Origin of the sequence: Gluconobacter sp. P1C6_b, assembly GCF_018811945.1 — a bacterium.
In the GTDB taxonomy this organism is placed as follows: Bacteria; Pseudomonadota; Alphaproteobacteria; order Acetobacterales; family Acetobacteraceae; genus Gluconobacter.
On the sequence record NZ_JACRVU010000003.1, the window covers coordinates 56,957 to 113,956 of the forward strand.

53 protein-coding genes and 1 pseudogene (2 of these 54 only partly in view) are annotated in these 57,000 nt (G+C 62.5%); 32 read left to right on the forward strand and 22 right to left on the reverse strand.

The window, feature by feature from the left end:
* Window positions 1–845, reverse strand: the 5' portion of a protein-coding gene (locus KP701_RS03440; protein WP_215745732.1) for a leucyl aminopeptidase. 628 nt of this gene lie to the left of the window's left edge; only the first 845 of its 1,473 coding nucleotides appear in the window; it begins with the start codon at window positions 843–845; the stop codon falls past the left edge of the window.
* 102 nt (window positions 846–947) lie between these two features.
* Here KP701_RS03440 and KP701_RS03445 point away from each other — a divergent pair, with 102 nt between their 5' ends.
* The 9 genes from KP701_RS03445 to rsmA are packed head-to-tail and all read left to right on the forward strand — an operon-like array spanning window position 948 to window position 10,878.
* A complete protein-coding gene (locus tag KP701_RS03445) occupies window positions 948–1,598 on the forward strand; it encodes a hypothetical protein (RefSeq protein WP_215745734.1) in 651 nt (216 codons plus the stop codon).
* 50 nt (window positions 1,599–1,648) lie between these two features.
* On the forward strand, window positions 1,649–2,446 hold the full coding sequence (locus tag KP701_RS03450; RefSeq protein ID WP_215745736.1) for a 3'(2'),5'-bisphosphate nucleotidase CysQ: 798 nt from the start codon (window positions 1,649–1,651) through the stop codon (window positions 2,444–2,446).
* Window positions 2,443–3,456 (forward strand): L-threonylcarbamoyladenylate synthase, encoded by a 1,014-nt coding sequence (locus KP701_RS03455; RefSeq protein ID WP_215745737.1) that lies wholly within the window; start codon window positions 2,443–2,445, stop codon window positions 3,454–3,456. Before KP701_RS03450 ends, KP701_RS03455 begins: the two co-directional genes overlap by 4 nt.
* A gap of 2 nt (window positions 3,457–3,458) precedes the next feature.
* Window positions 3,459–3,941, forward strand: coding sequence for a hypothetical protein (locus tag KP701_RS03460; RefSeq protein WP_215745739.1), 483 nt, complete (start codon window positions 3,459–3,461; stop codon window positions 3,939–3,941).
* A 57-nt stretch (window positions 3,942–3,998) separates the two neighbouring features.
* The gene (gene lptF / locus KP701_RS03465; RefSeq protein WP_215745741.1) at window positions 3,999–5,171 is read left to right on the forward strand and encodes an LPS export ABC transporter permease LptF; all 1,173 of its coding nucleotides are present in this window, start codon (window positions 3,999–4,001) and stop codon (window positions 5,169–5,171) included.
* The gene (gene lptG / locus KP701_RS03470; protein ID WP_215745743.1) at window positions 5,168–6,358 is read left to right on the forward strand and encodes an LPS export ABC transporter permease LptG; all 1,191 of its coding nucleotides are present in this window, start codon (window positions 5,168–5,170) and stop codon (window positions 6,356–6,358) included. Before lptF ends, lptG begins: the two co-directional genes overlap by 4 nt.
* A complete protein-coding gene (locus tag KP701_RS03475) occupies window positions 6,358–8,682 on the forward strand; it encodes an LPS-assembly protein LptD (protein ID WP_371818881.1) in 2,325 nt (774 codons plus the stop codon). The genes lptG and KP701_RS03475 overlap by 1 nt, the downstream gene beginning before the upstream one ends.
* Window positions 8,683–8,684: 2 nt before the next feature.
* A complete protein-coding gene (locus tag KP701_RS03480) occupies window positions 8,685–10,058 on the forward strand; it encodes a peptidylprolyl isomerase (RefSeq protein WP_215745744.1) in 1,374 nt (457 codons plus the stop codon).
* Window position 10,059: 1 nt separating this feature from the next.
* Window positions 10,060–10,878 (forward strand): 16S rRNA (adenine(1518)-N(6)/adenine(1519)-N(6))-dimethyltransferase RsmA, encoded by an 819-nt coding sequence (rsmA, locus tag KP701_RS03485; protein ID WP_215745746.1) that lies wholly within the window; start codon window positions 10,060–10,062, stop codon window positions 10,876–10,878.
* A 6-nt stretch (window positions 10,879–10,884) separates the two neighbouring features.
* On the opposite strand, the gene KP701_RS03490 is transcribed toward rsmA, so the two are convergent.
* The 7 genes from KP701_RS03490 to dnaG form a co-directional block, all read right to left on the reverse strand.
* On the reverse strand, window positions 10,885–12,105 hold the full coding sequence (locus tag KP701_RS03490; protein ID WP_215745747.1) for a cyclopropane-fatty-acyl-phospholipid synthase family protein: 1,221 nt from the start codon (window positions 12,103–12,105) through the stop codon (window positions 10,885–10,887).
* 138 nt (window positions 12,106–12,243) lie between these two features.
* Complete coding sequence (gene rplI / locus KP701_RS03495) at window positions 12,244–12,834, reverse strand: 50S ribosomal protein L9 (protein ID WP_062494889.1); 591 nt, start codon at window positions 12,832–12,834, stop codon at window positions 12,244–12,246.
* A gap of 10 nt (window positions 12,835–12,844) precedes the next feature.
* A complete protein-coding gene (gene rpsR, locus KP701_RS03500) occupies window positions 12,845–13,135 on the reverse strand; it encodes a 30S ribosomal protein S18 (protein WP_041110768.1) in 291 nt (96 codons plus the stop codon).
* A gap of 5 nt (window positions 13,136–13,140) precedes the next feature.
* Window positions 13,141–13,623, reverse strand: coding sequence for a 30S ribosomal protein S6 (gene rpsF, locus KP701_RS03505; RefSeq protein WP_041110770.1), 483 nt, complete (start codon window positions 13,621–13,623; stop codon window positions 13,141–13,143).
* Window positions 13,624–13,782: 159 nt separating this feature from the next.
* The gene (locus KP701_RS03510) at window positions 13,783–14,358 is read right to left on the reverse strand and encodes a GNAT family N-acetyltransferase (RefSeq protein WP_215745748.1); all 576 of its coding nucleotides are present in this window, start codon (window positions 14,356–14,358) and stop codon (window positions 13,783–13,785) included.
* A 23-nt stretch (window positions 14,359–14,381) separates the two neighbouring features.
* On the reverse strand, window positions 14,382–16,340 hold the full coding sequence (rpoD, locus tag KP701_RS03515; protein ID WP_215745750.1) for an RNA polymerase sigma factor RpoD: 1,959 nt from the start codon (window positions 16,338–16,340) through the stop codon (window positions 14,382–14,384).
* 165 nt (window positions 16,341–16,505) lie between these two features.
* Window positions 16,506–18,353 carry a DNA primase gene (dnaG, locus tag KP701_RS03520; protein WP_215745751.1) on the reverse strand — a complete coding sequence of 616 codons (1,848 nt, stop codon included), beginning with the start codon at window positions 18,351–18,353 and terminating at the stop codon, window positions 16,506–16,508.
* Between the two features lie 342 nt (window positions 18,354–18,695).
* On the opposite strand from dnaG, the gene KP701_RS03525 reads away from it, so the two are divergent.
* The 7 genes from KP701_RS03525 to KP701_RS03555 all read left to right on the forward strand — a co-directional run bounded on the left by KP701_RS03525 (window position 18,696) and on the right by KP701_RS03555 (window position 25,680).
* Window positions 18,696–19,910, forward strand: a complete 1,215-nt coding sequence (locus KP701_RS03525) for an NAD(P) transhydrogenase subunit alpha (RefSeq protein WP_215745753.1) — start codon at window positions 18,696–18,698, stop codon at window positions 19,908–19,910.
* On the forward strand, window positions 19,907–20,236 hold the full coding sequence (locus KP701_RS03530; RefSeq protein ID WP_215745754.1) for an NAD(P) transhydrogenase subunit alpha: 330 nt from the start codon (window positions 19,907–19,909) through the stop codon (window positions 20,234–20,236). Before KP701_RS03525 ends, KP701_RS03530 begins: the two co-directional genes overlap by 4 nt.
* The gene (locus KP701_RS03535; RefSeq protein WP_215745756.1) at window positions 20,233–21,654 is read left to right on the forward strand and encodes an NAD(P)(+) transhydrogenase (Re/Si-specific) subunit beta; all 1,422 of its coding nucleotides are present in this window, start codon (window positions 20,233–20,235) and stop codon (window positions 21,652–21,654) included. The genes KP701_RS03530 and KP701_RS03535 overlap by 4 nt, the downstream gene beginning before the upstream one ends.
* Before the next feature lie 24 nt (window positions 21,655–21,678).
* Window positions 21,679–22,710, forward strand: a complete 1,032-nt coding sequence (gene adhP / locus KP701_RS03540; protein ID WP_215745757.1) for an alcohol dehydrogenase AdhP — start codon at window positions 21,679–21,681, stop codon at window positions 22,708–22,710.
* A gap of 24 nt (window positions 22,711–22,734) precedes the next feature.
* Window positions 22,735–23,718, forward strand: a complete 984-nt coding sequence (locus KP701_RS03545) for a zinc-dependent alcohol dehydrogenase family protein (protein WP_215745759.1) — start codon at window positions 22,735–22,737, stop codon at window positions 23,716–23,718.
* 124 nt (window positions 23,719–23,842) lie between these two features.
* Window positions 23,843–25,222, forward strand: a complete 1,380-nt coding sequence (locus KP701_RS03550; protein WP_215745760.1) for a sensor histidine kinase — start codon at window positions 23,843–23,845, stop codon at window positions 25,220–25,222.
* Between the two features lie 77 nt (window positions 25,223–25,299).
* Complete coding sequence (locus tag KP701_RS03555; protein ID WP_215745761.1) at window positions 25,300–25,680, forward strand: hypothetical protein; 381 nt, start codon at window positions 25,300–25,302, stop codon at window positions 25,678–25,680.
* 59 nt (window positions 25,681–25,739) lie between these two features.
* Here the strand turns inward: KP701_RS03555 and KP701_RS03560 are convergent, their stop codons facing one another.
* The 4 genes and pseudogenes from KP701_RS03560 to KP701_RS16550 all read right to left on the reverse strand — a co-directional run.
* On the reverse strand, window positions 25,740–26,702 hold the full coding sequence (locus KP701_RS03560) for a cation diffusion facilitator family transporter (RefSeq protein WP_215745762.1): 963 nt from the start codon (window positions 26,700–26,702) through the stop codon (window positions 25,740–25,742).
* 72 nt (window positions 26,703–26,774) lie between these two features.
* Entirely contained in the window at window positions 26,775–27,134 is a 360-nt protein-coding gene (locus KP701_RS03565) for a nuclear transport factor 2 family protein (RefSeq protein WP_252345370.1), read from the reverse strand.
* 54 nt (window positions 27,135–27,188) lie between these two features.
* A complete protein-coding gene (locus KP701_RS16545) occupies window positions 27,189–27,593 on the reverse strand; it encodes an NAD-binding protein (RefSeq protein ID WP_371818885.1) in 405 nt (134 codons plus the stop codon).
* 6 nt (window positions 27,594–27,599) lie between these two features.
* Window positions 27,600–28,085 (reverse strand): annotated as a pseudogene (locus KP701_RS16550) (NAD(P)-dependent oxidoreductase); the annotation flags it as partial.
* A gap of 97 nt (window positions 28,086–28,182) precedes the next feature.
* Here KP701_RS16550 and KP701_RS03575 point away from each other — a divergent pair.
* The gene (locus KP701_RS03575) at window positions 28,183–28,980 is read left to right on the forward strand and encodes a helix-turn-helix transcriptional regulator (RefSeq protein WP_252345371.1); all 798 of its coding nucleotides are present in this window, start codon (window positions 28,183–28,185) and stop codon (window positions 28,978–28,980) included.
* A 58-nt stretch (window positions 28,981–29,038) separates the two neighbouring features.
* Here the strand turns inward: KP701_RS03575 and KP701_RS03580 are convergent, their stop codons facing one another.
* Window positions 29,039–29,494 carry a GatB/YqeY domain-containing protein gene (locus tag KP701_RS03580; RefSeq protein ID WP_215745767.1) on the reverse strand — a complete coding sequence of 152 codons (456 nt, stop codon included), beginning with the start codon at window positions 29,492–29,494 and terminating at the stop codon, window positions 29,039–29,041.
* A 262-nt stretch (window positions 29,495–29,756) separates the two neighbouring features.
* Here KP701_RS03580 and carA point away from each other — a divergent pair, with 262 nt between their 5' ends.
* Together carA and carB are read left to right on the forward strand one after the other, a co-directional pair.
* Window positions 29,757–31,133: a glutamine-hydrolyzing carbamoyl-phosphate synthase small subunit gene (gene carA / locus KP701_RS03585; protein WP_215745768.1), complete on the forward strand. Its 1,377-nt coding sequence runs from the start codon at window positions 29,757–29,759 to the stop codon at window positions 31,131–31,133.
* A gap of 3 nt (window positions 31,134–31,136) precedes the next feature.
* Window positions 31,137–34,391, forward strand: a complete 3,255-nt coding sequence (carB, locus tag KP701_RS03590) for a carbamoyl-phosphate synthase large subunit (protein WP_215745769.1) — start codon at window positions 31,137–31,139, stop codon at window positions 34,389–34,391.
* 55 nt (window positions 34,392–34,446) lie between these two features.
* Here the strand turns inward: carB and KP701_RS03595 are convergent, their stop codons facing one another.
* A complete protein-coding gene (locus KP701_RS03595) occupies window positions 34,447–34,653 on the reverse strand; it encodes a helix-turn-helix transcriptional regulator (protein WP_215745771.1) in 207 nt (68 codons plus the stop codon).
* Complete coding sequence (locus KP701_RS03600) at window positions 34,628–35,173, reverse strand: hypothetical protein (RefSeq protein ID WP_215745772.1); 546 nt, start codon at window positions 35,171–35,173, stop codon at window positions 34,628–34,630. The genes KP701_RS03595 and KP701_RS03600 overlap by 26 nt, the downstream gene beginning before the upstream one ends.
* A 165-nt stretch (window positions 35,174–35,338) precedes the next feature.
* Here KP701_RS03600 and greA point away from each other — a divergent pair, with 165 nt between their 5' ends.
* Together greA and KP701_RS03610 are read left to right on the forward strand one after the other, a co-directional pair.
* Window positions 35,339–35,812 carry a transcription elongation factor GreA gene (gene greA / locus KP701_RS03605; protein WP_011251910.1) on the forward strand — a complete coding sequence of 158 codons (474 nt, stop codon included), beginning with the start codon at window positions 35,339–35,341 and terminating at the stop codon, window positions 35,810–35,812.
* Window positions 35,812–37,038 (forward strand): threonine ammonia-lyase, encoded by a 1,227-nt coding sequence (locus tag KP701_RS03610; protein ID WP_215745773.1) that lies wholly within the window; start codon window positions 35,812–35,814, stop codon window positions 37,036–37,038. Before greA ends, KP701_RS03610 begins: the two co-directional genes overlap by 1 nt.
* A gap of 3 nt (window positions 37,039–37,041) precedes the next feature.
* Here KP701_RS03610 and KP701_RS03615 read toward each other — a convergent pair whose 3' ends face one another.
* From KP701_RS03615 to msrB, 3 genes are all read right to left on the reverse strand, one after another.
* Complete coding sequence (locus KP701_RS03615) at window positions 37,042–37,329, reverse strand: DUF1330 domain-containing protein (protein ID WP_215745774.1); 288 nt, start codon at window positions 37,327–37,329, stop codon at window positions 37,042–37,044.
* A gap of 81 nt (window positions 37,330–37,410) precedes the next feature.
* Window positions 37,411–38,049, reverse strand: a complete 639-nt coding sequence (gene upp / locus KP701_RS03620; protein WP_041110801.1) for a uracil phosphoribosyltransferase — start codon at window positions 38,047–38,049, stop codon at window positions 37,411–37,413.
* Window positions 38,046–38,462 (reverse strand): peptide-methionine (R)-S-oxide reductase MsrB, encoded by a 417-nt coding sequence (gene msrB, locus KP701_RS03625; protein WP_215745775.1) that lies wholly within the window; start codon window positions 38,460–38,462, stop codon window positions 38,046–38,048. The genes upp and msrB overlap by 4 nt, the downstream gene beginning before the upstream one ends.
* A 148-nt stretch (window positions 38,463–38,610) precedes the next feature.
* Between msrB and KP701_RS03630 the strand changes: the two genes are divergently transcribed.
* From KP701_RS03630 to KP701_RS03655, 6 genes are all read left to right on the forward strand, one after another.
* The gene (locus KP701_RS03630) at window positions 38,611–38,802 is read left to right on the forward strand and encodes a CsbD family protein (RefSeq protein WP_041110804.1); all 192 of its coding nucleotides are present in this window, start codon (window positions 38,611–38,613) and stop codon (window positions 38,800–38,802) included.
* A gap of 116 nt (window positions 38,803–38,918) precedes the next feature.
* Window positions 38,919–40,451: a 2,3-bisphosphoglycerate-independent phosphoglycerate mutase gene (gene gpmI / locus KP701_RS03635; protein ID WP_215745777.1), complete on the forward strand. Its 1,533-nt coding sequence runs from the start codon at window positions 38,919–38,921 to the stop codon at window positions 40,449–40,451.
* Window positions 40,438–41,727: a murein hydrolase activator EnvC gene (locus tag KP701_RS03640; RefSeq protein WP_215745778.1), complete on the forward strand. Its 1,290-nt coding sequence runs from the start codon at window positions 40,438–40,440 to the stop codon at window positions 41,725–41,727. Before gpmI ends, KP701_RS03640 begins: the two co-directional genes overlap by 14 nt.
* A gap of 128 nt (window positions 41,728–41,855) precedes the next feature.
* Window positions 41,856–43,313 carry a S41 family peptidase gene (locus tag KP701_RS03645; protein WP_062457632.1) on the forward strand — a complete coding sequence of 486 codons (1,458 nt, stop codon included), beginning with the start codon at window positions 41,856–41,858 and terminating at the stop codon, window positions 43,311–43,313.
* Window positions 43,314–43,330: 17 nt separating this feature from the next.
* Window positions 43,331–44,518 (forward strand): divergent polysaccharide deacetylase family protein, encoded by a 1,188-nt coding sequence (locus KP701_RS03650; RefSeq protein ID WP_215745779.1) that lies wholly within the window; start codon window positions 43,331–43,333, stop codon window positions 44,516–44,518.
* Window positions 44,515–45,027, forward strand: a complete 513-nt coding sequence (locus tag KP701_RS03655) for an RNA pyrophosphohydrolase (protein WP_215745780.1) — start codon at window positions 44,515–44,517, stop codon at window positions 45,025–45,027. Before KP701_RS03650 ends, KP701_RS03655 begins: the two co-directional genes overlap by 4 nt.
* On the opposite strand, the gene KP701_RS03660 is transcribed toward KP701_RS03655, so the two are convergent.
* The 3 genes from KP701_RS03660 to KP701_RS03670 are packed head-to-tail and all read right to left on the reverse strand — an operon-like array spanning window position 44,985 to window position 48,508.
* Window positions 44,985–46,739, reverse strand: a complete 1,755-nt coding sequence (locus tag KP701_RS03660; RefSeq protein ID WP_215745781.1) for an ABC transporter ATP-binding protein — start codon at window positions 46,737–46,739, stop codon at window positions 44,985–44,987. The genes KP701_RS03655 and KP701_RS03660 overlap by 43 nt on opposite strands.
* A gap of 45 nt (window positions 46,740–46,784) precedes the next feature.
* Window positions 46,785–47,975 (reverse strand): CCA tRNA nucleotidyltransferase, encoded by a 1,191-nt coding sequence (locus KP701_RS03665; protein WP_215745782.1) that lies wholly within the window; start codon window positions 47,973–47,975, stop codon window positions 46,785–46,787.
* Entirely contained in the window at window positions 47,972–48,508 is a 537-nt protein-coding gene (locus KP701_RS03670; RefSeq protein WP_215745964.1) for a DUF1285 domain-containing protein, read from the reverse strand. The genes KP701_RS03665 and KP701_RS03670 overlap by 4 nt, the downstream gene beginning before the upstream one ends.
* A gap of 155 nt (window positions 48,509–48,663) precedes the next feature.
* Between KP701_RS03670 and KP701_RS03675 the strand changes: the two genes are divergently transcribed.
* The 5 genes from KP701_RS03675 (at window position 48,664) to KP701_RS03695 (ending at window position 56,084) form a co-directional block, all read left to right on the forward strand.
* The gene (locus KP701_RS03675) at window positions 48,664–49,692 is read left to right on the forward strand and encodes a MoxR family ATPase (protein ID WP_215745783.1); all 1,029 of its coding nucleotides are present in this window, start codon (window positions 48,664–48,666) and stop codon (window positions 49,690–49,692) included.
* Between the two features lie 5 nt (window positions 49,693–49,697).
* Window positions 49,698–50,624: a DUF58 domain-containing protein gene (locus KP701_RS03680; RefSeq protein ID WP_215745784.1), complete on the forward strand. Its 927-nt coding sequence runs from the start codon at window positions 49,698–49,700 to the stop codon at window positions 50,622–50,624.
* On the forward strand, window positions 50,621–53,353 hold the full coding sequence (locus KP701_RS03685; RefSeq protein WP_215745785.1) for a DUF4159 domain-containing protein: 2,733 nt from the start codon (window positions 50,621–50,623) through the stop codon (window positions 53,351–53,353). The genes KP701_RS03680 and KP701_RS03685 overlap by 4 nt, the downstream gene beginning before the upstream one ends.
* Window positions 53,350–55,389: a VWA domain-containing protein gene (locus KP701_RS03690; protein ID WP_215745786.1), complete on the forward strand. Its 2,040-nt coding sequence runs from the start codon at window positions 53,350–53,352 to the stop codon at window positions 55,387–55,389. Before KP701_RS03685 ends, KP701_RS03690 begins: the two co-directional genes overlap by 4 nt.
* Window positions 55,390–55,466: 77 nt before the next feature.
* A complete protein-coding gene (locus KP701_RS03695) occupies window positions 55,467–56,084 on the forward strand; it encodes an ankyrin repeat domain-containing protein (RefSeq protein WP_041110822.1) in 618 nt (205 codons plus the stop codon).
* A 72-nt stretch (window positions 56,085–56,156) separates the two neighbouring features.
* Here the strand turns inward: KP701_RS03695 and KP701_RS03700 are convergent, their stop codons facing one another.
* A protein-coding gene (locus tag KP701_RS03700) for a DNA methyltransferase (RefSeq protein WP_011251930.1) crosses the window boundary here: on the reverse strand, window positions 56,157–57,000 show its 3' portion. It continues 242 nt past the right edge of the window; 844 of the gene's 1,086 nt are visible here — the last part of the coding sequence; its start codon lies beyond the right edge, outside the window — the gene reads right to left on this strand; the stop codon is at window positions 56,157–56,159.

Sequence of the window (57,000 nt, forward strand, 5' to 3'; positions counted from 1 at the left end):
GCGCCGCCCATATCGGTCTTCATCTCGTCCATGCCAGCTGCAGGCTTGATGGAAATACCGCCGCTGTCGAACGTCACGCCCTTGCCGATGAACGCCAGAGGGGCCTCGCTGCCACCGCCATCATGACGGACAATCACCGTCCGTGGCTTGTGGATGCTGCCCTGCGCCACACCCAGAAGCGCACCAAAGCCCAGCTCCGTCATGGCCTTCTCGTCGAGAACCTCAACCGTCAGGCCAAGTTCACGCAGTTCTTCAATACGCTGCGTAAAGGTCTGGGGATAAAGCACATTCGGTGGCTCGCTCACGAGATCCCGCGTCAGGATCACACCCTGCGACACCGCATCCAGAGCCGTCCAGCGCGTCTGCGCCGCCGCCACATCGGATACCGCGACATGCAGCGTCTTCAGAACCGGAGGGCTGGTGGGCTTCTTCGTGCGGTACACATCGAAATCATAGGACGCCAGACGCGCGCCCAGAGCCGCGTCCGGAGCAAACTGCTCCAGCCCTTCAGAAAGCGTCAGAACCGCGCTCTCGACACCGTCCAGCAGCCGCACCGCACGACCGGCCGCGTTCTCGACCGCCACGGCATCCACAGCAGCACCACCCTTGGGTTGCACGCCAGCGAGCACGATCTGCGACAGCCCCTCGGCCGGCGCCGGGAGCACCACGCTCTGCCCGGCCTCACCCTTGAAGCCTTTCAGCGCAACGGCGCGCGAAACCGCCCCGGCGGAAGCCTTGTCCAGCGCAGCAAACGTCTCACCAGACGCCGCATCGCACAGCAGGACAACAGCCCTGGGCGCATCCGCCGAAAATGCTGGAAGGGAATCGAAAATCACTGAAAGCATGATGGTCCTGTCGTCCGAAACATGAAGTCGTTGCCTCCGTTATCGGGAACACCGACCGCCCATACAAGTCCTCCCCTCACCCGGCATGAAGAAAGAACACCCATGCGCCGTTCTCTCCTGAAGCTCCTGCTCTGCTCCGGCCTCGCTTTCGCTGCACAGCAGGGTCATGCGGCTACCGCCAGCACCAGAAGCACTGCAGAAATCACGGACATCCAGCCGATCCTGATCGGCAACAGCCCCGTCACGGTTCATCCAGCAGGTTTCCCCGCCATGACCATCACCCCACTCTGGCGCGAAAACGGAAACGCATGGGGCTATACCCTGTATGCCGTCAGCACCCCCGATACCGTGCAGCCCTCCCGCACGACCCTCGTGGACACGCAGGACGCAGACCATAATGGTCGGCTTCTCGACATGTTGCAGGACATTCCCCACACCGGCGAAGACGCGATCCAAACCATCCATTTCGCATCCGGCCGCGTGAACGGGAAACCCGGACTCCTGCTGTTCGTGAGCACCCGCGATATCGGCACACATCCCGTCCCGCAACTGAGCCCGGCCCATATCCGCGTCTACCAGTTGACGGAAGGAGACGGAGAACCGGGCAGCACACCGTTCTATTTCGCGCTCCGCACCACGATTCAGTCTCCCGTCACGACATGCCACGCGGATATCGCGCTGAGTGCCGCGACGAAAATCATGTTTGCAAAATGGAACGGAGATCAGAAGCCTGTCCCAACCTGCCCGCAATAACTGCCGCATCAGCACATGACGCAAAAGCCATCTTGGAGTAGGCTGGGCGAATGACTTCTGCCTCACCCATCACCGTCCCTGCGGACGATGACCGCGCCCTTCTGGCCCTGGCGTTCCGGCTTGCGTCCGAAGCCTCGGACATCATCAACACCATCCGCGAACGCGGCTTCCGGACGGACATCAAGGACGATGCCTCCCCCGTCACGGAAGCGGACCACGCCTCCGAACATCACATCCTGTCGGGCCTGCGCGCGGCCTGCCCGTCCATTCCCGCCATCGGCGAGGAAGAAATGTCGGCCGGGATCCGGGTGAACGCGGAAGACGCCTACTGGCTGGTCGATCCCCTCGACGGGACACGTGGCTTTGCCTCGGGCGGAAAGGACTTCACCGTCAATATCGGCCTGGTCCGCCATGCCCGTCCGGTTCTGGGCGTGGTCGCCCTTCCCGGTTATGGCCTGATCTACAGCGGCGGACAGGGCCTCGGCGCCCACCGTTCAGACGGCACAAACAGCACGCCGATCCATACCGCCACGCCGCCTGCGGAAGGACTGCGCGTTCTGGCCTCGAGCCATCACGGCAATCCCGAACTTCTGGAACGCTGGCTCGCAGGCCGCAAGGTCGCCTCCGTCGAGAAGCTGTCGTCCTCGGTCAAGTTCATGCGTGTGGCCGAAGGTGCTGCGGATTTCTATCCCCGCTTCGGCCCCACGATGGAATGGGACACGGCCGCCCCCCAGGCCATTCTTGAAGCCGCAGGCGGCGCCCTGCTCGACGAGAGCGGCACGCCCCTGCGTTATGGCAAGCCGGACCGGCTGAACGGCTCATTCTACTGCACCGGAGGCGCATCTTGAGCGACACGCTTCATACCGAGCGTCTGACAGCCACCCCCGAGGGCATCCGCCGCGCCGCCGAACTCCTCAAGGCTGGAAAGCTGGTCGCATTCGGAACCGAGACCGTCTACGGCCTTGGCGCAATCGCCTCGTCCGATACAGCCGTTGCAAAGATTTTCGCCGCCAAGGGACGCCCGCGCTTCAACCCGCTCATCAGCCATCTCCCCGATGCTGAAAGCGCCTTCGCACAGGCTTCGCTGAGCGGCAGGATGGAAGAAATCGCCCATGCGCTGGCCGAGCGTTTCTGGCCCGGCCCCCTGACGATGGTGCTGCCCCGCTCTCCGGATTCAGCCGTCTCCGACCTCGCGGCGGCTGGCCTGTCCACGCTGGCGCTGCGTGTTCCGCGCGGCAAAACCGCCCTGGCCCTGCTCCGCGAAGTCGGTACTCCCGTTGCCGCCCCATCCGCGAACGTCTCGGGCACGGTCAGCCCGTCCGATGCGTTTCACGTCCTGCGCTCGCTGGACGGACGGATCGACGCGGTTCTGGATTCCGGCCCCTGCTCCATCGGCGTGGAAAGCACCGTGCTGGACCTGACCCGCGAAGTCCCCGTCCTCCTGCGTCCGGGTGGCGTAACGCTCGAAGAGTTGACCGAACTGTGCGGCTCCATCCGCCATCCGGACGATTTTTCCGAAATCGCCCCGGCCTCGCCCGGAAGACTGGCCTCGCATTACGCCCCGAGCCTACCCGTCAGGCTGGACGCGACCTCCATCGCCCCCGATGAGGCCCAGCTCGCTTTCGGCACGCCCCTTCCCGGCGCCGGACTGACATGGAACCTGAGCGAGAGCGGCAATCTTGAAGAAGCCGCGGCACGCCTCTTCGCCGGACTGCGCTTTCTGGATGCGGAAGGGACCCGTCGTGGCCTGAAAACCATCGCCGCCCAGTCGATCCCCCGCCATGGGCTCGGCCTCGCCATCCGGGACCGTCTTCGCCGCGCCGCCGAACCGCGCCCCCATGACGCGCGCCAGACCTGAGCATGGCCCGCGCCCCGGACCCCAGGGAAATCAAGATCCTGTCGGACATTCTGGCGCTGGTTCTGGATGAACAGCCGGGCCATGCGGCGACCGCTCTGGAACGGATCCGCCAGATGGCCCGGCGTGACGGTGTCACGGGCGGCGCGCTGAAAAACCTGTTCACCACCCGCATCGGAACCATATCCGGCAAAGACGAAACCGACCGCGAAAAACGTCTCCGGGAGCAGATCTCCGGCCTCGAACGCCGCCTCGGCCAGAGCGAGTCCGACACCCGCACCGCACAGACGCGCCTGGGACGCTGCCAGAATGATCTGGGGCTGATCCAGATGGAACTGGCAACCCTGCGCATGCAGAGACCCTGGCGCTACATCGCCATCGTCTTCGCCGCCGGTGCGGGTCTTCTGGTCGGCATTGCCGGAACACAATTCTATCACAGCCTGTCGGTCACAAGGGCGCCCATCGACCGGGCCTCCTATCTGCGATAGAAACTGTTTCGTTTTTTCGCCTTCCTCCCGCCACGCGCTAGGGATAGATGAAGGGCCATGGCCTCATCCTCCGGAACCTCCGGGCGGCAGATCCTGCCTCTGCTCGACCGCTACATTCTCCGCCAGCTTCTCATCGCCCTGCTGGCGCTGACGGGAGGAGCGACGGCACTGATCTGGCTGACCCAGTCGCTGCACTTCGTCTCGATGGTGGTCCAGCACGGCCTTTCACTGCGGGTTTTCATCCAGCTCACCTCGCTGATGCTGCCATCCTTTATCGCCGTGATTCTGCCGATCACGACATTTCTCGTCGTGCTTTTCACCTATCAGCGGATGGTCGGCGACCGGGAACTCACGGTCATGCGCGCGGCCGGCCGCTCACCGCTGGAACTTGCGAGGCCAGGGCTGCTCTGCGCGTTCTTCTCGGTGATCCTGTGCTACGTCCTGACCCTGTGGCTCGCGCCCGTTTCGTACCATGCGTTCCATCGATACGAGTTCCAGATCCGCAACCGCATGGCGGCCTTCCTGCTTCAGGACGGCGTATTCACCAGCCTGTCCAACGACATGACGGTCTATGTGCGCGGCCGCACCAGTGACGGTCAGCTGCATGGCGTGCTGGTCGAAGACGATCGCGACCCCGATTCCCACACCACGATCCTCGCGGAACGCGGCACCATGGTCGTAGTCAACGACCAGCCGCGCGTCGTCCTGTATGACGGCTCGCGCGAGGAAATCGACCGCCATACAGGACGGCTGAATGTCCTGACCTTCGGACGCAACACCATCGATCTCACCTCGTCGCGCCAGCACAACCACGAAGACCGGGACCCGGACGAAATGTCCCTGCGCGAGCTGTTCCATCCCGATCCTCATGAAGTCTCAGAGCGCGACCGTGGCAAGAACATCGTCGTGGGATGGCGTCGGCTCACCTCACCGCTGACGGCCCTGTCCTTTGCGATGATCGGTCTGGTCACCGTGCTCCGGGGGGCCTTCTCCCGTCACGGCAATATCACGCGCCCCCTGATCGCCATCCTTACGGTCGTCGGGCTGCTGGCCATCTCGCTCATGCTCCAGAACCTCGCCGGGCGGCACCTCGCGCTGGTGCCTCTCATCTGGCTTGAGGCCATTCTCCCGGCCGTCGTCTGCGCGGGCATGCTGTTCCTCGAACAGTGGACCGGAACCGTGCGTCAGACCGCCCCGGCCACCCTGACATCCCCGGGGCCCGCCCGATGAGAGCCATCCCGTCCCCCCGTCTGGGCCCCTGGCTGACATCCCTGTTCCAGGCACTCAGCACCCGCGACGAACATGCCGGGTTCTCCACGACCCTGGCGATCTACATTGCGCGGCAGTTCATGCTGAGTACCCTGTCCATGGTGCTGGCCCTGACCGGGCTGGTGTCCCTGTTCGATTTCATCGACCTGCTGCGCCGCGCGGCAACCCGGCCCAACGTCCCGGCCAGCCTCATCGTCAAGATCGCGGCCCTGCACGTTCCTTACTACATCATCTACGTCCTCCCCTTTGGCATCCTGCTGGGCGGGATCGTCTGCTTTTCCCGCCTGACGCGCTCCTCCGAACTCATCGTGGCGCGCGCCGCGGGCATTTCCGCCTGGCAGTTCCTCGCCAGCCCGCTGGCGTGCGCCCTGCTGACCGGCCTGCTGACGACAACCGGCATCTCGGCCCTGTCCTCGACCATGTTCCGCAGCGCCGAAATGCTCGACCAGACCTATCTGCGCACCGGCGGCGGCCCCCTGACGCTCAATGGAGGCGCCCTGTGGCTCAGACAGTCCGATGACGGTCTGGTTCCGCACGGTGTTGCGATCCTGCATGCCCAGGACGTCCATCTCATTGACGGCGCACTGAAGGTTTCGGGCGTCTCGATCTTCCGCCTCGATGACCGGGACCGCCTGATCGTCCGCGTCGAAGCGCCCCAGGGCGCGCTGGGCGATCACCAGTGGATCCTGCACGGAACCTCGGTGCTCCACCCCGATCACCTGCCGCAGCAGATCGGAGACATGACCCTGCCCTCCGATCTGACGGTCAGCCGCGTTCAGGAAAGTTTCGCATCGCCGGACACCCTCTCCGTCTTCGCACTTCCGGGCTTCATCAGCCTTCTGGAGCGCTCGGGATTCCCCTCGATCCGGCACAGACTTCATTTCCAGTCGCTACTGGCCCTTCCCATTCTGGCCGGGACCATGGCATTGGTATCCGCAGGCTTCTCGATGCGCCCGACACGGCGCGGCGGCGTAGCCCGGATGCTGGGATCGGGAATCGCCGCAGGCTTTGCGCTGTTCACCATCTCGAAAGTGGCCGAACAGTTTGGTGAATCCGGCGCCCTGCCGCCGGTTCTTGCCGCATGGGCGCCGACAGGTGCGGGGCTCTGCCTCGCGGTGGCCCTTTTGCTGCACATGGAGGATGGTTGATGACGGTGCCCCTGTGGCTCCCAACACGCGCCCGCAGACGCGCTTCGTTCGTCGGGGCCACGCTGATGGCTGGAACCGCGCTCGTGGCGCCGCAGAAGATGTCTGCCAACACGATGCAGCGCGACAATTCCCACGTCATCGTCATCGGAAAGCCAACATCCCAGACCGATCCCCTGACCTACCTTGCGGATAGCGAAAGCTATGCCAAGAACGGCCTGATCACATGGGAGGGCAATGTCCGCGTCTGGCAGGGCGATCACGCCATGCGCGCCGACCGCGTGACCTATGACCGCAGCACCGGCATCCTGTCCGCCAAGGGCCATGTCGCCGTCGTGGAACCCGATGGCAGCACGACCTATGCCGATTATGTCGAGTTCAGCCATGGCATGCATGACGGCATCGGCAGCGGCATCTATATTCGCATGGAAGACAACGCCAAGCTCGCTGGCAACGGCATGCGCCGCACGAACGGGATGCTCAATGACCTGACGCATGCCGTCTACACGGCCTGCAAGATCTGCGAGAAGAACCCCGACCTGCCTCCGTTCTGGCAGTTCCAGGCCTTCGACGCGACGCAGGACGTGCAGCACAAACGGCTCGAATTCGATCATGCCTGGCTGAAAATGCTCGGTCTGCCGGTTTTCTATTTCCCGTTCTTCTCCATGACCGATCCGTCCGTCAAACGGCAGAGCGGCTTCCTGATGCCGGGCATCAGCCCGCATGACCGCTATCTCGGCACCTATTTCACGCTCCCTTATTTCTGGGCCATTGACGAGCAGCAGGACCTGACGGTCCGCGGCCTCGTCTCCACCAAGACCGGTCCCGAACTGACGGCGCAGTACCGCAACCGCATGAACTTCGGCTCCGTCGATGTCACGGGCGGCGTGGCCTACGACACCCATAACGAAAGCGAGTACACCAACACCTTCGGCAACAATGTCGGCTCATCCAGCGAATATGGTGTGCAGGGCTATGTGTTCGGTCGCGCCAATTTCGCCCTCGACCGCAACTGGCAGCTTGGCGCCAACATCAACGTCGCCAGTTCCGCCAACTACATGCGTGACTACCGCGTCCCCGGCTACGGTCAGGAAATGCTGAATTCCAATCTGTTCCTCGAAGGATACGGCATTGGCTCCTATATGCGTCTCGACGGACAGGCCTATCAGGGCCTGAATCAGGGCACCATCCGCAACTCCGACCTGCCCTGGGCACTTCCGCGGCTGACCTATGCCTTTCAGGGACAGCCCGACATGTTCGGCGGCCGTCTCAGCGTTCAGACGACCGACTTCAATCTGTACCGCAAGAACGGCATCAATGATCAGCGAGGCGAAGCGGCCATCCAGTGGGACCGCCCGTTCCACAACAGGCTCGGCCAGCAGTTCCTGCTGACGGCCCGGCTTGATTCCATGGTCTATCACGCTACCCAGGCCTACCAGCAGCCGACCTACTACACGAACGCCGGAGGCAACCATCTCGTCGGGCAGGTCCAGCCAACCATCGCCCTGAAGATGAACTGGCCGTTCCTGCGCAGCTTCGCCAAGGGTCACGGCTCACAGATCCTGGAACCGATCGCCCAGATCATTGCTGCTCCCAACACCGGCAACTCGCAGAACCGCAACATCCCCAACGAAGACAGCCTGTCCTACGAGTTCACGGACACCACGCTGTTTTCCCTCAACCGCTATCTGGGCACGGACCGTCTCGACGGCGGCCTCCGCGCGAATGTGGGCATCCATCAGAACTGGTCCTGGAACGGCCACGCCATCGACATGCTCGTCGGCGAAAGCTTCCAGGAACATATCGACCACAACCGCCTGCCCTATTCCGGCCTCGACCATCACCTGTCGGACCCGGTGGGGCGCCTGCGCGTCAGCCCGAACCAGTATGTCGATGTCACGGCCCGCGGCCGCTTTAACCCGTGGACCCACCAGTTCGACTACGGCGAAGGTCTCATCAGCACCGGCGTTCCGATGTTCCGCCTGACAGGTGGCTACGTCTATGCACCCGTGACACCATATTATTATTATGCGACAGATTTCCGCGAATCCGGCCCGAACGCGCCATATCTGGTCAAGACGAGCGAAGTGACAGGCGGATTTTCAGCCCACTGGCGCAATTACCATGCGTCCGGCTTCTTCCGTCGCAGCCTGTCCCGGAAACAGTTCGTCGCAAACGGTGGCACGATCGGCTATTCCAATGACTGTTTCGGGCTGGATATCATGTACATCAAACAATACACCCGTATCGGCGGCGAACAGCGAAACGAGACCATCCTGTTCAACTTCACGTTCAAGACGATCGGCACCTTCGGAATCAACGGTTGAGCATGTCCAAGACCCACTGCATCGCCTCTACGGCCCTGGCTGCCCTGCTCGCCTTCTCGGCAGCCCTCCCCGCCACGGCCGCCCCGCATCACAAGGCGGACCCGAAAGCGGCTTCGAAAACTGCGGCGACCAAGCAGGAAGCTCCTCCGGCCAAGCCGCCCGAGGACCAGATTCTGGCCGTTATCAACGGACAGGTCCTCACGCAGCGTGACGTGGACAACCGCGCAAAGCTCTTCGTGCTCTCGACCGGCCTGCCCATCAGCCCGGAAATCATGAACCGCATGCGCGGCCAGATCATCCACCAGCTGATCGACGAGCGCCTGAAAACGCAGGAAATCCTGAAACTCCACATCAACGTGGAACCGGACCAGATCGCTGGCGCCATCTCGAATATCGAACAGCGCAACGGCATGCCCAAGAACGCCCTGCGGGACCGTCTGGCCTCGGACGGCGTGTCGCTGACAACGCTGATCGACCAGATCCGCGTGCAGATCGGCTGGATGCAGGTCCTGCGTGAAAAACTGGGCGAGGAAGGCCGGATCACCGCCACCCAGATCAGCCAGCGCGAACAGGCCCTTCAGGCCGAGCAGGGACGCGCCCAGTATTTCATGAGCGAGATCTTCGTTCCCGTGGCCGACCCGCGTCATGACGAAAACGAACTCGCCTTCACCAAGACAATCATTTCCCAGCTCCGCGAAGGTGCGCCCTTCCCGATCGTGGCCGCCCAGTTCTCGCAAGCCCAGTCGGCCCTCGATGGCGGTTCCATGGGCTGGGTGCAGGAAGACAACCTCGACCCGCAGGTCGTCAACATCGTCCGCCAGATGCCGATCGGCGCCATTTCCAATCCGATCCAGGTTGCGGGCGGTTTCGTGATCGCCACCGTTCAGTCAAAGCGCGTGGTCGGCAAGCAGATGGGCACCCTGCTCGACCTGCGACAGGCCTTCTTCCCGTTCGATGCGCCCCTGAACCCGCAGAACCCGACCGAACAGCAGCGTGCCGCCCTGCAGAAGGCGACAACAGCCGTGCAGACGGTCCATAGCTGTGACGCCATGGAAGCGCTCAACAAATCCCTTGGGGAAAAGCGTCCCAGCAATCCGGGCTCGCAAATCCTCGAGCGCCTGATGCCCCAGATGAAGGCGGTTCTCGAAGCACTCCCTCCCAACAGGGTCAGCCGTCCGCTGGTCTCAATGGACGGTATTGCCCTGCTCATGGTCTGCAATCGCCAGCAGAAAAACCTAGCTCAGCAGAGCCCGAGCGAAATCGCCGATCAGCTCATGAACGAGCGTGTCGAGCAGGCCTCCCGCCAGCTTCAGCGCGACCTTCAGCGTCGCGCGATCATCGAGATGCGTCCCGCCGCCAAGACGGCCTTCAACTGACGTGTTCCTTCCCTCACTGCGTGACACCATCCAGGCCCATGGCCTGGATGCGAAAAAATCCCTCGGCCAGCACTTCCTTCTCGATCCGGGCATCTGCGCCCGGATCGCGGCCCTGGGCGGCGATCTGACAGGACGCAGCGTCGTCGAAATCGGACCCGGCCCCGGCGGCCTGACCCGCGCCCTGCTGGACACCCCTGCCAGCCGCGTCGATGTCGTGGAAATCGATGAGCGCGCCTGGCCCCTGCTGGACGAACTGGCCACTTACTACCCGGACCGCCTGCATGTCGTCCGCCAGGATGCCCTGAAGCTGGATGCTGCGGCTCTGGCTTCTGCTCCGCGCCAGATCATTGCGAACCTGCCCTATAACGTTGCCACCCCCCTACTCGTGGGCTGGCTGCGTCAGGCATCGCAGTGGGAACGGCTCTCGCTCATGTTCCAGCTTGAAGTCGCGGAACGCATCTGCGCGGCTCCGGGAAGCTCGGCTTACGGACGCCTTGCGGTGCTCTCGCAATGGTGCGCTTCATGCTCGGTCGCCCTGCGCATCCCGCCAGCCGCGTTCTCGCCGCCACCCAAGGTCCATTCCGCAGTGGCCGTCATCATCCCCCATGCCGAACAGCCTTCTCCGCAGCTGTTCCGCGCCATGGAACAGGTCACGGCTGCCGCCTTCGGACAGCGCCGCAAGATGCTGCGCTCCTCGCTGAAATCCATCGGCGGCGAGCGTCTGCTGGAACAGGCCGAAATCGAGCCAACCCGCCGGGCCGAAACGCTCTCGGTCGCCGAATTCGCGCGGCTGGCGGAACTGAATCTCGCCAGCCGCTGAGGCTCCTTACGACGTCGCGCTTTCCCGTTCACGCTCGAACATGTAGTCCCGCGTGAACGGCACCGCGTCGATCGACCGGGTCAGCTGGAGCTGGAAGTTCATGTGGCCCTGCACCCGGAACGCAAGCTCGGCCCCCACGAGATAGAACTCGAACATCCTGACAAACCGCTCGTCATACAGCGCCTGGATCTTGTCGCGATTGGCGTCGAAACGCTTGCGCCATTCCGCCAGGGTGCGTGCATAATGAAGGCGCAGCACTTCACAGTCCGTCATCCATAGCCCCGACCGCTCAATGGCCGCCAGTGTCTCGCTCAGCGCAGGCGAGTATCCACCCGGGAAAATGTATTTCTGGATCCAGGGATTGGTCGTCCCCGGCCCGTCCATTCGTCCGATGGAATGAATCAGCGCCACACCATCCGGCTTGAGGCAGGCTTTCAGCTGACTGAAAAATGCCTCGAACTGCGGCGGCCCGACATGCTCGAACATACCTACCGAGACGATCCGGTCGAACTGCTGATGCAGGTTGCGGTAGTCGATCAGCTCGAAGCGCACCTGATCCTCAAGCCCCTCGTCCTTCGCCCGCTTCCGCGCCACCTCGAGCTGCTCGCGTGACAGCGTGATGCCAAGGACCTTCGCGCCATAGTCCTTCGCCAGCGTCAGGGCCATGCCACCCCAGCCACAGCCGATATCGAGCACCTCGAGCCCTGGACGATCCAGATTGAGCTTGGACGCGATATGCCGCTTCTTTGCGATCTGCGCCTCTTCCAGCGTCATGTCTTCACGCGCGAAATAGGCGCAGGAATACTGCCGGTCCCTGTCCAGGAACAGATCGTACAGCGTGCCGTTCAGATCATAGTGATGCGCGACATTGCTGCGGGATTTCTTGAGCGAATTGAGCGTCTTCCACGCCCGCGTCACATAGCGCAGACGATCCTCGATCTCTTCAAAGACATGCCCGTGCCCGTTGATGTTCTCCATCAGGACCGTCAGCAGCGTCTCAAGCGTACAGCCATCGGGCACGATACTGCCCGCCATGTATTCCTCACCGAACGCCAGACCGGAATTGATGATCAGGGCCCGCTCCGCCTGTTTGTTGAGCAGATGAAGTCCGGCTTCCAGTCCCGGCTTGCGGCCACGATAAGTGCGGACAGCACCATCACTGAACGTGACCCTCAGGCTTCCTGTCTGGATGAACTTCCTCAAGACAAAATCCAGAATCCGTTTCATTCCGATCTCCTGTTTCCAATACCGGGAAAAAGCCCGAACAGGTCTGGAGTTGTACTCCTCCGGAAGAACAGACACAAAAAAACCCGGCCGGGGATATTCCCGGCCGGGTTTTTCAGGACAAGGTCCTCGGTAAAAGCCTTACGCTTCTTCCGATGCCTCGGCAGCTTCGGCAGCAGCCTCTTCGGCGGCGTTCTCAGCCTGCAGTTCACCAAGGATGTTCTCATCCTCGTCCTGCACGCCGATGGCTTCGCCACGAGCCTGACGCTCTGCTTCTTCAGCGGAACGGGCAACGTTGACCGTCAGCGGAATGGACACTTCCGGATGCAGCACGATGCGTGCTTCCGTCAGGCCAAGCTGCTTGATCGGGTGTGCCAGAACAACCTGCTGACGGGAGATCGTCAGGCCGGCTTCCGTAGCGGCAGCCGCGATGTCGCGGGTGCTGACGGAGCCGTACAGGCTTCCGCTATCACCAGCCTGACGGATGATGACGACGGACAGCTCATGCATGCGCTCGGCAAGACGCTCGGCCTCTTCACGCTTCTTGAGGTTCTGGGCCTCAAGCTGGGCGCGCTCGGTCTCGAAACGCTTCTTGTTGGCAACCGTGGCGCGCATGGCCTTGGCCTGGGGCAGCAGGAAGTTACGGGCATAACCCGGCTTCACGTGCACCAGGTCGCCCATCTGGCCGAGATGCTCGACCCGCTGCAGCAGGATCAGTGCGGTCTGGGACATGATGCTCTCCTCAGTTCACGACGTAGGGGAGCAGGGCGAGGAAACGGGCGCGCTTGATCGCCTGTGCCAGCTCACGCTGCTTCTTGGCCGAAACGGCCGTGATGCGGCTCGGCACGATCTTGCCGCGCTCCGAAAGGAAGCGGCTCAGCAGACGCACGTCCTTGTAGTCGATCTTCGGCGCGTTGGGGCCGGAGAACGGGCAGGACTTGCGACGACGGTAGAACGGACGACGTGCGCCAACTGCCGTGCGACGGGCAGCCGGGTTCACTTCGTTGACGTCGGGAGTGATGGTCTCGGACATGTTTCTTACTCCGCTCCGGCCGTCTCACGAGCATCGTCCTGCTCGCCACGTGCACGATATTCCTCACGGTCTTCGCTGCTGCGACGGGGACCGCCACGGCCGCTCTCGAAACGACCGGCCGGCTTGGAGCCGCCACGGAAGTTGCCGCGATCGCCACGATCGTCGCTCTTGCGAGCCAGAACCGGAGACGGGTTCTCGTCGATCTCGTCAACGCGCAGCGTCAGAACGCGCAGCACGTCTTCGTTCAGGCCCAGCTGACGCTCCAGCTCGCGCAGCGTGTCGGGGGTGCAGTCAAGGCCCAGCAGGACGTAATGGCCCTTGCGGTTCTTCTTGATGCGGTATGCGAGCGAACGCAGGCCCCAGAACTCGCGCTTCTGGATGGAACCGCCGTTGTCCTTGAGCAGGGTTTCGATGGTCTCGACCAGGGTTTCCACCTGAGCCTGCGACACATCGTTACGTGCGATGAGCACGCTTTCATACAATGGCATGAATACTCCCTTCGGATGAGGTCAACCCGCGACTGGCTCCGGCCCATGCCGGAAACAGGGCCCATGTTTCAGGGCACGGGTATAGCCGGTGCGATGCCACATCGCCCGGCAGGGAAAGGCGGCATTAATCACACCATGCGTCTCAAGGCAAGTCCTGCCTCAGAGTCGCTTCAGCCTTTGCGGCACATATTCGTCCGGAACATCCCAGCTTTCCGGTACGACATACCGGAGCTCAAATCCCGCCCGCCGGTAATTCGGCAGCGCATGGGGATGATCGAGCGTGCAGGTATTGACCCGCAGACGCCAGCTTCCGACCCCGAAGGCCCGGGCCACGGCATGATCCAGAAGCGCACGCCCCAGACCGCGCCCCATCCCCCGCGACAGAAGGCCGAAATAGGCCAGATTGGCATCCCCGCCCTGCCTCAGATCCAGTTCATAGAACCCGAGCGGCTCACCGGAACCGTCACGCAGGACCATGAAATGAACGGCAGGATCATGAAGAATCCCCGCCAGTTCCGCATCCGGCATCGACCGGCGCATCCACCAGCAGTAGTCCTGCCCCACCCCCGCATACAGGACGCGATAAAGGGGTACGGCCTCATCCCCCGTCACACGGGACAGGGAATATCCTTCCGGCAGAACAGGCGACGGACGGGGAGAGCGTGTCTCCAGAAAGATGACATCCACCGCAAGACGGGTGGATGTCCCTTTCGGCTTAAGCCAGTCCGGCAGCATCGCCCCGGTCCCGCGCCCGACGATCAGTTGTCGTCGAGGAAGGAGCGCAGCTTGCGCGAACGGCTCGGGTGCTTGAGCTTGCGCAGTGCCTTCGCCTCGATCTGACGGATACGCTCACGGGTCACGTTGAACTGCTGCCCCACTTCCTCAAGGGTGTGGTCCGTGTTCATGCCGATGCCGAAGCGCATCCGCAGAACGCGCTCTTCACGCGGCGTCAGGGACGCCAGAACGCGCGTGGTGGCCTCACGCAGGTTCGTCTGGATGGCAGCGTCCAGCGGAATGACAGCCGTCTTGTCTTCGATGAAGTCACCCAGATGGCTGTCTTCCTCGTCACCGATCGGCGTTTCGAGAGAGATCGGCTCCTTGGCGATCTTCAGGACCTTGCGGACCTTCTCCAGCGGCATGCCGAGCTTTTCGGCCAGCTCTTCCGGAGCCGGCTCACGCCCGATCTCATGCAGCATCTGACGCGATGTGCGAACGAGCTTGTTGATCGTCTCGATCATGTGCACCGGAATACGGATCGTCTTGGCCTGATCCGCGATGGAACGCGTGATCGCCTGACGGATCCACCAGGTCGCATAAGTCGAGAATTTGTAACCGCGACGGTACTCGAACTTGTCCACGGCCTTCATCAGGCCAATGTTGCCTTCCTGAATCAGATCCAGGAACTGCAGACCGCGGTTCGTGTACTTCTTGGCGATCGAGATCACCAGACGCAGATTCGCCTCGATCATTTCCTTCTTGGCACGCGTGGAATCACGCTCGCCACGGGAAATGGTCGCATAGACCCGACGGAACTCGCCGACCGGCAGACCCGTCTCATGCGACAGGGCCGCAATCTCGCCACGCAGGTTGCGCAGCTGGTCCATGTGCTTGGTCGTCAGGTTCTTCCAGCCCTTGCCCGGCAGCGCGGAAATGCTGTCCAGCCAGGTCGGGTCAAGTTCGCGGCTGCGATACTTGATGAGGAAGTCATCACGCGAGATCTTGCAGCTCTCAGCCAGACGCATCATCCGGCCTTCAACGTTGTTCAGCTTCTGAACCTGCATCTTGATCTGCGCAACCAGCTCTTCGATCCGGTTGTTGTGCAGATGCACCTGCTCGACGAGGCTGACCAGTTCATGGCGCAGCTTCTCGTAGGTCTGTTCGGATTTGTCCGAATGGTCCTCACCACCCGTCAGGGCCTCGATGCGCTTGATCTGGAGCTTGCGCAGCTTGTGATACAGCGGCTCGATGGCTTCGAAACGTGCCAGGATTTCCGGCTTCAGCTTCTCTTCCAGAGCGGACAGGGACAGGCCGCTGCCTTCCTGCTGATCGCCTTCACCTTCTTCGTTCTCGTCTTCGGTGGAATCTTCCTCTTCAGAAGCCTCGTCACCTTCCTCGCCCTCGACCGCCTCGGGGTCCGGACCACCGCCCTGGCTGGCTTCGAGATCCACGATGTCACGCAGGAGCATCTCGCCGTCCTTGAGGCGCTCATGCCAGGAGATGATGGCGCGAATCGTCAGCGGGCTCTCACACAGACCGCCGATCATCTCGTCACGGCCAGCCTCGATCCGCTTGGCGATCGCAATCTCGCCCTCGCGCGACAGCAGCTCGACCGAGCCCATCTCGCGCAGATACATGCGGACCGGATCATCCGTGCGGCTGGCGGCCTCGGCATCGACGTTACCGCCCTGCGGACCTTCGGCCTCTTCGGCCTCGCCCTCGGCTTCCTTTTCAGCAGGAGCCTCGGCGTCATCCTGCTCTTCGTTCTCGATGACCTGGATGCCCATTTCGGACAGCGCCGCCATGACGTCCTCGATCTGCTCCGAAGACATCTGGTCCTGCGGCAGGACAGCGTTCAGCTCGTCAAAGGTGATGTGTCCGCGTTCACGCCCTTTGGCGATCAGCCGCTTGACGGCAGCGGACTGCGTATCGAGGAGAGTGGTATCCCCCTCCTGTTCCTGCGCGTTCCGATCCGTTCCAGAGGCTGTTTTCGTCGCCATTCGTCTCTCCGTCAACTCCGCCGCGAGTTAGCAATCCGGCAGCGTGCAGGTGGTCGATCCTGCGCCCGAAGTCAAGATTGGCACCCCAAAGAATGCAACCTTTCGGGAATAAAATTCGTTCCGGAAGCATTTCTTCCGCTATGTCGGAGCAATCTCCGCCGTCCCTTACTCTCCGACCCTCTCTCCGCTTTTGAGGGCATCGCGAACCCTCAGCCGGGTCATGAGTGCATTGGGAAAACGAAGTCCGCTCTGCCCGTTCTCATCCACGAAAGGCTCCATATCCCCTTCAATCACGGCCCGGGTCACGTCCTCTTCCAGGGTCCGCTCGAAGGTCTGGAAATTGACCAGAGCATAAAAATGCCACCAGCTTTCAATGACATCCACTTTCAGGATCTCATCCTTGACCTTCCCGTCGCCCACACTGCGCGGCAGCGGCCCGCCTTTCACCCTTCCCGCCAGATCCGCCAGCCCATGCTCCTCCAGCCAGGACATGCAGCCCTCTTCCGTCAGGGCATCCCGCTCCTCTTCCTGACAGGACCAGTCCAGCAGGGCCGAGCGCAGACGATCCAGTTCAGACGGCAGATGCAGACCGCTATACGCCTGTTCCACCTCCGGAAGGATATCGGGATGGTGAAGCAGCATCGCCGTCATGATGTTCAGCCGCTCCAGATTTCCCGACTCCACATCGCGCATTGTTCCCGGCGCCTGCGTGGACAGCGGCAGACTCTCGCCTCCCTTGCGCGGGAAATTCTTTTTCCGCCGGAAACGCGCAAAGAACATGTCCAGCAGCGTGCTGCGATATTCCGATGCCAGCGCCTTGTCCGGAATAAGCCGCGACAGCGCCACCAGCTTTTCACGCAGCGCCGCCCGCTGGTCCGGCCCCGGATCCACCAGCCCCACCGTCAGCAGCCCGAACAGCTCCTCCGCCATCGAGGTCGCGCCAGACAGCGCCTCCTGCATAGCTTTCGGTCCCCGGCTGCGGATCAGACTGTCCGGATCATCTTTCGGATCCAGCCGACAGAACCGGATCGTCCGCTCCGGCGACAGGAGCGGCAGCGAAACCTCACAGACCCGCAGCGCCGCCCGCGCACCCGCCGCATCACCATCAAGACACAGGATCGGTGAAGGCGACATCCGCCACAGCAGCTCAAGCTGCTCCTCGCCCATCGCAGTGCCCAGAGGAGCCACGGCCCCGCCGAACCCCGCCTGATCCATGGCGATGACGTCCATATAGCCCTCGACCACCACGAGATCCGCCCCGCGATGCACGGCTTCCCGCGCCAGGTCGAGATTGAACAGCGTCCGCCGTTTGGAGAACAGGGCGGTCTCCGGACCATTGAGATATTTGGGCTGGCCGTCTCCCAGCGTCCGGGCGCCGAAGGACATGATGCGACCGCGCCGGTCCCGGATCGGGAATGTCACGCGATTGAAGAACAGCTCCCCTTTCGGAGCCCCCTGCTCATCCACGCGCATGATACCGGCGCGGATCAGCATCTCGACCGTCACCCCATGCGGTCGCAATTCGTCCAGCAACTGCCGTCCGTCCCCGGACCATCCCAGACCGAACCGCTCGATCGTCTCATCCCTCAGCCCCCGCCCGCGCAGATAGGCGAGCCCCTCGCGCCCTTCCGGCCGATACAGACGCCGTCGATAACTCTCCTGCACGAGATTGAGCACGTCACCGAGCGACTGCGCTTCCCTGGCACGGGCTTCCGTTCGCGGATCGGCTTTCGGAACCTCGAGTCCCGCCTCAGACGCAAGCTGTTCGACGGCTTCAGGAAAGCTGCGTCCCTCGCTCTGCATCACATAGCTGATGGCATCGCCGTGCACGCCACAGCCGAAGCAGTGGAAATGATCGTCATAGATGTAGAAGGACGGCGTTTTCTCGCCATGAAACGGACAGCAGGTTTTCCAGTTCCGCCCGGACCTCACCAACTTGTTACGCCGCCCGATCAGCGACGGAAGCGGCGTCCGGTTCCGCAGTTCGTCCAGAAAAGCAGCATCAATTGCCATGGGCAGGAAGAGCCTTTCATGCGGGTTGGAAAGAAGATCCACGAGCGAATACAGCGCCAGCCCTTCTGTTTAAAGGAAACTTTTTCCCGAAATCCACCATGCGCCCCTTCCTGACGAAGCGCAGAAAACTGACCGATCGGTCAGCGCTGCCACAGAATCATAATGACCGATCGGTCATTACGAATAATTTCAGCACAGATATAATTTCTTCCTTTTGATATCCATCAATGGTTTCCGCCCTGAACAGGCGCCAAGATGGCGCCGAACAGGGCGCGGGCCCTCCTGTTCAGCCTTCTCTTTGGCGACAGCCCGCGCCCGACGACAGACACAGGATCGCAGCCAATGACTGTCAGGATTTCAGTCCTGAAAGAACGCGACGAAGGCGGGGAACGCCGCGTCGCTCTCATTCCTCAGGTCGCCGAGAAACTGGCCCCGCTGGGGATCGCCTTTTCCATGGAGACAGGTGCGGGCGTCGCCTCATCCTATCCCGACAGCACCTATAAGGACGTGACCTTCTCGCCGGACCGCAACGCCCTTGTCGCGGAGGCCGACATCGTCCTCGCCGTCCAGCCGCCAACGCTGGAAACGGTGAAGGCGATGAAGCCCGGCGCCATTCTCATTTCCTTCATCTATGGCCGCAACAACCCGGATCTGGTGAAAGCCCTGCGGGACGGGAAGATCACCTGTTTCGCTATGGAACTGGTGCCCCGCATTTCCCGTGCACAGGCCATGGACGCCCTGTCCAGTCAGGCCACGCTGGCCGGGTATTACGCCGTCCTGATGGGCGCGGTGCACATGCCCAAGATCCTGCCCATGATGACCACGGCCGTCGGCTCCCTGCGCGCCGCACAGGTTCTGGTCATGGGCCTTGGCGTGGCGGGTCTTCAGGCTCTGGCCACTGCCAAGCGCCTCGGCGCCGTCACCGAAGGCTATGACGTCCGCCCCGAGACGAAGGAAGAGGCGCAGTCGCTGGGCGCAAAATTCGTCGATACCGGCGTCGATGCCACCGGTCAGGGCGGCTATGCCCGCGAACTGACCGACGACGAGAAACAGAAGGTCCGCAAGGCGCTCAGCGACCATATCGCCCGCTCCGACCTGATCGTCACGACCGCCGCCGTCCCCGGCAAACATGCTCCCCGCCTGATCGACGCCGAACAGATCAAGGCCATGAAGCCCGGCGCAGTCATCATCGACCTTGGCGCCGAAGGCGGCGGCAACTGCGAAGGCACACAGGCCGGACAGACCGTGCAGGTCGGGCCCACGACCATCGTCGGCCCCGTCAACGTCCCGTCCATGCTCGCCGAGCAGGCCAGCGAACTCTACTCCAAGAACATCATGCATCTGCTCCAGCAGATCATCACCAAGGACAAGGGTCTGGCGCCGGACTTCACCGATGAAGTCATCTCCGGCACCGCGCTCACGCATGGGGGATACATCACGAATGACGGCATCCGCACCGCCGTCGATCCGAATTCGCCAGCCCCGCCCGCGCCTGCTGCCACTCCCGCGCCCACAACTCCCGCCGCAAACGACACGGGCAAGGAGACCGCAAAATGATTACCGCAATGACATTCGTCATCGCCCTGTACATCTTCATGCTCGCGGCGTTCACGGGCTATGAGGTCATCAGCCGCGTTCCCTCCATCCTGCACACACCCCTCATGTCCGGTTCGAACTTCGTGCACGGCATCGTGGTCGTCGGCGCCCTTGGCGCGCTGTTCAACGCGTCTTCCGTTCTGGAGCAGGTCATCGGCTTTCTGGGCGTCATGCTCGGCGCCGGTAACGTGGTCGGCGGCTATGTCGTGACCGACCGGATGCTGGCCATGTTCAAACCCAGCACGAAGCCCGCAACATCGGCTCCGGCATCAGGAGCCAGATCATGATCCTGCTCGCCTATATCGTGGCCCTCAGCGGGCTGATCGCTTCCGGCCTTCTGGTCTATGGCCTCAAGCGCATGTCCTCCCCCGTCACGGCCGTCTCCGGCATCGTGACCGCAGGCTGGGGCATGCTGTTTGTCGTCGCAGCCAGCTTCCTGCAGATTTTCAGCGTTTCCGACGCAGCCCGGCCCCATCTCGTCGTGAACGTCGTCCTCGCCGTGCTCGCACTGCTGATCGGTGGCGGCTGGGCCGGGTGGAAAGGCCGCAGCGTCGCCATGACCGCGATGCCGCAGATGGTCGCCCTCTTCAACGGCATGGGCGGCGGAGCTGCCGCAGCCGTGTCCGTCATCGCCCTCACCGGCCCGAAAGACACCGGCATCGGCCAGCTTCTCGTCACCGTCGCCGGTGGCCTGATCGGCAGCATGTCCCTCTCCGGCTCGCTGATCGCCTGGGCCAAGCTCGACGGGCGCATGAACAAGCCGCTCCGCTTCGGCGGACAGCGCATCGTCAACGCCGCCGTCTTCATGCTGACGATCCTGCTTGGTGTCATGGCCGTCGCCCAGTACCATCAGCCCGGCGGTGGCCTGTTCGCCCTGCTGTTCTTCATCGGTGCGCTGCTCTGCGGCATCTGTATGACCGTCCCCATCGGCGGTGCGGACATGCCGGTCGTGATCTCGCTGTACAACGCCTTCACGGGTCTTGCCGTCGGACTTGAAGGCTATGTCATGGCCGATCCGGCCCTGATGATCGCCGGCATGGTCGTGGGGTCCGCCGGTACGCTGCTGACGGTCATGATGGCCAAGGGCATGAACCGCTCCATCTCGAACGTCCTGTTCAGCAATTTCGGTGAAACCACCGCCGCCGCTGCCACAGGCCCGCAGAAAGAAGCCAAAGCCGTCGCTGCGGGCGATGCGGCCACCACGATGCGCTACGCCTCCACGGTCATTATCGTGCCGGGCTACGGCCTCGCCGTCGCACAGGCCCAGGGCAAGCTCTACGAATTCGTCAAACTGCTTCAGGCCGCGGGCGTGGACGTGAAATTCGCCATCCACCCGGTCGCCGGACGCATGCCGGGCCACATGAACGTGCTGCTCGCCGAAGCCGGCGTGCCGTACGACATGATCTACGACATGGACGACATCAACGACAGCTTCGCCGATACCGACGTCGCCCTCATCATCGGCGCGAACGACGTGGTGAACCCCTCTGCCCGGACGGACAAGTCCTCCCCGATCTACGGCATGCCGATCCTGAATGCCGACAAAGCCCGTCAGGTCTTCGTCATCAAGCGCGGCATGGGCATGGGCTATTCCGCCGTGCAGAACCCGCTGTTCTTCCAGGACAACTGCGCCATGGTCTTCGGCGATGCGCAGGCCGTGCTTTCCAAGATGGTGGAGGCCGTCAAGGGCCTCTCCGCCTCGTAACACCCGCCAGAAGGAGCCTTTCCCATGGCTGATACCATGCTCGCCGCCGTCGTCCGTGAATTCGGCAAGCCGCTCTCCATCGAGCGGCTGCCCATCCCGGACATCCAGCCCCACCAGATCCTCGTGAAGGTCGATACCTGCGGCGTCTGTCACACCGACCTGCACGCCGCGCGCGGGGACTGGCCGTCCAAGCCCAACCCGCCATTCATTCCCGGCCATGAAGGTGTCGGCCACATCGTCGCCGTCGGCAGTCAGGTGGGCGATTTCGTCAAAACCGGCGATGTCGTTGGCGTGCCGTGGCTCTACTCCGCCTGCGGTCACTGCGAACACTGTTTTGGCGGCTGGGAAACGCTCTGCGAAAAGCAGGAAGACACCGGCTACACCGTCAATGGCTGCTTTGCCGAATACGTCGTCGCAGACCCCAACTACGTCGCGCACCTGCCCTCGACCATCGATCCGCTTCAGGCATCCCCCGTCCTGTGCGCGGGGCTGACGGTCTATAAGGGCCTGAAAATGACGGAAGCTCGCGCGGGACAGTGGGTCGCGATTTCGGGCGTCGGCGGCCTTGGTCAGATGGCCGTGCAGTACGCCGTCGCCATGGGCATGAATGTCGTCGCCGTGGATATCGACGACGAAAAACTCGCCACGGCCAAAACGCTCGGCGCGGCATTGACGGTCAACGCTAGGGACACCGATCCTGCAAAGTTCATCCAGCAGCAGATCGGCGGCGCACATGGCGCCCTCGTCACCGCTGTCGGACGGACGGCGTTTTCGCAGGCCATGGGCTATGCCCGGCGCGGCGGCACCATCGTCCTGAACGGACTGCCACCCGGCGATTTCCCGGTCTCGATCTTCGACATGGTCATGAACGGCACCACCATCCGCGGCTCCATTGTCGGAACGCGGCTGGACATGATCGAAGCCATGGATTTCTTCGCCCGCGGCAAGGTCAAATCCGTCGTCACCCCCGGAAAACTTGAAAACATCAATACGATCTTCGACGATCTGCAGAATGGTCGCCTCGAAGGCCGGACAGTGCTCGATTTCCGGTCCTGAACGATAGCCACAGGAGAACACGCCATGTTCGCCATGCAGCTCAAAGCCCATCACACCCCTCTGGAATGGGTCGAACTCCCCGATCCCGAGCCCGGTCCCGATGAAATCCGCATCCGGATCGGCGCCTGCGGCGTGTGCCGGACGGACCTGCATGTCGTGGATGGCGAACTCCCCCACGCCACCCTCCCCATCATTCCCGGCCACGAAATCGTCGGCCGGATCGACAAACTGGGCAGCAATGTCACCGGTCTGTCGGTGGGCGAGAGGGTCGGCGTGCCCTGGCTCGGACATACCTGCGGACACTGCTATTACTGCACGCACGGGATGGAAAATCTCTGCGACCATCCCCTCTTCACAGGCTTCACCCGCAATGGCGGCTACGCCACCATGACGGTCGCCGATGCCCGTTACGCCTTCCCGATGGGCGACAAGGGCGAAGACAAGGATCTGGCTCCCCTGCTCTGCGCCGGGCTGATCGGCTGGCGCTGCCTGAACAAGGCGGGAGATGGAAAGAAAATCGGCCTCTACGGCTTCGGCGCGGCCGCCCATATCATCACGCAGGTCCTGCGCTGGCAGGGCCGGGACGTCTACGCCTTCACGTCCCCCGGCGACACGCAGAAACAGGATTTCGCCCGCTCCCTCGGCGCAATCTGGGCCGGTGGCTCGGACGAACTGCCGCCCGAACCGCTCGACGCCGTCATCCTCTTCGCCCCCGTCGGCGCCCTGCTCCCCGCCGGTCTCAAAGCCATTCGCAAGGGCGGAAAAGTCGTGTGTGGCGGCATCCACATGAGCGAGATCCCGGCCTTTTCCTACGACACGCTGTGGGAAGAGCGCGAAATCGTCTCCGTCGCCAACCTAACCCGGCAGGACGGTCTGGAATTCCTGAAAATCGCTCCGGAAATCGGCATCAAAGTGACCAACACCCCCTATGCCCTCAAAGACGCCAATCAGGCCCTCGATGACCTTCGGCACGGCCGTTTCGACGGTGCCGCCGTATTGCTGCCCTGATCCACGTCAAAAGCAGGTTTCAGAAAGATGAATTTTCAGGATACATATTGCACAGCGCGACAGAAAGTATCGCGCATGGATCCTGAAACCATCGCAATACTGCGCGCTACCATCAGAAAGAGATATGGGACAGACACAGACCGCCCCACCCGACATTTCCTGCCCCGCCTTCGACCTGCTGCCTGATCTGATCTGCATGGAGCCTGTCAGCAACGCAGGCGCCATGCACTTCAACACGGCCTGGAAGCAGCAGGCCGCAGCCCTTGGTGTGCCGCTCGCCTTTTCAGAGTGGCTCCCGGTCATTGTCCCCGCCGATCAGGCGGAGATCACCCGTATCCTCCGCGACACCGCCCGCTCAGATCAGCTCCGGAGCACAAGCTTCCGCATTCTGAACCCTGACGGACACATCCGCTGGTTCCTCCTGCGCCTCGTCCAGCGCCTGCCCACCAACGGCGAAGACACCGTCCGCCTCCTCATCCTGACCGACATCCACGAACAGAAACGCCACGAGGAAGCCCTTCTCCAGAAGGCCGACATCCGTGATCGCATGCTCAATGTTAGCGTAGACTGCATCAAGGAAATCACAAAAGACGGCACCCTGGTTCATATGAACACGGCGGGCTGCAGTGCCCTCGGCGTGGACAGCACCTCAGGCTTCGGCATGCGCTGGCTCGGCCTGCTCCCGCCGGAAGCGCATGCGCCCGGCAGCGAGGCCCTGAGGGACGCCGCCGAAGGACAGAACGCCCGCTTCATGGGCGTCAGCCAGCTCCCCGGCCAGCCCATCCGGCACTGGGACAACATGCTGACCCCGCTTCTGAATCCCGATCAGAGCGTCGAAGCCATTCTCTGCGTCTCGCGCGATGTGACGACCCAGCGCGAAAATGAGCAGCGGATCGCCCTGCTGCTCAACGAACTGAACCACCGCTCCAAAAACATGCTCGCCATCTTCCAGGCCCTGATCCGGCGCACCGTCCCCGACCCCACAGCCCCTTTCGTCAAGGTTCTGGAAGAGCGCATCACCTCCATCGCCAGAAGTCAGGATCTTCTGATCCACGGCGAGTGGACGGGTGCCACAGTCCGCGACGTCGTCACGTCCCAGACGGTTGTCGCCGGCGATTTTCCGGCCACACGTCTGCGCATCGAAGGCGATCCGGAGCTTCAGTTCGTCCCCGACACCGCCGACCGCATCGGTCTGGCCATCTACGAGCTGACCACCAACGCCATCAAATATGGCGCCCTGTCGAACGACACCGGAATCGTAACCGTCAGCTGGGGTCTGCACGACGAAGAGGACAAACCCGTCTTCCGGATGAGCTGGAAAGAGACCGGCGGTCCCACCGTTTGCAGACCCGAACGCCGCGGCTTCGGATCGATCGTCATCGAACACAATCCCCGCTCGATCCCCGGTGCCAGCAGTTCCTGCTCCCATGAACCGGACGGCACCGTCTGGACCTTCAGCGCACCAGCCGAAAATGTCGTGCGCTGCCCCTCCCGATTGTTCTGAACGCAGGATTGGGGCATGCTCGGCTCCGTCTCTCTGCTACCGGGTGCTCCGGCAGCTTTGGAAAACAGGAAGCGTTCATGAAAAAGTACCTGATGCTTGCCGCCGCAGCCGGTCTGCTGGCGACATCGATCACCACGGCAGAAGCAGAACCGGGTGGCTGCCTCAAATACGGCGCTGCCGGCGCCGTCGGTGGACACGTCGCCAACCATCATGGTGTCCTCGGCGCCATGGGCGGCTGCGTGACCGGCATGTATGTGCGTCACCGTTACCGCAAGGAAGCCCGCGCAAAGGCCGCTCTGTACGACAAGGAACATCCGGGCGCCAAGGGATCCTATGAAGAGAAAGCCACGGCCTACGACGTCGAGCATTCCACGACCCCGGGCCAGATGACCAACCCGGGCGCATCTTCTGCCGCTCCCGGCACCAGCCCGGCTCCGGCCGCACAGCCGCAGCAGTAACACCTCCAGTCCTTTACGACTGAGAGCGTCGGGCTCCCGCAAGGGGGCCCGATCTGCGTTCAGGGATGCTGCACGGCAATATCCGGAGCACTGTCCCGCTTGTCCTGCGCCTCGACATACATCCGCAGCACCGACGGATACCGCGTCCGCGTCATCCGCTCCAGCGCCGAGACCCCCTGCTCCACCTGCCCGGCCGTCAGCGTATCGTCCCAGTCCAGCGACAGCAGAACGATGATGCTCCCCGGCCCCCGCGTCTCGGTCACAACCTCGTTCACCCCGACCACACCCGGCAACTTCGCCGCCTGCTCCCGCACGAACGCATCGATTTCCGGACTGCTCTCCCCGACCAGCAGGGAGCGCGTCTCGTTCGTCAGCAGCACCGCAACAATCACCAGAACCACCCCGATCAGCAGCGACGCCACACCATCGAGCACATACCACCCCGTCACGACGGACAGCACGGTGAAGACCAGCGCGATCATCAGACTGACCAGCGCCGCCCCATCTTCGAACAGTACGACAAACAGCCCCGGATCCGTGCTGCGCCGGATCATGGTCCACAGGGAGCCTTTCCCGGACGGCAGGGATTTCATGGCCGCCAGAAACCCGTAGCCTTCCATACTGCCCGAAATCCCGAGGATGGCGACATTCAGCCACCAGCCGGGAAAGACATGCCCCAGCACACGGACCTGATCCATCGCGGCGGGATGCCAGACCTTCTCCCAGCCTTCATGCAGGGAGGCGACCCCGCCGCCAATGAACAGCGCACCCGCCACGACCAGCGTCCAGAAATAAAGCTCCCGATGATGCCCCAGAGGATGTTCCTTCGTCGCAGGCGCCGCCGCACGCTTCATGCCTACCAGCAGCAGAAGCTGGTTGCCGCAATCGACAAAGGAATGAACCGTCTCTGCCAGCATCGCGGCCGAACCGGTCAGCAGAGCCGCCACACCCTTCACGCAGGCAATCGCAAGATTGACCCCCAGCGCAATGAAAACGACCTTCGTTGAACCACCTGCCGACATTCTGGCCTCATCCGCAAAAACAGGATTTCAGAGTGAGGACCTCGACGCAGGACTGTCAAACCCTGCCCCACACTATTGCAGGCTTCCCAGCGCACCATCACCGTCATGGCCCTGCTGGACACGCGTCAGTTCATCCACAAGACAGAGCCGCCCGTCACGGAACTGGTAAAACGCAACCACTCTGATCACGCTCCGCACTCCGGAAGGGCGGGTCACTGACGCCAGATGAACCGTCGCCGCCCGATCCTTCTCACAAACGAGATGCAGGATCTCGATTTCCAGAGACGAAAGCCCCTCGCGCAGGGCCAGCGTATGAGCGCGAAAATCCGCCAGCGTCATTTCCCGCCCATCCACAATCTGCCGATAATCGGGCGTCATGAACGCCGTCAGCGCATCCAGATCGGATCCGAAATCCGTAAACATGGTGAACATGTCCCGAATGATTTTTTCCGGAGCATGACCGGACATCACACTATGCCCTGACACTTATTTCAGCCCACTGTCCTGCCGCGCCCGCTCCAGCAGCACGACGAAATCCCGCCCGGCATCCCCGGCACTGATCGCACTCAGCAACCGGTCCCGCACCACCGAGGCATAAGGCAGCGGAACAGCATGCTCTCCCCCGGCCTTAAGGAACATCTCCATGTCCTTGAGCCCCAGCGTCACCGGCGCGCCCGGATGGTCGTACTCATGATCGACCATCAGCTTTCCGTAATTCTTATGAACCGGCGCATTGTAAAAACTGCCCGTCATGATCTCGAAAATCCTATGCGGATCCGTCCCGGCCTTTTCATTCAGCGCAAAGACTTCCGCCATCTGCTCGATCGTCGAATAGATCATGAAGTTCAGCGACAGCTTGGCCAGATTGGCCTGAACCGGATCCTGCCCCACTTCGAAAATCTTCGACCCGAAACATTCCAGCAAAGGCCGCAGACGCTTCAGCGCCTCCTCCGCGCCCGCCGTCACGACGAACAGCTCACCCGCCTTCGCGGCTGGCGGACGCCCCAGCACATTGGCACTGACATAGAGCTGCCCATGCTCAGCATGCCCGTCCCGCAGACGGCGCGCCTGCTCCAGGGACAGTGTACCGCTGCACGCATGAATGCCGCCCGGCGCCAGAGCTGTGGCAATGCCGTGCTCCCCGAAAACAGCCTCTTCCGTGCTGGCATCATCGAACAGCATGGAGAACACGACCTCCACCTGCCGCGCCACATCCGCAGGCGTTTCGGCAAAAACAGCCCCCTGCGCCACCAGATCATCCGCCTTCGCGCGCGTCCTGTTGGTTACGACAAGCTCGTGCCCTCTCTTGAGAAGACGCTCCGCCATTGCATGTCCCATGGCCCCGAGGCCCACAAAACCGACTTTCATGATCCTGATCTCCCGCTGAACACTCCGTTCAGGGCTTCAAACCCGTCCGGAGACGACAGTTCTAGCGAAAGTCATTTTGGCGTTCTCACGCTCTCAGGCCATAGTTCGACTCATGTACGCCAATTCCTTCATGACCCCCGCGGCCGCAGTCTGTCCAGACGCCGGAACGCCATGGCTTCTCGGCGGCCACATGAAGCAGGACACACGCCGGATTGCCGAACGCCACGCCCATAAACGCGGCCAGATTTTCGGGATTGAAAGCGGCGTCATGGCCATCCGCACCGAACACGCCTACTGGCTGATCGCCCCCGGCCAGTGCCTCTGGCTCCCGCCACACATTCCGCACGACGCCCGCTCCCACGGCGCCGTCGCAGGCTGGAGCCTGTATGTCAGTGAAGCACGATGCTCCGCCCTGCCGGCCCAACCCTTTCTCGCTGGCGGAACACGTCTCCTCACCGCTCTGGCAGACCGCCTCTCCCACGATGCCGACGAAGCCAGATGGGCCGCGCATATCGCCCGCCTCGCGGAATGCTTCTGGCACGAGTTTCTCGCCGCCCCACGCGCCGCCCTATCCCTGCCTTTCCCGAAAAGCGAGCAACTCTGCCGCGTCGCCAACACCCTTAGCGACAATCCCGCAGACCAAAGGGACCAGAAAGACTGGGCAGAACTGGCCGCCATGTCGCTCCGCTCCTTCGTCCGCCATTTCACGCTTGAGACAGGACTGCCGTTCTCCGTATGGCGGCAACGCCTGCGCATCCTGAACGCACAGGAAAAACTGGCACGCGGCGAAAGCGTGGCCAGCGTGGCACTGGACGTCGGTTATGAAAGCCTCGGCGCCTTCGCCACAGCCTTCCACAAAAACACAGGCTACCGGCCCAGCGATTACGCCAAGCTCTGCCGGACACCCTGAAAACAAAAAAAGCCGCCCCCGAAGGAGCGGCTTTCCATCCTGCGACTTGATCGACGGATCAGGCCGAAAGATGCGCCTTCACCAGTGCACTGGCCTTCGCCGGGTCCAGATCCGCGCCAAAACGCTCCTTCAGCGCAGCCATGACCTTGCCCATGTCCTTCATGCCAGTCGCTTCCGTCTTCTTCACGGCCTCTTCGATCCCGGCCTTGAGCTGACCTTCGTCCAGCTCCGGCGGCAGGTAGGACTTGATCGTCGCGATCTCGCCCTCTTCCTTTTCCGCCAGCTCCGGACGGCCACCCTCACGATACATCGTGGCGGATTCAGTGCGGGACTTGATCATGGAGCGCAGGGCGGAAATGATGTCCGTATCCGTCACCTCAGCGCTCCTGGCGCGGGCGGCAACGTCCAGATCCTTGATCTTGGCCGTGATCCCGCGGATCTGCGCCACTGTCTCGGACTGACCGGCCTTCATGGCTGTCTTGAGGTCGTCCATGATCTGCTTGCGAAGCGACATCGCCGTTCTCCTTCATCGGACAGCCCGCAGGAAACTCCCTCGGCGAGCCGTCCCTCATTCCTTGAATGGCGGCAAAATCGCACAAAAGCCGGTTTGCAACAATCCGCCCTCCCCGTGTGGCCGCAAAACAAGCCATTCGGAAAAAACTTCCCACCCCCTTCCGAAACGCAGAACAGGCAGTGGGAAAAAACTTCCCATTCCGTTTCCGATCCCTTATTCAGAGGCCCCAGAAGTACATCCGGCAGCCAGCAACGGGGCGACCATGGACATCGACAGAATCATCGAAAAAGCCGGAGGCGCGGACGAGATCGCCGCTCTTGCAGGCGTCGGACTGGAAGCCGTCCGCAAATGGCGCCAGTCCCGCATGGTCCCGACCAAGCACTGGCCAGCCCTGCTGCGCGTGCCGGGAATCGCCCTGCAGGATCTGACAGCAGACCTCACCGCGACTGAAACCCAGCAAGAACAAGAAAGAGAGACGGACGTGTCCAATCCCTGCCCTCCCGGCGCCAACGCCGCCCTTGTCCTTGCCGATGGGACGGTCCTGTGGGGCCGTGGCTTCGGTGCCCATACGGAAGGCGCCGTCGGAGAACTCTGCTTCTCCACCGGCATGACCGGCTATCAGGAAACCCTGACCGATCCGTCCTTCGCCGGACAGATCGTGACCTTCACCTTCCCGCATATCGGCAATGTCGGCACAAACGGCGATGACAACGAGGCCCCGAAAATGGCCGCCCTCGGCGCCGTCTTGAAGGAAGACATCACCGCCCCGGCAAGCTGGCGCTCCCACGAGCCCTTCGCCGCATGGCTCCGCGATCACGGTCGTGCGGGTATCAGCGGCATCGACACCCGCGCCATCACTCGCACCCTGCGCGACAACGGCCCGCAAACCGCCATCCTCGCCTTCCCGGAAAACGGCCGTATCGACACGGACAGCCTGCTGAACCGCGCCCGGCAGTGGCCCGGCCTCGAAGGCATGGATCTGGCCAAGGAAGTGACACGCCCCAAGCGCGTCTGGACCGAAGGCGTGTGGCACTCCACGAAACCCGTGCGCGAAAACCGCCGCCGCGTCGTCGCCATGGATTATGGTGCGAAAGACAACATCCTGCGCTGCCTCGTGACCGCTGGCTGTGACGTCACCGTCCTGCCCGCCACAGCTACCGCCGAAGAGATCCTGGAACTCAAGCCCGAAGGCGTGTTCCTCTCCAACGGCCCCGGCGATCCGGCCGCGACCGGCACCTATGCCGTCCCCGCCATCCGCAAAGTTCTGGACGCAAACGTCCCCGTCTTCGGCATCTGCCTCGGCCATCAGCTGCTCGCACAGGCTCTGGGCGGCAAAACCTACAAATTGGAGCGCGGCCACCGCGGCGCCAACCAACCAGTCAAGGACGTCGAGACCGGCCGCGTGGAAATCACCAGCCAGAACCACGGTTTCGCCGTGGACGAAAAGTCCCTGCCCGCGGATGTGAAGGTGACGCATGTGAGCCTGTTCGACGGCTCCAACGAAGGCATCGCCTCGACCACGAAGGACGCCTTCTCCGTCCAGTACCATCCAGAGGCGAGTCCCGGCCCGTCCGACAGTTTCTATCTTTTCGAGCGTTTCGTCGCGGTCATGGACCGTCGCGCTAAAGCAGGAGCCTGAGCCATGCCAAAACGGACAGACATCTCGTCCATCCTGATCATCGGCGCTGGCCCGATCGTCATCGGACAGGCCTGCGAATTCGACTATTCCGGCGCACAGGCCTGCAAGGCCCTGCGTGAGGAAGGCTATCGCGTCATCCTGATCAACTCGAACCCCGCCACCATCATGACCGACCCCGGTCTGGCGGATGCGACCTATATCGAGCCGATCACCCCGGAATTCGTCGAGCGCATCATCCTCAAGGAAAAGCCCGACGCCGTCCTGCCGACCATGGGTGGCCAGACAGCCCTGAATGCTGCCATGGCGCTCGATAAGTCCGGCTTCCTCAAAAAGCATGGCGTGGAACTGATCGGCGCCGACGCAGAGGTCATCGACCGCGCGGAAGACCGCCAGAAATTCCGCGAAGCCATGGACGAGATCGGGATCGAAAGCCCCCGCAGCACCATCGCCCACACGCTCGCAGAAGCCCGCGCGGCACTGGCCGATGTCGGCCTGCCCGCCATCATCCGCCCGTCCTTCACCATGGGCGGCGCTGGCGGCGGCATCGCCTATAACCGTGAAGAGTTCGACCAGATCGTCACGGGCGGCCTCGATGCTTCCCCCACGACCGAAGTCCTGATCGAAGAGTCCGTTCTGGGCTGGAAAGAGTACGAGATGGAAGTCGTCCGCGACACAGTGGATAACTGCATCATCATCTGTTCCATCGAAAACATCGACCCAATGGGCGTCCATACCGGTGACTCCATCACCGTCGCCCCCGCCCTGACGCTGACCGACAAGGAATACCAGCGCATGCGGGATGCCTCGATCGCGTGCCTGCGCAAGATCGGCGTCGAGACCGGCGGCTCCAACGTGCAGTTCGGCGTCAATCCGAAGGACGGCCGTCTGGTCGTCATCGAGATGAACCCGCGCGTCTCCCGCTCGTCCGCTCTCGCCTCGAAGGCCACTGGCTTCCCGATCGCCAAGATCGCCGCCAAGCTGGCCGTCGGCTACACGCTCGACGAACTCAAGAACGACATCACGAAAACGACCCCGGCCTCCTTCGAGCCGACGATCGACTATGTCGTCGCCAAGATCCCCCGCTTCACCTTCGAGAAATTCCCCGGCTCCCCGGCGCTCCTCTCGACGTCCATGAAGTCGGTCGGTGAAGCCATGTCGGTCGGTCGCTCCTTCGCCGAAGCCATCCAGAAGGGCCTGCGCTCAATGGAAACGGGCCTCACCGGCCTCGATCCGGTCGAAGCCCCCGGCGACGGTTCGCATAACGCCTATCTCGCCGCCCTCGCCGAGCCGCGCCCCGAGCGCATCCTGATGGCCGCACAGGCCCTGCGCGCCGGACTGTCCGTCGAGCAGATCAACGAAGCCTGCAAGTTCGAGCCGTGGTTCCTCCGCCAGCTCGAAGACATCGTGACCTCCGAGCGCGCAATCGAAAAGAACGGCCTGCCCCAGGACGCCTACAACCTGCGCCGCCTCAAGGCCCAGGGCTTCTCCGACGTCCAGCTCGCCCGCCTCTCAGGCCAGAGCATCAAGGACGTTGCAGCCCTCCGTGAAAAACTGGCTGTCACGCCGGTCTATCGCCGCATCGACACCTGCGCCGCCGAATTCGCCTCCGACACGCCCTATCTGTATTCGACCTATGAAGGCGGGTTCGGCACGCCGGACTGCGAAAGCCGCCCAACAAACCGCGACAAGATCGTCATCCTCGGTGGTGGCCCGAACCGTATCGGTCAAGGCATCGAGTTCGATTATTGCTGTGTTCACGCCGCCTACGCCCTGCGCGAAGCCGGTTTCGAGACGGTCATGGTCAACTGCAACCCCGAGACGGTCTCCACCGATTACGACACCTCGGACCGCCTGTATTTCGAGCCCTTGACCGCCGAGGACGTGATCGCCCTGATCCGGACCGAAGCCAAAGGCGGCAAGGTTCTGGGCTGTATCGTACAGTATGGCGGCCAGACCCCGCTCAAGCTGTCCCGCGCCCTTGAAGAAGCCGGTATTCCGCTCCTCGGCACGCCTGCAGACGCGATCGACCGCGCCGAAGACCGCGAACGCTTCCAGTCCATGCTCCGCAAGCTCGGCCTGCGCCAGCCCCGCAACGGCATCGCCCGCAGCCCGGCGGAAGCCGAGGCCATCGCGGAAGAGGTCGGCTACCCGGTCGTCGCCCGTCCGTCCTACGTTCTGGGCGGCCGGGCGATGGAAATCGTCTATGACAAGCCCGGCCTCAAGCGCTACCTCAACGAGGTCCTGCGTGCCGCCGGCCCCGAAGTCTCGACCGGCCCCGTCCTGCTCGACCACTACCTCAACGACGCCATCGAAGCGGACGTGGACTGCATCTGCGACGGCGAGAACGTCTATGTCGCAGGCGTCATGGAACATATCGAGGAAGCCGGCATCCATTCCGGTGACTCTGCCTGCTCCCTGCCGCCCTACACCCTCTCCCCGGCGCTGGTGACGGAACTGCGCTCGCAGACCGAAGCCATGGCCCGCGAACTGGGCATCCGTGGCCTGATGAACGTCCAGTACGCCATCAAGGATCAGGAAGTTTTCGTTCTCGAAGTGAACCCCCGCGCCTCGCGGACCGTGCCGTTCGTCGCCAAGGCCACTGGCGTTCCGGTTGCCAAGATTGGTGCCCGTGTCATGGCCGGTGCGAAGCTCACCGAGTTCCAGCTCAATGGCGGTGCCGTCTCTCCACATGTCGCGGTCAAGGAAGCCGTATTCCCGTTCCACCGTTTCGCGAATGCCGACACGATCCTCGGCCCGGAAATGCGCTCCACGGGTGAAGTTATGGGGCTCGATTCCAGCTTCGAACGCGCCTTTGCCAAGTCCCAGCTTGCCGCTGGCGTAAAGCTGCCACTTTCAGGGACGGTGTTCCTCTCGGTGCGTGAAAGCGACAAGGCCCATGTCCAGCCGCTGGCCCGCAAGCTGGTCGCCATGGGCTTCACGATTCTCGCCACGAGCGGCACGGCATCCCGTCTGGAAGACGCCGACATTCCTGTGCAGCGCGTGAACAAGGTGATGCAGGGTCGCCCGAACTGCGTGGACTCCATCCGCTCGGGCGATGTGCAGATGGTCATCAACACCTCGCAGGGCGGTCAGGCCGCACAGGACAGCTACGAAATCCGTCGCAGCGCCCTGACGATGGGGATCCCGCATTACACCACGATCGCAGGCGCGCGGGCTGCGACCTACGCCATCGCGGTCCTGAAGGAAGACGATCTGGGCGTCGCCCCGCTCCAGTCCTACTTCAAGGGTGAGTTCTGAACCCTGCCTGCCCCTGAAAAACCCCGCCGGAGCAATCTGGCGGGGCTTTTTGTTTCTAATCGCCTGAATATCGAAGAAGATCGCCCGGCTGGCAGTTGAGAACCCGACACAGGGCCTCAAGGGTTGAGAACCGGATCGCCTTTGCTTTGCCTGTCTTGAGAATTGAAAGATTGGCCAGCGTCAGCCCCACTTTCTCCGAGAGTTCCGTCAAAGACATCCCCCGCGCCTTCAGCACCTCATCCAGATTGACCTGTACCGGCATCAGATGACCTCATCCATTTCGGACTGAAGCTGAACACCCTCTCGAAAAGTAAGGCAATAAGATAAAGCAACCCCAGACACAGCGCGAAATCCGCAAGGTCCGAAAGAGAGGTAGTCCATGAGAAGGGACCGTAAGTTGCAGGATCAAAGAAGCTTGAAAGCATCTCTCCGAAAAAACCAATACAAACAAAACAAAGGATTTTTCTGAAAATATCCCAAATCATCACAGAATTGTTTCGAGAAAAAATCTTCCCAGAGAGGACATTATCAATAATACCGACAGAATTCCTGAGAATATTTTTTAAAATATAGAGTTCAATGACTCCCATTACCAAACTGAATACGTCCTTCCCCTCCTGCGATAAAGAGTGAGGCGCCTTGTCCCAGAACACATAGAAGATCGGTGTGAAAACAAGAACAACTATCAACAGGACCAATTCGCTCCATAACAACACTGATGAGATGCCAGAGAGAAAACGCAGGATCTGACGAACAAAGCGCAAGGTATTCATTTTCTTCATAATGCCTCCTTATCGAAAAACGATAAGCACACCCATCGCCTGCCCAACAAAGATTTTATCGTTTTTCGATAAATAAAAATACGCCATCTTGCAAAAAACTCCCTGAAATCCTATATTGTCAGGCTGTTTATTAAGTTTCAGTCACGCTTTTTCGAGGATTTCAGAGTGCAGAAGATCCCCATGACCGCGAAGGGACAGCAGCGTCTCGAAGACGAACTTCGGACCCTCAAGAGCGTCGACCGCCCGGCCGTCATCCGCGCCATCGCAGAAGCCCGCGAACATGGGGACCTGTCCGAAAACGCCGAATACCACGCCGCCCGTGACCGCCAGTCCTTCATCGAAGGCCGCGTCCTGGAGCTGGAAGGGATCATCTCTAATGCCGAGGTGATCGACCCTTCGACGCTGACCGGAACGCGCGTCCGTTTTGGCGCGCATATCGAACTCGTCGACGAAGAGACCGACAAGGAAGCCCTGTACCAGATCGTTGGCGTTCATGAGGCCGACATCAAGCAGGGCCTGATCTCGATTTCCTCGCCTCTGGCCAAAGCCCTGATCGGCAAGGATGTCGGTGACTCCGTTTCCGTTCCCGCCCCTGGCGGAGACCGGACCTACGAAATCCTCAAGGTCACATATCGCTGATGTCTGACGTCCTGACGTCCACCACCCCTGTCGTGACCATCGCGGATATCGAAAGCGCCCATGAGCGCATCGCGTCCACCGTGGTTCGCACGCCGACGATTTCCTGCCCCGCGCTGTCCAAACTGACGGGCGCGGACATTACGCTCAAGCTCGAAAACCTTCAGGCGATCGGCTCCTTCAAGGAGCGCGGAGCGGCCAACAAAATGGCCCTCCTGACGCCGGAAGAGCGGGCACGCGGCGTCATTACCGTCTCGGCAGGCAATCATGCACAGGGTGTGGCCCGTCAGGCCAGTCTTCTCGGCATTGATGCCACCATCGTCATGCCGCGCTTCACGCCGGCCACCAAGGTCGCGGCAACGCAGGCCTGGGGCGCGAATGTCGTGCTCGCCGGTGACGATTTCGCACAGGCCAGCGAAACCGCTGCCGAACTCCAGAAGCAGGACGGCCGGGTCCTCGTCCATCCGTTCAATGACCCGGCCGTCATTGCAGGTCAGGGCACGGCTGCACTGGAGCTGCTGCAGGATGCTCCGGATATCGACACCGTCGTCGTCCCCGTGGGCGGTGGCGGCCTGATCGGTGGATTTGCCACCGTCATGGCGGCGCTCCGCCCGGATGTCGAGGTCATCGGCGTGCAGGTCGAAGCCTATGCCTCGCTGTCCAATTATCCGCAGGAAGACGGCCCGACGCAGGGCGGCTCGACCATCGCGGAAGGTATTGCGGTCACGAAACTCGGCGATCACTGCCTGAACGCCTTTCGCAACAAGATCTCGAAGATCCTCGTCGTCAGCGAACTTCAGGTCGAAAGCGCCATCACGACGCTGGCCGAAAAAGCCAAGCAGGTCTGTGAAGGCGCAGGAGCCACTGGCCTCGCGGCCGTTCTGGCCTATCCGGAGCTGTTCAGGGGACGCCGCGTTGCCCTTCCCCTTTCGGGCGGGAACATCAACGCTCGCATTCTTGCCAACACGATCCTGCGCTCCCTCCTCCGGGACGGGCGGATCCTGCGTCTGATCTTCCAGATCCCTGATCGTCCGGGCATGCTGGCGGACATCTCGGCCCGCATTGGCAATTACGGCGGGAACATCATCGAAGTCTCCCATCACCGCCTGTTTGCGTCTCCGTCTGTTCAGACGGCCGAGCTGCTGGTGATGGTGGAAGCCCGCGACACCGAACATGCCCACCAGATCGAGACCGATCTGGCGCGGCATTATATCGTCCGGCGGGACTGACCTTCAGAGACCGTCCACGATAACAACGTTATAGGGCCCGGCTTTCCAGCGATGCGCGGCGGCCTTCTGATAGGCCGGGCTTTCATACCAGGCCCGGGCCGACGCCGCATCCGGAAACTCGATAATCACGACACCATCAGGCTCGGTCCCTTCGAGTTTTTCCTGCTTGCCGTAAGCCGCAAGAATCTTGGCCGGAAAGCCTTTGAAGGTCTCACCAACCACTTCCGAATATTTCTGGAATTCGCCCGGGTCGGTCAGCTTTTCACGAATAAACACAGCATAGGCAGGCATGGAACGCTCCCCTCTGGATGAGCCTCCATACCCGCCACAAAACCGCTGAAGTTTCAGCACACAAGAGCGTGTGCCAAAGCCTCAGCGCGTGCCGAACAGACGGTCACCAGCATCACCGAGACCCGGGACGATATAGCCGTGTTCGTCCAGATGACTGTCGATCGAGCAGGTCACGATCTGCACATCCGGGTGCAGTTCCGCCATGTGGGCAATACCCTCGGGAACTGCCAGCAGACAGGCGAAGATCGGGTTCGTTGCACCGGCAGCCTTCACGCGCGTCAGCGCAGCGGCGGCGGAGTGCCCTGTTGCCAGCATTGGGTCGAGCACGATGCAGGTCCGTCCCGGAACATCGCTGGGCATGTTGAAGTAGTATTCGCTGACTTCCAGCGTCTCGTGATCGCGGCGCAGACCGATATGTCCGACACGCGCGGACGGCACCAGATCCAGCATGCCATCCAGCAGACCATTACCGGCACGCAGGATGGAGACAAAGCACAGCTTCTTGCCGTCCAGTTCCTCACCTTCCATCGGGCCACTCGGCGCTTCGATATGCCGCGGCGCCAGCGACAGGTTGCGCGTGGCTTCATAGGCCAGCAGCAGGCTCAGTTCGCGCGTCAGGCGACGGAAACCGGCCGTGGATGTATTGCGGTCACGCAGACGGGTCAGCTTGTGGCGCACCAGCGGGTGGTCGAGGACGATAGGCGGCAGCGCCTGACTCATACTTTTTCTCCTTCGGCCGGGCGGAAATCGAGCGCCAGACCGTTCATGCAATAACGAAGCCCCGTGGGCGGCGGACCATCGGGAAAGACATGCCCCAGATGGCCTTTGCAGTTCGCGCAGTGGACTTCGGTGCGGACCATGCCATAGCGGCTGTCCTGCGTGGTTTCGACGCCATCCGGCAGGGACTGGAAGAATGAGGGCCAGCCGCTGCCGCTATCATATTTCGTTTCCGAAGCAAAAAGCGGACGCCCGCAGGCCGCACAGGCATAAATCCCCGCGCGCTTCTCGTCGTTGAGAGGGCTGGAGCCGGGACGTTCCGTTCCGTGTTCATGAAGGATCCGCCGCTGTTCCGGTGTCAGGCCAACACCGCAGCCACTGCCGGTCTGCCCGTTCGGGCCGCAACTCTGGGTCATGCTGGTTCTCCGGAAAATCTGAAAGGCGTCTTCTGACGATGTATGAAAGCGCGGCCGTATTTTGTCACGCATCTTAAGCTGTCATGACGCAACCCGACACAGAGACGCCCGTTAGGATTGCACAACATCAAGACGGAAGGATCCGGTCATGAGTTCCATCGAAGACAAGATCAAGGGCGTTGCCAATCAGGTGACTGGCAAGGTCAAGGAAGAAGTCGGTCACATGACGAACGACAAGGAACTTGAAGGCGAAGGCGTGGCCCAGAACCTCAAGGGCAAGGTCCAGAAAACCACGGGCGACGCCAAGGATGCGGTCAAGAGCGGCATCGACAAGCTCTGAAGCTGTCCCCCCGATCACAATGCAACGCCCGCCGTCATGGCGGGCGTTCGCATTTGTGGGGAATGATGGCATGATGGGCGACAGTCCCATTCCTCCTTTCCTGCAGGAGACATCCCATGTCCGCATCCTCGACACCCCGCCCCGTCATGCTCGTCATTCTCGACGGCTTCGGCTGGCGGGAGGATGAGTCCGACAATGCGGTCCGTCTCGCAAACACTCCGACTTTCGACACCCTCTGGGCCACAAGCCCCCACGCCTTCCTGAAAACCTCGGGCGAGGATGTCGGCCTGCCCGACGGGCAGATGGGCAATTCCGAGGTCGGACATCTGAATATCGGTGCCGGTCGTGTGGTGATGCAGGAACTCCCCCGCATCTCCCGCAGCGCCCGGGACGGCTCCCTGCCACAGAACCCCGCTCTTCTGGAGTTCATCGCAGCCCTGAAGGCGTCGGGCGGAACCTGCCACCTCATGGGTCTGATCTCGCCCGGCGGTGTGCATGCCCATCAGGATCATGTGGTCGCACTGGCAAAAATTGTCAGCGCGGCAGGTGTGCCCGTAGCCGTCCATATCTTCAGCGATGGCCGCGACACGGCACCGCGATCGGGTGAGGACTTCATCGGGAAATTCCTGAAGGACCTGCCTGACAGCGTGCAGATCGCAACGCTGAGCGGTCGCTATTACGCCATGGACCGGGATCGCCGCTGGGAGCGCGTCGCCCTCGCTGTCGAGGCCATCCGGGACGCGAAAGGCCCACACGCGACGGACGCCCTCTCGGCTCTTCAGGCCAGTTACGCCAGCGACAAGGGAGACGAGTTCGTTCTTCCCACCGTTCTGGGTGATTATGCCGGCATGAAGGACGGAGACGGCATTCTGGCCTGCAACTTCCGCGCAGACCGCATCCGCCAACTGCTGGACGTCCTCGTCCTGCCGGACTTTGCGGAGTATGACAGCGGCCGTAAGGTGAAATTCGCAGCCGTCTGCGGCATGTCGCGCTATTCCGATCATCTGGCACCTTACATGAGCATCCTGTTCCCCAAGGTGCCGCTCGACGATCTGCTGGGAGACGTGGTCGCCAAGGCTGGCAGGACCCAGCTCCGCATGGCTGAAACGGAAAAATATCCGCACGTCACCTACTTCCTGAACGGTGGCCGCGAAGTCCAGTTCGACGGTGAAGAGCGCATTCTGGTCCCCTCCCCCAAGGTCGCGACCTACGATCTGCAGCCCGAGATGTCCGCCCCCGAACTGACGGACAGGGCTGTTGCCGCCATCGAGAGTGGCAAATTTGACATGATCGTCCTGAACTTCGCCAATCCGGACATGGTCGGCCATACCGGTTCCCTGCCCGCAGCCATCAAGGCCTGCGAGACCGTCGATCAGGGGCTGGGCCGCATCAATGACGCCATCATCAAGGCCGGTGGCAGCCTGCTTGTCACGGCGGACCACGGCAACTGCGAAACCATGCGCGATCCCGTGACGGGTGGTGCGCACACCTCGCACACGCTGAACGTCGTGCCTGTCATTCTGGCGCATGCGGATGGCCAGACCATCCATGACGGCCGTCTGGCTGATCTGGCTCCCACCATGCTGGCCCTAATGGGCGTGAAGCAGCCTGAAGCCATGACGGGTGTTTCCCTGCTTGAAAGCGCCTGATCCACGGCCGTTTCTGCCGCTCGTCCTGCTCCTGTCGCCCGGCTGGGCGGCAGCACATCACGCGTCTCATCATCATGCCCGTCACACAGAAAAACCGGCGGTCGCCGCGCCCAGCGAGGGACAGAAAGCCCTTGCCCGCGCCCAGGCCGCGCGCCGGGCTCTGGAAAAACGGCAGGCGGATGAAGCAGCGGCCCTGAAAGCAAAACAGATTGCCTCGGCACAGGCCGAAGCAAAGGCGCGGCAGGACAATGCCCGCACCCTCGCCTTCACGGCCCAGACCCATACGGCCCAGTCCGCCGTGGACACGACCCAGAGCCGTATTCTTGCACTTAAGGCCAGTATTGCGGAGCTGATGGACAAGCGGACGACTGTTGAAGCGGATATCCGCCAGCAGAATGCCGCCCTGCAACCGCTGCTTCCCGTCGCAGCGCGCCTGTCCATTGCACCGGATGCCGCATTGCTGGCCTCTCCGGAAACAGCGTCAGAAAGCGTCACCGCGCTCTCCGTCCTCGGCGGTTTCTCCCGCCTGACCCAACAGCGTGCCCAGGCGCTTCAGTCCCGCGAAGACGAACTCCATGCCATCGGCATTGATCTGGACAGCCGACAAAAGGAACTCGCGGAACTGCTCGCGCAGCAGACCCGTGAGCGTAATGCCGCCGCCGCCCGGACCCGAATTGCGGCACGGCAGGAAGCTGTCGCAGATCAGGGTGCCCAGAAAGCCCGCAAGGCCGTGGCTGATGCCATGCAGGCCGCAGCGGATCTGTCCGCCGAAATTGACGCGCTGGTCCGACAGGAAGCCCAGGCCCGCGCCGAACTGGAAAAGGAAGCCGCCGCCCTGACCCGTCAGCATCAGCTCGAACGTGCCCGCCATGCCCGATCGCAGGCCCAGGCGCTCTCCTCGAGCGGACAGGGCGTCTCCAGCGGCAGTGGTCATGCCCCCGTCTCAGGCCGGGTTTCCGTCCGCTGGGGCCAGACGACGGAAGCGGGCCCCGCAACCGGCATTACCTATGCCGCCCTCTCTTCTGCCCCCGTACAGGCCCCCTGCACGGGCCGAGTCGAATTTGCCGGCCCCTTCCGCTCCTTCGGACAGATGCTGATCCTCGACTGTGGACGGAATTACCGCTTCGTCCTTTCCGGACTGGGACAGCTGAATGTTTCGGGTGGCCAAAGCATCAGGAAAGCTGCCACACTGGGCCAGATGCCTGCGGCCGACGGAATGCTTTTTGTCCAGCTCCGACATGGTACGCAGGTTGTCAGTCCCGCTCCTTTCCTCTGATCCGGTTTGCCGAGCGCGTCTGACCTTGTAGGATCGTTTCTTAATAATTTGGCAACCCGAACCGGCCTAGTCTGCCTTCAAGGTGACGACGGTCAGTACGTTCCTTCGTTCCCAAGGATGGAGATCACATGAAGTTTCGCAGTGGCCTGTTGCTGGGCACCGCCTTTCTGGCCGGACTGGCCGTCGGACCGGGAGCCCTGCGTCTTGCTGGCTCCGGCGACTTTCCGGGTGCAGCCCTCGCCCGTGAAATCTCCCATGACAACAGCGCGGAAACCGTCCGCCTGCTGACGCTGCTGGGAACGGTCATGGACGTGGTGAAGGCGGAATATGTCCACCCCGTCTCCGACAAGGACCTCATCAATAACGCGCTTGACGGGATGGTCGGCAACCTCGATCCCCATTCGTCCTACATGACCGCGGCCCAGTTCCACGACATGCAGACCGAGATTTCGGGCAAGTTCGGTGGCCTAGGCCTTCAGGTTCAGGGTGAGTCCGGACATGTCCGCGTGGTCTCCCCGATCGACGGAACCCCCGCCGCGCGCGCAGGCATCCAGCCTGGCGATTTCATCACGATGGTCGACCACAAGAGCATTGATGACCTGACGCTCGATCAGGCCGTCCGCAAGATGCGTGGTGATCCGGGCACGAAAATCAGCCTGACGATCGTCCGCCCCAAGACCGGCAAGACGCTCACCTTCGACATGACGCGCGAAATCGTGCACGTCCAGATCGTGAAGTCTGCGCTGTATGGCAGCACGGGCTATATCCGCCTGACCGAGTTCGATGACGATCTCGAAAGCGCCATGCATGCCGCGTTCGACAAGCTCAAGGCACAGGCCACCAAGGCGCCGGGCGGCAAGCTGACCGGTATCATCCTTGATCTGCGCTCCAATCCGGGCGGCAAGCTCGATCAGGCCATCGCTGTCTCGGACGACTTCATCAAGGACGGTGAAATCGTCTCGATCCGTGGCCGTCACGCCGAAAACAACCAGCGCTGGGACGCCAAGGGCACGGACATCACCAATGGCCTGCCGATCGTCGTCCTGACGAATGGTGGCTCGGCCTCGGCCAGTGAAATCGTGGCTGGTGCCCTGAAGGATCATCACCGCGCCATCATCCTTGGCGAGAAGACCTTCGGGAAAGGTTCGGTCCAGACTCTCATCCCCATCGGCGATCAGGGTGCCGTGCGTCTGACGACAGCTCGCTATTACACGCCGTCCGGCCGCTCCATTCAGGGCCTGGGCATTACGCCTGATATCCCCGTTGCCGAGACGAAGGATGACGATGCCTATGGTTATCGTGAGGCCGACCTGTCCCACATCCTGACGAATATTGGCGGTAACCGGACGAACGAAACGCCGCGTACCGATATCCCGCCGATCGCGAAATCCATCCCGAAGATGCCGGATGCCAGCTGGCCCGCATTCGATGCTACGAAGCCTGCAACCGATTTCCAGCTTCAGCAGGCGATCAAGGTGATCAATGCCATGGCGGGCCTCTCAAATCCTGCACCGGCCACCGCACCGGCAACAGAGGTCAAGGCTGCCGCGCCGACCGCTCCCAAACCACCTGAAGCCCACCACTGACAAGGACATCCCGGATCGTGCAGAACCGTCCCGCCTCCAGCCGACCAGGGCTCTGGCAGCGACTTCCCGTGATTGGACGCCTTCTGATCGCGTTCTGGGCCGTTCTTCTGGCGGGAGGAGCCGGTGCGGCGGCGTTTCTGTTGCACCAGCAGAAACCCGCTGTCCTCGCGCAGGTCACTCCGCAGCCCAAACCCCCTCTGCCTGCGCAGCCCACCTCCCCGGCCAAGTCCTCTATTGTTTCCACTCCGGCACCAAAAGAGACAACCGTGACAGCCGCCGGGGCTCAGGCACCCGCCGCGCCGGTTCCGGCAAAGCCGGCTGACATGACGTTACCGACGGCAGCGACCACCATTCCCGCCAAGGCTGTTCCGCCTTCACCAGCGGGCTCTTCAACCGCTGTGACACAACAGACCCTGCCGCCGGTCATGTCCTCTGCCGCTTCCCCGTCTTCGCTGGCAGCTTCCCCGGCGCCCCTCCCGACCGACAAAACCGCCATTGCAATCGTGCTCCAAGGATTTGGCTATTCCGATGCGCTGACCTACGACGTTCTTTCGCGTATTCCCGCACCTGTGGCAGTTGGGATTTCGCCTTATGTCAGCAATATCAGCGACATCATTGCGCGGGCCCATGCCAGTCACAGGGAAGTCTATGTCACCCTTCCCATGCAGAGCGCCCATCCCGAACGGGTCGATGAAGGCCCGCACGCGCTGGGATATGGAAACTCCGCTGCTGATGATCAGCGCGAACTGGAATGGTGCCTCTCCCGTGCCGCAGGCGCGGAAGGACTGACGGATGCGTCTGAAAACGGAGACGACCAGCCGGGCGGCGGCTATGCGACTTCGCCCGATTTTTCACCGATTGCCAGTACCATCAGCAGCCGGGGCCTGCTCTATCTGGCAGGATCCGCGCAGGATGGCCGTCGTACCCGCGGAATGACTGCAACGGCCTGGATAGACGGGGACACGGACGCCGCCACTCTGGACAGCCGTCTGGCCGCCCTGCTGCCTCAGGATGGAAAGCCGGCAAAGATTCTGCTGATGGTCGGACCGATCACGCCTGTCATGATCGACCGTCTCGCAAACTGGCTTAAAGGTCCGGCCGCGCAGAACTTCGTCGTTGTACCGCCATCAGCTTTCGCAGATAGCGGCATCAGCAACGATCAGGCCGCCAATCTTTCGCCTCCCAATCCGGTAGCGCCCCTATGACTGATCCCATGACCCTTCCCTACCGCCCGAATGTGGGAATTGCGCTCTTCAACCGTGACGGCAAGCTGTTCATCGCCCGGCGCACAGACCTTCCGGGAGATGTCTGGCAGTGCCCACAGGGCGGCATTGATGAAGGTGAGACATCACAGGTCGCCGCCCTGCGCGAAATGGGAGAAGAAATCGGAACCCGGAACGCGCGCATTCTTGCCGAACGGAGTGGCTGGCTTTCCTATGATCTGCCGCCCGACCTGATCGGAAAGGCCTTGGGAGGACGTTTCCGGGGGCAGACCCAGAAATGGTTCGTGATGGGTTACGAAGGACAGGATTCCGATATCCGTCTGGACCTTCAGGACCCGCCCGAATTCGACGCCTGGGAGTGGGTCGAACCGCAGGCGGTTCTGAAACGCAATCTGGGCTTCAAGAAAGCCCTCTATGCCGATCTGATTCCTGAACTGGCAGCGCTTTTTCAGGCTGCTGCCAGGGACTGGGTCCGCACCAGCCGCGCGTAAAGGCCATCCTTGCGGAGAAGTTCGGCATGGGTGCCGGCTTCGGCGACGGCGCCCTGATCCATCACAACGATCAGATCGGCAGCCTGCACGGTGGAAAGCCGGTGCGCGACGATCACTGTCGTACGGCCTGAACGCAGGTTTGCCAGTGCATTCTGCACCCGCGCCTCGCTTTCGGAATCAAGCGCACTCGTCGCTTCATCCAGCAGCAGGACGCGCGGGTTACGAAGCAAAGCGCGGGCCAGAGCCACGCGCTGACGCTGGCCACCGGACAGTCGGCGTCCGCCCGGCCCGACCCGGGTTTCCAGACCCGCGGGCAGGTTATCGAGGAAATCGACCGCAGCCATGGCACAGGCCTTTTCGACCTCGCTGCGTGAGGCGGAAGGCCGCCCGATCCAGATATTCTCAAGCACGGACATGTCGAACAGGGTCGTATCCTGACTGACATACGCGATGGCGTCCCGAAGAGAGGACAGGGTCAGATCCCGCAGATCCACGCCTTCAAGACGGATGCTGCCCGCGCTGACATCGTGCAGACGCGGGATCAGGGAAAGTGCCGTGGATTTTCCGGCGCCGCTCGGCCCCACGAGCGCAACGGTTTTCCCAGGCTGAACATCGAAGGTCAGGTTCTGCAGACCGACCCTGCCATCCTCGTAACGATAGCTGGCCTGCTGGAACGCCAGATGTCCTTTTCCGGACGGCAGGGGTTTCGCGTTCGGACGTTCTACGACTGCCGGGGGTTCATCGATCACGGCAAAAACCCGCGACAGACCAGCCAATCCTTCCTGAAGAGCCGTATTGAGCGAGCCCAGCGCCCGGATCGGCCGGGCGGCAGTCAGGAGAGCGGCAATAAAGGCGGTGAAGTCCCCCAGTGTCGCACCGCCCTGAGCCGCGCGCCAGCCTGCAAACCCCAGCACTGCTGCCACAGCGGCACCGCCCAGAACCTCCAGAACCGGATCGACACGCGCGCGCCCTTTGGCAATCCGCAGGAAGGCCGAGTGTAGCAGATCCAGCGAGTGATCGACACGCGTGCTTTCCCGCTCTTCCATCCGGTAGATGCGGACCTGCCGGGCCAGAGCAAAACTTTCGTTGAGCAGGGCCGAGGTCTCGCCGATCTGCTCCTGCATGCCGCCCGAGGCCCGGCGCACTTTCTTGCCCAGCTTCTGGATAGGCACGGCCGCAACCGGGTAGAGCACGAGCGCAATCAGGCTTAGTTCCCAGTCCGTGACGATCATGGAAATGACGAGCCCCACCACCGTCACCGCATCACCGAGCGCGTTGACAACACGGATCATGGCCTCGCGGATCGAAATGGCATCCGTGGTGAAACGGGCGGCCCATTTGGCAGGGGCATCCTTTTCGATGGTCGAGACGTCAGCCTGAAGCGCATGGGCGAACATGCGCGACTGCAAGCCGCGGATTACGGCCAGAACCAGTCCCTGCACGGCAATCGTCTGCCCGTACTGGGACGCGGCTTTCAGTCCAGTCACGATTACAACCAGAGCCGGCACCTGATAGAGGATCCGGGAATCATGGGCCGCGAACATGTCCACGGCCCGCTTGATGACCGCAGGATAAAGCGCGGTCAGCCCTGCCATCAGGACCGTCAGAACAATGACGGAGATGATCCGTCCCACATGCTGGCGCATTTCCTCACGCCAGATGCGTTTCATCAGGACGCGGCTGTCCGTATCAAGAGCTGTCGTTTTCGTCATACCGGGGGGTTTAGCAGGCCTTGCGAAAAGGGCGAAACCGCCGCTTCATTTCTGCGTGGCAAGATAGGCCAGACACGCGTTCCGGTCCGGCAGGCATCCCTGCGCCATCCACCAGTCCCGCCCCGTTTTCAGCCATTGCCCCATGCCCGGCCCCGGCCGGACACCTTGTATAATGGCATCCTTGCCCGATAGCGGGAATTCGGGCTGAGGTATGGCCTGCAACCGTGAACGGAACCGGTCCCACACGCTGTCAGGCTTGCCCACAAGATGGGCCTGGAGCAACCAGCTCCGCTCTACAAGCCGGTCCAGATCCTGCAGCACCCGCAGGCGACGAAGGTCGTCATCGGACAGTTCCGGATGCAGGGCCGGTTGAGCGGACGCCCAGGCCTCGATCTTCGCGCCATCTGCATTGGACAGTTTCAGGCGACCAGCCAGCTCCGAGTTGTTCCGGTGACACAGCGCAAAAAGCCTGAGCAGGGAAGACACCGGAGCCTCACAGGCCAGCAGACGGTTCAGGAAATGCTGGTCCGGCTCTGGCAGAATGACCTGAAGCAAGCCGACCGATGCCATTGCCCCGATCGTTTCGCTAAGGCGCGGGCCGGACAGAATTCTCAGCAGCTCCGAAGCGACCCGTTCAGCCGAGAGCGTGCCAATCAGTCCAAGCTGCTCCGAGACGGCCTGACACGCCTCCGGGTCCGGAAAGCCATGCCCGTATCGCGCATCGAACCGGAAGAAACGAAGGGCTCTCAGCGCATCTTCCGCGATCCGGCGCGAGGCCTCTCCGACGAACCGCACGCGATGGTTCTGAAGATCCTCCCGGCCACTGAAATAATCATGGAGCCGGTCGTGACAGTCCAGCGACATGGCATTGATCGTAAAGTCCCGCCGGGCCGCGTCTTCCGCCCAGTCCTGCGTCCAGGCCACGATCGCGTGGCGCCCGTCTGTTTCCTCATCGCGACGCAGGGTCGTGATTTCGTAGGGCACATTGCCCAGCAAGGCCGTGACGGTCCCATGAGCAAGCCCGGTGGGAATCACGCGGATCCCGGCTTCTTCCAGCCGGCGCTGCACATCATCTGGTGGTTCCGGAGTCGCGAGATCCAGATCATGGACGGGAACACCGGCGAGCAGATCGCGTACCGATCCGCCGACGAGGCGCGCCTCAGGCAGGACAGACCAGATACGATCCAGTCCCGTATGATCTGACAGCCGCTCCAGCAGGCCGGAATTCTGCGTCATGCAGGACGCGAAAGCGGGAAGAAACAGTCCTGGCTCCAGACACCGAGACAGGGCTCACCCTTCACATGTCCGGGAACCGCAAGGGCCGCGAGTTCGTAATGCACCGCACGTGTCACCCGCGCGAGGATGGGGAAAGCCCCCTCGCCGTCACGGACATGGACATAGGGCACGCTGGCGCACTCGTCCGACGGACGGTCCCAGTCACAGGAGAGCGGATGTTCGGGGCCGATACAGATCAACTCATCCATATTCGTGCGGAAACAGAGATTCTGCTGTCGGCCGCAGGTTCCGCGGAAATCCAGTTCGACGGCCACAAACGGCACATCCTCAACCTGGATGATCCCCTGTTCCATCGGCGTTTTCAGCCAGTAGGTTCCTTCAGGATCGCGGGTCAGCATCGAAGAGAACATACACAGCATGGCTTTGCGTTTGATCACCGAGCCCCGATAGAGCCAGGTGCCATCGCGCTGGATGAGAAAAGGCAGCAGCCGGGGGCCTGTACCAGGCGTTCCGGGAAAGGAAGACGGAGGCATCAGGGGATCTGGAGACAGGGCGGCGTCAGGTCGGGCCGCCTGCCGGAACTGATGATCGCTCAATTTTCCCTCCAACTGCATAAAAACTCTCTTCTCACACCAACTTGGGTGCAATCGAGCCTTGATGAAACCCCCACACCTGTCAGACTGGCGTCATGAGCGAGCAGCAATATTCTTCCGGCGTTTCCGCCGGCACCCTGCAGGGCGAGGCGGACGTGGCTGAAGCCGACCGTCTGGCCCCGGTTCTCCGTCAGGTCCGTCAGGCCATCGGAGGCATTGTTCTGGGCCAGGACAGCGTCATTGAACAGGTGCTTGTCACGATCCTCTCCGGTGGTCACGCGCTTCTGATGGGCGCGCCCGGTCTGGGCAAGACCCTTCTGGTCAATACGGCATCGCGCGTGCTGGGTCTGGATGCCACGCGCATCCAGTTCACGCCTGACCTGATGCCGTCTGACATTACGGGTGCGGAAATCCTCGATCAGGATGCAGACGGGCGACGCGCCTTCCGCTTCCTGCCCGGCCCGATCTTCGGTCAGCTCGTTCTGGCCGACGAAATCAACCGTGCCAGCCCACGCACCCAGTCCGCGCTGCTTCAGGCCATGGCGGAACGTCGCGTGACGCAGGGCGGCAAGGATTACGCTCTTCCGCGTCCTTTCCACGTTCTTGCGACCCAGAACCCGATCGAGCAGGAAGGCACCTATCCGCTCCCTGAAGCCCAGCTCGACCGTTTCATGCTTCAGATCAGCCTCGGCTTTCCGGAGCGGGACGCGGAACGTCAGATGCTGCTTCAGACCACAGGCGCCACGACGCCGATGGCCACGGCGTTGATGAATGCCGAGAGCCTTCTTGCAGCCCAGAATCTTGTTCGCCGTCTGCCGGTCGGTGACCAGATCGTGGATGCGATCCTGACGCTGACGCGCTCGCTGCGTCCGGAAGATCCGTCCGCTTCACCGGAAGTGCGGGAAGCCGTTTCCTACGGTCCCGGCCCCCGTGCGGCACAGGCCCTTATGATCGCAACCCGCGCCCGTGCGCTGCTGGACGGTCGTCTGGCTCCGAGTCTTGATGACGTCGTGGCCCTCGCAAGCCCGGTCCTGTCCCATCGTATCGGACTGGGCTTTGGCGCACGCGCATCGGGAACGGATCGCGAAGCCCTGATCCGCAAGCAGGCCCAGGCCCTCCTCTGATCGCCGTGAAAAGTCCGTCCGATACCCTGCGCAGCCTCTTCCGCCGCAACCGGGATGCCGCTTCCAGCGCTCCGGTCGTGCAGGCGGAAAGTCTGGCCCTGCCCGCCCTTGTTCTTGAAGCCGAAAAAATTGCCGCGAGCCTGCAAAGCGGTGTTCACGGTCGCAGGCGTTCAGGCGCGGGTGAGGATTTCTGGCAGTTCCGTCCCTATCACGCCGGCGAGCCTGCAACGTCCATCGACTGGAGGCAGTCTGCCCGCTCTCCGGTCGAGGACACGTTCTGGGTCCGGGAACGCGAGCGGGAAAATGCCCAGTCGCTGATGCTGTGGTGCGACCCATCGCCCTCCATGCAATGGCGCTCGTCCGAGATCCTGCCCACCAAGGCGGAGCGGGCCCAGCTCTGCACGCTGGCGCTGGCTTCCGCGTCCCTGCGGGGTGGGGAACGCACCGGGCTGCTGACCGGGATTGAGGCGGGACGTGCGCTGGCTGGTCGGCAGGTCCTGCCGCGGCTGGCTGCCTCCCTTCTGCGTCCGGATGCGGATGAACCCGAATTTCCGCGAATGGCGCTCGTTCCCGCCCGGTCCGATCTGGTTGTGATCAGCGACTTCCTATGGGACGAAGACCGGATCGACACTTTTCTCAAGACCTGCGCCAGCCGCCCTGTGCGAACGCATCTTCTCTGCGTTCTCGATCCTGCGGAACGGGAACTGAAACGCTCCGGTCGAATCCGGTTTGAAGGGCTGGAAGGCGGCGTTCTGACGCTTCCTGCAATGGAAAGTCTTGGACCGGCCTATGAACAGGCTATGAATGCCCATCTGGCAGCCCTGAAGCAGAGTGCGGCCTCGCTCCATGCCGACTGCATCATGCATGACACGTCGCAGAACCCGCTTCCGGCCCTGCTTGCCCTTCACATGGCGTTGGGAGGCGGCCGATGATTCTTCTCGCCCCGTTCCTGCTGCTCGGCCTTCTCACGCTTCCCGCCTTGTGGTGGCTGGTCCGCGCCACACCGCCTGCCCCGCAGGATCAGCGCTTTCCGTCCCTGCTCATCCTGAACCGGCTGACGGCACGGCGTGAAGATGCGGCCCGCTCCCCGCTCTGGTTGCTGCTGCTGCGCATCGCAGCCGTGGCCCTCGTCATTTTTGGACTGGCCCGGCCTGTTCTGACCCCGCATCAGGCCGAACCCGGAAGTGGCTCTCTCACGCTTGTCCTCGATGACGGCTGGGCCGCTATTCCGCACTGGAACGAACGTATTTCCGCAGCTCTGGCCCTTGGTGAAACGGCGATCCGCAATGGTCAGGACGTAACGCTCCTGTATGCAGCGCGCGCTCCCGATGGTGCGATGCCCGAAGCGTTCACGACGCATGATGCGCACGCCCTGTCCGAACATCTCTCCCGACTACGGCCTCAGCCCTGGCCCACGGACCGTCAGGCCCTGGCGTCCCTGCTCCAGCATCGGGACCTTTCCGGCCAGCGCGTGATGATCCTTTCGGACGGGCTGGCGGAAACGGGTGACAACGCGCTGCATGATGCGCTCGCAAAGGCCCGTTCCGTGCAGGATATGCGCTGGAATGGCTGCGATATCCTGCGTCTTGCCGCATCCACAGGTCAGGACGGCGCCCTTCATGCCAGAGTGGACACGCTGTCCTGTCCGACGCGGACCGTGACGCTCCATGCCGCCAATGCCAATGGTGGAACACTCGCCGCCTATCCCGTCAGAACCGGACAGGATCAGACGATCTCGCTTCCGGCTCTCCTGCGGAACCAGCTTGATCATCTGACGCTGGAAGGCGCGACCGGCCCTGCTGCTGTGCACCTGATGGGACAGGCCGATCACCGCCGCCCCGTCGGCATCCTCCAGACGCCCGGCGACGCCACACCGCTCGTGGGTTCGGCGTTCTTCCTGAACCGCGCATTGCAGCCCATTTCAGACCTACACAGCGGGGATGCGACGGCGCTGCTGGGTGCGCCCCTGTCTGTCCTGATTGCGACCGATGGTGCCCTCTCCGGCGATCAGACACGCAGCCGTGTCCTGAACTGGGTCCGTCATGGCGGCATGCTCGTCCGCTTTGCCGGCCCCGGCCTCGCCGCCGATCAGGGGACTGCGCCCGACGCCACATCAGACGCGCTTCTGCCTGTCCATCTCATGAGCGGCATGCGGCAACTCGGCGGCCCCATGTCCTGGGGCAAACCCCAGACACTGGCGCCCTTCCCCGAGACATCGCCGTTCTCCGACCTGACGATCCCGCCCGATGTCACGGTCTCCAGACAGGTTCTGGCCAAGCCGGAAACGGGCCTGACAGATCACGTCTGGGCGGCCTTGAGTGACGGTACGCCTCTCGTGACCGCACGGGCGGAAGGGAACGGCGAGATCGTCCTGTTCCATGTCACTGCTTCGCCGGACTGGTCCAATGTCCCGCTGTCCGGCCTGTTCCCTGATATGCTGGAGCGCCTGATCGAGCGTTCCGCCGGTGTTGCGGGCGGGGGGCCTTCGGAGCTTGCCCCCTGGCGTATCGTCGGCAGTGACGGCGGGCTCATCATGCCGCCACAGGCCGCACGCTCCATCCGCGTCTCGGATCTGGCGCATACGCCTGTCTCCGTCAGCCATCCCGCCGGACTCTATGGTCCGGCCCACGGAACGCATGCCCTGAACCTTTCCGATTCTGCGCCTGCAATGAAGGAAGAACCCCTGCTTGGAACCCGGATTTCACCGGATGGAGCCCATGCAGACCATCCGCTTGGCCCTGCGCTGATGACAGCGGGCCTGCTGCTGTTGCTGCTGGACCTGATCCTGTCCCTGCGTCGGCGCGGTCTGCTGGGGGCGCTTGCCGTCGGCACACTTCTGTTGCTGCCGATACCTCAATCCCATGCTCAGGCCCCTGCACCGCTTCCGACAACGGTGCCACAAGCCGCTCTTGAAACAAGACTGGCCTATGTCATCACCGGCCATGACGATATCGACACCGTCTCCCGCGAGGGGCTTCAGGGCCTCTCCGACTTCACGACTGCACGTAGTTCCGCAACGCTCGGCCATCCGGACGGTGTCGTTCCGGGCAAGGATGATCTGGCGTTCTATCCGCTCCTGTACTGGCCGGTCACACCCGATGCCCAGCCCGATCCCGAACGTACCAAAGCCCTCAATGCCTTCATGGATCACGGTGGCATCCTGCTGATCGACGAGCAGGGTGCGGGCACCGATACGGATTCCGGAACCAGTTCCGCCGCCCGGGCCGCGCTTCAGCGCGTCACTGACGGCCTCGTCGTGCCGCCGCTCGCCAAACTGACGGAAAAGCACGTTCTGGCCCACACCTTCTATCTGCTGCACAGCGGCTTCCCCGGCCGCGTTGCCGGGCAGCCTGTGTATGTGGCGCGCAATGGCGACGAAGCGAATGATGACGTCAGCCCGGTCATCATCGGCAATGGTGACTGGGCGCATGCCTGGGCGGTGCACGGATCGGGCAACCACCCCTTCGCCGTCATTCCCGGTGGCGAGGACCAACGGACGCAGGCCTATCGTTTCGGCATGAACATGGTGCTGTATGCCCTGACCGGAAACTACAAGAACGACCAGGCCCAGTATCCGGAAATGCTCCGCCGCCTCGGCACGCCCGACAATGGGGCAGCCGCAACCAGTCCCGACAGCGTTGACGAGGAGGACGCACCATGATGTTCGACCTGTCTCCGATGCTGCCGGTCTGGCTGCTAGCAACGCTGGCAATCCTGACTGTTGCGGGCGCGATTTACGGTGCGCTGCGTGGCGCACGTGGCATGCTCTGGCGGGCACTGGCTGTTCTGGCCCTTCTGGGCTGGCTGTCCGGCCCCCGTTCGCTCCATCCGGTACTGCGCCCCGTGCCACAGGATGTGCTGCTGGTTGTGGACCGCTCGGCCTCCATGCAGGTCGGGCACCGAACCGCCATCGCAGATCATGCTGCCGAACAGATCATGCAGGAAGCGGCCCATCTTCCGGGCCTGACGCTGCATCGCGTCGATGTCCCGGGCGGTACCGGTCACGGAACGCGCCTGTTCGAGGCGCTGGACCATGCCGATCTGCCGCAGGGCCGTTTCGCGGGCGCCATCGTCGTGACCGATGGCATGGATCATGACGTCCCCCCCCATCTGCCGCCCCGCTTTCATGGCGCGAACGGCCAGACGCTTCCTCTGCATCTTCTGCTGACGGCCCATGGCGAGGAACAGGACCGCCGCCTGCGTATCCTGAGCACACCGCCCTATGCGATCGTCGGGCAGAACGCGACGATCCGCGTTCAGGTGGACGATCTGGGCGCCCCGAACGCTTCGGACGCCATCCTTACGATCCGCTCCGGCGACGCCCCGCCGCAGACACGCCCCATCCAGACCGGTACGCCGCAGGACATCACGCTGCCGGTCCAGCATCCGGGCGAGACGCTGGTTGGACTGTCCGTGTCCCCTCTGGCCGGGGAAGCATCCACCGAGAATAACAGTGAAGTCGTGCGCATCCGTGGCGTCCGGGACCGGCTGCGCGTGCTGCTGGTCTCAGGTGTGCCCAATCAGGGCGAGCGCGTCTGGCGCCGGCTGCTGAAGGCCGACCCGTCCGTCGATCTCGTGCACTTCACCATCCTGCGCTCCCCCAATACCGATGACGGCACGCCGCTGTCAGATCTGGCACTGATCCCGTTCCCGATCCGCGAACTGTTTCAGGAAAAGATCCGCAGCTTTGATCTCATCATTCTGGACGGATTCCGCAACAGCAACATCCTGCCCGACGAGTACCTGACCAATATCGCCGATTATGTCCGCAACGGCGGCGGACTGCTGGTAACGGCCGGCCCTGAATTCACGCAGGACGGCACGCTTCAGGACACCAGCCTCGCACAGGTTCTCCCCGCGCATGTCAGCACGGATGGAATCGTCACCCGCGCCTTCCGCCCTTCCCTGACCGATCTCGGCAAAACCCATCCCGTGACTGCTGGCCTGACGGAAGACTGGGGCCCGTGGTATCGCGCCCTTCATCCGGACCAGTCACACGGCGAAGACCTGATGCACGGTCCCGATGGCGCGCCGCTTCTTCTGCTGGACCGGGTGGATCAGGGACGGGTAGCCATGCTGCTGTCGGACCAGCTCTGGCTCTGGTCGCGTGGTGAGGGTGGCGGCGGACCGCAGGCCGAGCTTCTGCGCCGCCTGTCGCACTGGCTGATGAAAGAACCGGATCTTGAGGAAAACCGCCTCACGTCCCGCATCGAAAACGGCCAGCTTGAAATCGAACGTCATGCCGCCGGTCAGCCCGTTTCGCCTGAAGCCTTCGTGACCGCCCCGGACGGAAAGCGCCAGCCCCTGACACTTACCCGGACGAAGGGCGTCTGGCACGCCACGGCCCCTGCCACGATGCCCGGAATCTGGAGCGTCCGGCAGGATGGTCTCGTCGCCTTTGCCAGCCCCGTCTCGCATGATCCGATCGAGCGTCAGGACCTGCGCGCCACCGCGACCGTCATGGGTTCCAGCGCCAAAGCGGCCGGTGGGTCGGTCTTCTGGATCGCGGATCAGACGCCACATCTGCGGCAGGTTCCTGCAGGCTCGGCCATGAGCGGTTCGGACTGGATGGGCCTTCCCGTCACGACCGCAGCCGTCGCGGGTGAGACACGCACGAAAGACCTTGTTCCCGCCTGGGCGACCCTGCTTGCGGCGCTGATTTTCCTCGCAATCGGCTGGTGGCGGGAAGGTCATTGAAAAAATGTCACAATCCGGCACGCCTGAGAGGCATCTGCAGACTCGCACAGGACGATCGATCACAGTATATTGGCATCATGCGACTGCTCCCCACCCTGCCCCGCCTGCTGCTCGTTGCCGCTCTGGCAATGACGCCGACGATTCTCGTACCCTGGCATCACGCCCAGGCTCAGGATGCCGACGACGCCGAGGCTGAACAGGAAGCCGAAGCCGCCCAGAAGAAGGCCGAGGCCCGCAAGGCCGCCCAGCGCGCCGCGCCGCCTTCCGCCCTGCCCGGAGCAGAAGCCTCCGACGACGATGCCGGTCATGCCCGTTCGGACGTGAACCCGACCACCGCCCTGTTCGATGCCATCAACCGCGGTTCCCTCAACGCTGCGAAAGAGGCCCTCAACCGCGGCGCCGACATGGGCGGTCACAACGTTCTGGACCAGACACCGCTGGATATGGCCATCGACCTGAACCGCAAGGACATCATGTTCCTGCTTCTGTCGATGCGCACCTACAACCCCGATGGCAAAATCGAGAACAGCGTCTCTGACGAGGGCGTCGAGATGAAGAACGGCAGCGGCCATCTCACGATCGGCGGCAAATCCGTTACCCCGAAACGCTCCCTCGTCGCAGCGTCCCCGCATTTCGATACCAGCGGCGGAAAACCGGACCCGTCAGTCGGCTTCCTTGGTTTTGCAGGCCACTGATATTTTTGCACCAGACACGAAAAAAGCCGGAGACCAATCTCCGGCTTTTTTTATACGCACTGCCCCGGGGCGTCAGCCGACGTTGCGGAGCGCCTGACTTTCCTGACGCAGTACATCGATCTGGACGTACTGACCGTCCCGCTCGAAATACCAGAATGTCCAACCATTGCAGGATGGTGCATTGGTCAGCATCGCACCCAGCTTGTGGATTGAGCCACGCTGATTGCCCGACACGAGCGTGCCATCGGGCGTGACGGTTGCTTTCAGCCGCTTCTGCCGGTCATACAGCAGCGTCCCGGCCGGAAGGACACCGGTTTCCACGAAACTGCCGAACGGAATGCGCGGCATTTCGCGCTTGGCGGGCGTCGTCGCAAGCTGCTCGGAAGTCAGGCGCTCTTCACGCGCCACGCGTTCCCGCGCCGCCTTGACGTAATCCGGGTGACGTTCGATGGCAATGTAATGGCGCCCAAGACGCTTCGCCATCGCGGGGGTCGTGCCGCTGCCACAGAATGGATCGAGCACCACATCATTGGCATTGGTCGAGGCGACCAGCACGCGATGCAGCAGGCTTTCCGGCTTCTGCGTCGGATGCAGTTTCAGACCATGTTCGTTCTTCAGACGCTCATTGCCCGTGCACAGCGGCAGGTACCAGTCCGAACGCATCTGAAGATCGTCGTTCAGCGCCTTCATGGCCTGGTAGTTGAAGCGATACTTGCTCTGCGGGCCGCGCGCCGCCCAGATCAGCGTCTCATGCGCATTGGTGAAGCGACGCCCGCGGAAATTCGGCATCGGGTTGGACTTGCGCCAGACGATGTCATTCAGGATCCAGAAGCCCAGATCCTGCATGATCGCCCCCAGCCGGAAGACGTTGTGATACGACCCGATAACCCAGATCGTGCCGTCCTTGTGCAGGATA

Excerpts from the sequence above, each read along its gene's own strand:
- lptF (WP_215745741.1), top strand. The coding sequence starts at position 3,999 with ATGGCCTCATCCTCCGGAACCTCCGGGCGGCAGATCCTGCCTCTGCTC.
- KP701_RS03525 (WP_215745753.1), top strand. The coding sequence starts at position 18,696 with ATGACTGTCAGGATTTCAGTCCTGAAAGAACGCGACGAAGGCGGGGAA.
- KP701_RS03510 (WP_215745748.1), bottom strand. The coding sequence starts at position 14,358 with ATGCTGCCGGACTGGCTTAAGCCGAAAGGGACATCCACCCGTCTTGCG.
- rpsF (WP_041110770.1), bottom strand. The coding sequence starts at position 13,623 with ATGCCATTGTATGAAAGCGTGCTCATCGCACGTAACGATGTGTCGCAG.
- KP701_RS03665 (WP_215745782.1), bottom strand. The coding sequence starts at position 47,975 with ATGACGCAGAATTCCGGCCTGCTGGAGCGGCTGTCAGATCATACGGGA.
- msrB (WP_215745775.1), bottom strand. The coding sequence starts at position 38,462 with ATGACCCAGAGTTGCGGCCCGAACGGGCAGACCGGCAGTGGCTGCGGT.
- KP701_RS03580 (WP_215745767.1), bottom strand. The coding sequence starts at position 29,494 with ATGTCGCTTCGCAAGCAGATCATGGACGACCTCAAGACAGCCATGAAG.
- KP701_RS03670 (WP_215745964.1), bottom strand. The coding sequence starts at position 48,508 with ATGCCTCCGTCTTCCTTTCCCGGAACGCCTGGTACAGGCCCCCGGCTG.
- KP701_RS03610 (WP_215745773.1), top strand. The coding sequence starts at position 35,812 with ATGTCTGACGTCCTGACGTCCACCACCCCTGTCGTGACCATCGCGGAT.
- KP701_RS03675 (WP_215745783.1), top strand. The coding sequence starts at position 48,664 with ATGAGCGAGCAGCAATATTCTTCCGGCGTTTCCGCCGGCACCCTGCAG.
- KP701_RS03690 (WP_215745786.1), top strand. The coding sequence starts at position 53,350 with ATGATGTTCGACCTGTCTCCGATGCTGCCGGTCTGGCTGCTAGCAACG.
- lptG (WP_215745743.1), top strand. The coding sequence starts at position 5,168 with ATGAGAGCCATCCCGTCCCCCCGTCTGGGCCCCTGGCTGACATCCCTG.
- KP701_RS03480 (WP_215745744.1), top strand. The coding sequence starts at position 8,685 with ATGTCCAAGACCCACTGCATCGCCTCTACGGCCCTGGCTGCCCTGCTC.
- dnaG (WP_215745751.1), bottom strand. The coding sequence starts at position 18,353 with ATGGCAATTGATGCTGCTTTTCTGGACGAACTGCGGAACCGGACGCCG.
- KP701_RS03565 (WP_252345370.1), bottom strand. The coding sequence starts at position 27,134 with ATGTTCACCATGTTTACGGATTTCGGATCCGATCTGGATGCGCTGACG.
- KP701_RS03460 (WP_215745739.1), top strand. The coding sequence starts at position 3,459 with ATGGCCCGCGCCCCGGACCCCAGGGAAATCAAGATCCTGTCGGACATT.
- carA (WP_215745768.1), top strand. The coding sequence starts at position 29,757 with ATGGACATCGACAGAATCATCGAAAAAGCCGGAGGCGCGGACGAGATC.
- KP701_RS03615 (WP_215745774.1), bottom strand. The coding sequence starts at position 37,329 with ATGCCTGCCTATGCTGTGTTTATTCGTGAAAAGCTGACCGACCCGGGC.
- KP701_RS03660 (WP_215745781.1), bottom strand. The coding sequence starts at position 46,739 with ATGACGAAAACGACAGCTCTTGATACGGACAGCCGCGTCCTGATGAAA.
- KP701_RS03685 (WP_215745785.1), top strand. The coding sequence starts at position 50,621 with ATGATTCTTCTCGCCCCGTTCCTGCTGCTCGGCCTTCTCACGCTTCCC.
- KP701_RS03630 (WP_041110804.1), top strand. The coding sequence starts at position 38,611 with ATGAGTTCCATCGAAGACAAGATCAAGGGCGTTGCCAATCAGGTGACT.
- KP701_RS03545 (WP_215745759.1), top strand. The coding sequence starts at position 22,735 with ATGTTCGCCATGCAGCTCAAAGCCCATCACACCCCTCTGGAATGGGTC.
- KP701_RS03645 (WP_062457632.1), top strand. The coding sequence starts at position 41,856 with ATGAAGTTTCGCAGTGGCCTGTTGCTGGGCACCGCCTTTCTGGCCGGA.
- KP701_RS03560 (WP_215745762.1), bottom strand. The coding sequence starts at position 26,702 with ATGTCGGCAGGTGGTTCAACGAAGGTCGTTTTCATTGCGCTGGGGGTC.
- KP701_RS03530 (WP_215745754.1), top strand. The coding sequence starts at position 19,907 with ATGATTACCGCAATGACATTCGTCATCGCCCTGTACATCTTCATGCTC.
- KP701_RS03555 (WP_215745761.1), top strand. The coding sequence starts at position 25,300 with ATGAAAAAGTACCTGATGCTTGCCGCCGCAGCCGGTCTGCTGGCGACA.
- KP701_RS03600 (WP_215745772.1), bottom strand. The coding sequence starts at position 35,173 with ATGAAGAAAATGAATACCTTGCGCTTTGTTCGTCAGATCCTGCGTTTT.
- KP701_RS03475 (WP_371818881.1), top strand. The coding sequence starts at position 6,358 with ATGACGGTGCCCCTGTGGCTCCCAACACGCGCCCGCAGACGCGCTTCG.
- KP701_RS03575 (WP_252345371.1), top strand. The coding sequence starts at position 28,183 with ATGTACGCCAATTCCTTCATGACCCCCGCGGCCGCAGTCTGTCCAGAC.
- KP701_RS03450 (WP_215745736.1), top strand. The coding sequence starts at position 1,649 with ATGACTTCTGCCTCACCCATCACCGTCCCTGCGGACGATGACCGCGCC.
- rpoD (WP_215745750.1), bottom strand. The coding sequence starts at position 16,340 with ATGGCGACGAAAACAGCCTCTGGAACGGATCGGAACGCGCAGGAACAG.
- gpmI (WP_215745777.1), top strand. The coding sequence starts at position 38,919 with ATGTCCGCATCCTCGACACCCCGCCCCGTCATGCTCGTCATTCTCGAC.
- KP701_RS03490 (WP_215745747.1), bottom strand. The coding sequence starts at position 12,105 with ATGAAACGGATTCTGGATTTTGTCTTGAGGAAGTTCATCCAGACAGGA.
- KP701_RS03695 (WP_041110822.1), top strand. The coding sequence starts at position 55,467 with ATGCGACTGCTCCCCACCCTGCCCCGCCTGCTGCTCGTTGCCGCTCTG.
- KP701_RS03535 (WP_215745756.1), top strand. The coding sequence starts at position 20,233 with ATGATCCTGCTCGCCTATATCGTGGCCCTCAGCGGGCTGATCGCTTCC.
- KP701_RS03550 (WP_215745760.1), top strand. The coding sequence starts at position 23,843 with ATGGGACAGACACAGACCGCCCCACCCGACATTTCCTGCCCCGCCTTC.
- KP701_RS03445 (WP_215745734.1), top strand. The coding sequence starts at position 948 with ATGCGCCGTTCTCTCCTGAAGCTCCTGCTCTGCTCCGGCCTCGCTTTC.
- KP701_RS03655 (WP_215745780.1), top strand. The coding sequence starts at position 44,515 with ATGACTGATCCCATGACCCTTCCCTACCGCCCGAATGTGGGAATTGCG.
- adhP (WP_215745757.1), top strand. The coding sequence starts at position 21,679 with ATGGCTGATACCATGCTCGCCGCCGTCGTCCGTGAATTCGGCAAGCCG.
- rplI (WP_062494889.1), bottom strand. The coding sequence starts at position 12,834 with ATGTCCCAGACCGCACTGATCCTGCTGCAGCGGGTCGAGCATCTCGGC.
- carB (WP_215745769.1), top strand. The coding sequence starts at position 31,137 with ATGCCAAAACGGACAGACATCTCGTCCATCCTGATCATCGGCGCTGGC.
- KP701_RS03595 (WP_215745771.1), bottom strand. The coding sequence starts at position 34,653 with ATGCCGGTACAGGTCAATCTGGATGAGGTGCTGAAGGCGCGGGGGATG.
- upp (WP_041110801.1), bottom strand. The coding sequence starts at position 38,049 with ATGAGTCAGGCGCTGCCGCCTATCGTCCTCGACCACCCGCTGGTGCGC.
- rpsR (WP_041110768.1), bottom strand. The coding sequence starts at position 13,135 with ATGTCCGAGACCATCACTCCCGACGTCAACGAAGTGAACCCGGCTGCC.